This window comes from Streptomyces sp. NPDC008313 (genome assembly GCF_042956125.1).
Classification (GTDB): Bacteria; Actinomycetota; Actinomycetes; order Streptomycetales; family Streptomycetaceae; genus Streptomyces.
On the sequence record NZ_JBIBFR010000022.1, the window covers coordinates 1 to 57376 of the forward strand.

At 71.5% G+C, this 57376-nt stretch carries 51 protein-coding genes and 1 pseudogene (1 of these 52 cut by a window edge); 21 read left to right on the plus strand and 31 right to left on the minus strand.

Annotated elements, in window-relative coordinates; genetic code table 11:
- Positions 1 to 149: 149 nt before the first annotated feature.
- The 6 genes from ACFY93_RS26120 to ACFY93_RS26145 form a co-directional block, all read right to left on the minus strand.
- Positions 150 to 1079 carry a hypothetical protein gene (locus ACFY93_RS26120; RefSeq protein ID WP_391363371.1) on the minus strand — a complete coding sequence of 310 codons (930 nt, stop codon included), beginning with the start codon at positions 1077 to 1079 and terminating at the stop codon, positions 150 to 152.
- Positions 1076 to 1711, minus strand: a complete 636-nt coding sequence (locus ACFY93_RS26125; protein ID WP_391363373.1) for a flavoprotein — start codon at positions 1709 to 1711, stop codon at positions 1076 to 1078. Before ACFY93_RS26125 ends, ACFY93_RS26120 begins: the two co-directional genes overlap by 4 nt.
- A complete protein-coding gene (locus ACFY93_RS26130) occupies positions 1704 to 2684 on the minus strand; it encodes an LLM class flavin-dependent oxidoreductase (RefSeq protein ID WP_391363375.1) in 981 nt (326 codons plus the stop codon). Before ACFY93_RS26130 ends, ACFY93_RS26125 begins: the two co-directional genes overlap by 8 nt.
- Before the next feature lie 11 nt (positions 2685 to 2695).
- Positions 2696 to 3544, minus strand: coding sequence for an ABC transporter permease (locus ACFY93_RS26135; protein WP_391363377.1), 849 nt, complete (start codon positions 3542 to 3544; stop codon positions 2696 to 2698).
- Positions 3541 to 4440, minus strand: coding sequence for an ATP-binding cassette domain-containing protein (locus ACFY93_RS26140; protein ID WP_391363379.1), 900 nt, complete (start codon positions 4438 to 4440; stop codon positions 3541 to 3543). Before ACFY93_RS26140 ends, ACFY93_RS26135 begins: the two co-directional genes overlap by 4 nt.
- A 184-nt stretch (positions 4441 to 4624) precedes the next feature.
- Complete coding sequence (locus tag ACFY93_RS26145) at positions 4625 to 5923, minus strand: ROK family protein (RefSeq protein WP_391363381.1); 1299 nt, start codon at positions 5921 to 5923, stop codon at positions 4625 to 4627.
- A 55-nt stretch (positions 5924 to 5978) separates the two neighbouring features.
- Here ACFY93_RS26145 and ACFY93_RS26150 point away from each other — a divergent pair, with 55 nt between their 5' ends.
- Positions 5979 to 7073 (plus strand): Gfo/Idh/MocA family oxidoreductase, encoded by a 1095-nt coding sequence (locus ACFY93_RS26150; protein ID WP_391363383.1) that lies wholly within the window; start codon positions 5979 to 5981, stop codon positions 7071 to 7073.
- Positions 7074 to 7165: 92 nt separating this feature from the next.
- Entirely contained in the window at positions 7166 to 7612 is a 447-nt protein-coding gene (locus ACFY93_RS26155; RefSeq protein ID WP_391363582.1) for a heme-degrading domain-containing protein, read from the plus strand.
- Between the two features lie 83 nt (positions 7613 to 7695).
- On the opposite strand, the gene ACFY93_RS26160 is transcribed toward ACFY93_RS26155, so the two are convergent.
- The 5 genes from ACFY93_RS26160 to ACFY93_RS26180 form a co-directional block, all read right to left on the minus strand.
- The gene (locus ACFY93_RS26160) at positions 7696 to 8553 is read right to left on the minus strand and encodes a fumarylacetoacetate hydrolase family protein (RefSeq protein WP_391363385.1); all 858 of its coding nucleotides are present in this window, start codon (positions 8551 to 8553) and stop codon (positions 7696 to 7698) included.
- Between the two features lie 146 nt (positions 8554 to 8699).
- Positions 8700 to 9530, minus strand: a complete 831-nt coding sequence (locus ACFY93_RS26165) for a membrane protein insertase YidC (RefSeq protein WP_391363386.1) — start codon at positions 9528 to 9530, stop codon at positions 8700 to 8702.
- 159 nt (positions 9531 to 9689) lie between these two features.
- Entirely contained in the window at positions 9690 to 9986 is a 297-nt protein-coding gene (locus ACFY93_RS26170) for a DUF6412 domain-containing protein (protein WP_391363584.1), read from the minus strand.
- 70 nt (positions 9987 to 10056) lie between these two features.
- Complete coding sequence (locus ACFY93_RS26175; protein ID WP_391363586.1) at positions 10057 to 11637, minus strand: sodium:solute symporter; 1581 nt, start codon at positions 11635 to 11637, stop codon at positions 10057 to 10059.
- 29 nt (positions 11638 to 11666) lie between these two features.
- Positions 11667 to 11882, minus strand: coding sequence for a DUF3311 domain-containing protein (locus ACFY93_RS26180; RefSeq protein ID WP_391363388.1), 216 nt, complete (start codon positions 11880 to 11882; stop codon positions 11667 to 11669).
- Between the two features lie 272 nt (positions 11883 to 12154).
- Here ACFY93_RS26180 and ACFY93_RS26185 point away from each other — a divergent pair, with 272 nt between their 5' ends.
- Positions 12155 to 13174 (plus strand): SEC-C metal-binding domain-containing protein, encoded by a 1020-nt coding sequence (locus ACFY93_RS26185; RefSeq protein WP_391363390.1) that lies wholly within the window; start codon positions 12155 to 12157, stop codon positions 13172 to 13174.
- 291 nt (positions 13175 to 13465) lie between these two features.
- Here the strand turns inward: ACFY93_RS26185 and ACFY93_RS26190 are convergent.
- Positions 13466 to 14044 (minus strand): annotated as a pseudogene (locus tag ACFY93_RS26190) (TetR/AcrR family transcriptional regulator); the annotation flags it as partial.
- A gap of 224 nt (positions 14045 to 14268) precedes the next feature.
- Between ACFY93_RS26190 and ACFY93_RS26195 the strand changes: the two are divergent.
- A complete protein-coding gene (locus ACFY93_RS26195) occupies positions 14269 to 15441 on the plus strand; it encodes an FAD-dependent monooxygenase (protein ID WP_391363391.1) in 1173 nt (390 codons plus the stop codon).
- Positions 15442 to 15574: 133 nt separating this feature from the next.
- On the opposite strand, the gene ACFY93_RS26200 is transcribed toward ACFY93_RS26195, so the two are convergent.
- Positions 15575 to 16081: a hypothetical protein gene (locus ACFY93_RS26200; protein WP_391363393.1), complete on the minus strand. Its 507-nt coding sequence runs from the start codon at positions 16079 to 16081 to the stop codon at positions 15575 to 15577.
- A 273-nt stretch (positions 16082 to 16354) separates the two neighbouring features.
- Between ACFY93_RS26200 and ACFY93_RS26205 the strand changes: the two genes are divergently transcribed.
- From ACFY93_RS26205 to ACFY93_RS26220, 4 genes are all read left to right on the plus strand, one after another.
- Complete coding sequence (locus ACFY93_RS26205; RefSeq protein WP_391363395.1) at positions 16355 to 16798, plus strand: DUF3592 domain-containing protein; 444 nt, start codon at positions 16355 to 16357, stop codon at positions 16796 to 16798.
- Between the two features lie 167 nt (positions 16799 to 16965).
- Positions 16966 to 17418 carry a DNA mismatch endonuclease Vsr gene (locus ACFY93_RS26210; RefSeq protein ID WP_391363397.1) on the plus strand — a complete coding sequence of 151 codons (453 nt, stop codon included), beginning with the start codon at positions 16966 to 16968 and terminating at the stop codon, positions 17416 to 17418.
- Positions 17406 to 18401 (plus strand): DNA cytosine methyltransferase, encoded by a 996-nt coding sequence (locus ACFY93_RS26215; RefSeq protein WP_391363399.1) that lies wholly within the window; start codon positions 17406 to 17408, stop codon positions 18399 to 18401. The genes ACFY93_RS26210 and ACFY93_RS26215 overlap by 13 nt, the downstream gene beginning before the upstream one ends.
- Before the next feature lie 11 nt (positions 18402 to 18412).
- Entirely contained in the window at positions 18413 to 19717 is a 1305-nt protein-coding gene (locus tag ACFY93_RS26220; RefSeq protein WP_391363401.1) for a DNA cytosine methyltransferase, read from the plus strand.
- Between the two features lie 14 nt (positions 19718 to 19731).
- Here ACFY93_RS26220 and ACFY93_RS26225 read toward each other — a convergent pair whose 3' ends face one another.
- The 3 genes from ACFY93_RS26225 to ACFY93_RS26235 are packed head-to-tail and all read right to left on the minus strand — an operon-like array spanning position 19732 to position 23738.
- A complete protein-coding gene (locus ACFY93_RS26225; RefSeq protein ID WP_391363403.1) occupies positions 19732 to 20595 on the minus strand; it encodes a DUF6339 family protein in 864 nt (287 codons plus the stop codon).
- Positions 20592 to 21587, minus strand: a complete 996-nt coding sequence (locus ACFY93_RS26230) for a hypothetical protein (RefSeq protein WP_391363405.1) — start codon at positions 21585 to 21587, stop codon at positions 20592 to 20594. The genes ACFY93_RS26225 and ACFY93_RS26230 overlap by 4 nt, the downstream gene beginning before the upstream one ends.
- A 3-nt stretch (positions 21588 to 21590) precedes the next feature.
- Positions 21591 to 23738, minus strand: coding sequence for a helix-turn-helix domain-containing protein (locus ACFY93_RS26235; RefSeq protein WP_391363407.1), 2148 nt, complete (start codon positions 23736 to 23738; stop codon positions 21591 to 21593).
- Positions 23739 to 24213: 475 nt separating this feature from the next.
- Here ACFY93_RS26235 and ACFY93_RS26240 point away from each other — a divergent pair, with 475 nt between their 5' ends.
- From ACFY93_RS26240 to drmB, 5 genes are all read left to right on the plus strand, one after another.
- Positions 24214 to 24420, plus strand: a complete 207-nt coding sequence (locus ACFY93_RS26240) for a hypothetical protein (RefSeq protein WP_391363408.1) — start codon at positions 24214 to 24216, stop codon at positions 24418 to 24420.
- Between the two features lie 157 nt (positions 24421 to 24577).
- Complete coding sequence (locus ACFY93_RS26245; protein ID WP_391363410.1) at positions 24578 to 29344, plus strand: sacsin N-terminal ATP-binding-like domain-containing protein; 4767 nt, start codon at positions 24578 to 24580, stop codon at positions 29342 to 29344.
- Positions 29341 to 31245 (plus strand): UvrD-helicase domain-containing protein, encoded by a 1905-nt coding sequence (locus tag ACFY93_RS26250; RefSeq protein ID WP_391363412.1) that lies wholly within the window; start codon positions 29341 to 29343, stop codon positions 31243 to 31245. Before ACFY93_RS26245 ends, ACFY93_RS26250 begins: the two co-directional genes overlap by 4 nt.
- Positions 31242 to 34487, plus strand: coding sequence for a helicase-related protein (locus tag ACFY93_RS26255; RefSeq protein WP_391363413.1), 3246 nt, complete (start codon positions 31242 to 31244; stop codon positions 34485 to 34487). Before ACFY93_RS26250 ends, ACFY93_RS26255 begins: the two co-directional genes overlap by 4 nt.
- Entirely contained in the window at positions 34484 to 36367 is a 1884-nt protein-coding gene (gene drmB, locus ACFY93_RS26260; RefSeq protein ID WP_391363414.1) for a DrmB family protein, read from the plus strand. The genes ACFY93_RS26255 and drmB overlap by 4 nt, the downstream gene beginning before the upstream one ends.
- A gap of 4 nt (positions 36368 to 36371) precedes the next feature.
- Here drmB and ACFY93_RS26265 read toward each other — a convergent pair whose 3' ends face one another.
- A complete protein-coding gene (locus ACFY93_RS26265; protein ID WP_391363416.1) occupies positions 36372 to 37010 on the minus strand; it encodes an ATP-binding protein in 639 nt (212 codons plus the stop codon).
- A 226-nt stretch (positions 37011 to 37236) separates the two neighbouring features.
- Between ACFY93_RS26265 and ACFY93_RS26270 the strand changes: the two genes are divergently transcribed.
- The gene (locus ACFY93_RS26270) at positions 37237 to 38085 is read left to right on the plus strand and encodes a Scr1 family TA system antitoxin-like transcriptional regulator (protein WP_391363418.1); all 849 of its coding nucleotides are present in this window, start codon (positions 37237 to 37239) and stop codon (positions 38083 to 38085) included.
- Positions 38082 to 38300, plus strand: coding sequence for a DUF397 domain-containing protein (locus ACFY93_RS26275; RefSeq protein WP_391363420.1), 219 nt, complete (start codon positions 38082 to 38084; stop codon positions 38298 to 38300). The genes ACFY93_RS26270 and ACFY93_RS26275 overlap by 4 nt, the downstream gene beginning before the upstream one ends.
- 126 nt (positions 38301 to 38426) lie before the next feature.
- Here ACFY93_RS26275 and ACFY93_RS26280 read toward each other — a convergent pair whose 3' ends face one another.
- A complete protein-coding gene (locus ACFY93_RS26280; protein ID WP_391363422.1) occupies positions 38427 to 38909 on the minus strand; it encodes a hypothetical protein in 483 nt (160 codons plus the stop codon).
- Between the two features lie 556 nt (positions 38910 to 39465).
- Here ACFY93_RS26280 and ACFY93_RS26285 point away from each other — a divergent pair.
- Positions 39466 to 40647, plus strand: a complete 1182-nt coding sequence (locus tag ACFY93_RS26285; RefSeq protein ID WP_391363424.1) for a protein kinase — start codon at positions 39466 to 39468, stop codon at positions 40645 to 40647.
- Between the two features lie 114 nt (positions 40648 to 40761).
- Here ACFY93_RS26285 and ACFY93_RS26290 read toward each other — a convergent pair whose 3' ends face one another.
- On the minus strand, positions 40762 to 41313 hold the full coding sequence (locus ACFY93_RS26290) for a hypothetical protein (protein WP_391363425.1): 552 nt from the start codon (positions 41311 to 41313) through the stop codon (positions 40762 to 40764).
- 176 nt (positions 41314 to 41489) lie between these two features.
- Between ACFY93_RS26290 and ACFY93_RS26295 the strand changes: the two genes are divergently transcribed.
- Positions 41490 to 42101, plus strand: a complete 612-nt coding sequence (locus tag ACFY93_RS26295; protein WP_391363427.1) for a hypothetical protein — start codon at positions 41490 to 41492, stop codon at positions 42099 to 42101.
- A gap of 96 nt (positions 42102 to 42197) precedes the next feature.
- Here the strand turns inward: ACFY93_RS26295 and ACFY93_RS26300 are convergent, their stop codons facing one another.
- The 5 genes from ACFY93_RS26300 to ACFY93_RS26320 all read right to left on the minus strand — a co-directional run bounded on the left by ACFY93_RS26300 (position 42198) and on the right by ACFY93_RS26320 (position 46904).
- The gene (locus ACFY93_RS26300) at positions 42198 to 42704 is read right to left on the minus strand and encodes a DUF2267 domain-containing protein (RefSeq protein WP_391363429.1); all 507 of its coding nucleotides are present in this window, start codon (positions 42702 to 42704) and stop codon (positions 42198 to 42200) included.
- 206 nt (positions 42705 to 42910) lie between these two features.
- Positions 42911 to 43327, minus strand: coding sequence for an Hsp20 family protein (locus ACFY93_RS26305; protein ID WP_391363431.1), 417 nt, complete (start codon positions 43325 to 43327; stop codon positions 42911 to 42913).
- A gap of 213 nt (positions 43328 to 43540) precedes the next feature.
- The gene (locus tag ACFY93_RS26310; protein WP_391363433.1) at positions 43541 to 45793 is read right to left on the minus strand and encodes a permease; all 2253 of its coding nucleotides are present in this window, start codon (positions 45791 to 45793) and stop codon (positions 43541 to 43543) included.
- The gene (locus ACFY93_RS26315; protein WP_391363436.1) at positions 45793 to 46476 is read right to left on the minus strand and encodes an ATP-binding cassette domain-containing protein; all 684 of its coding nucleotides are present in this window, start codon (positions 46474 to 46476) and stop codon (positions 45793 to 45795) included. Before ACFY93_RS26315 ends, ACFY93_RS26310 begins: the two co-directional genes overlap by 1 nt.
- A gap of 83 nt (positions 46477 to 46559) precedes the next feature.
- Complete coding sequence (locus tag ACFY93_RS26320; RefSeq protein ID WP_391363438.1) at positions 46560 to 46904, minus strand: hypothetical protein; 345 nt, start codon at positions 46902 to 46904, stop codon at positions 46560 to 46562.
- A gap of 443 nt (positions 46905 to 47347) precedes the next feature.
- Here ACFY93_RS26320 and ACFY93_RS26325 point away from each other — a divergent pair, with 443 nt between their 5' ends.
- Positions 47348 to 47650, plus strand: coding sequence for a hypothetical protein (locus ACFY93_RS26325; protein ID WP_391363440.1), 303 nt, complete (start codon positions 47348 to 47350; stop codon positions 47648 to 47650).
- Between the two features lie 71 nt (positions 47651 to 47721).
- Here the strand turns inward: ACFY93_RS26325 and ACFY93_RS26330 are convergent, their stop codons facing one another.
- Positions 47722 to 48693 (minus strand): helix-turn-helix domain-containing protein, encoded by a 972-nt coding sequence (locus ACFY93_RS26330; RefSeq protein WP_391363441.1) that lies wholly within the window; start codon positions 48691 to 48693, stop codon positions 47722 to 47724.
- Between the two features lie 242 nt (positions 48694 to 48935).
- Between ACFY93_RS26330 and ACFY93_RS26335 the strand changes: the two genes are divergently transcribed.
- Together ACFY93_RS26335 and ACFY93_RS26340 are read left to right on the plus strand one after the other, a co-directional pair.
- Entirely contained in the window at positions 48936 to 49457 is a 522-nt protein-coding gene (locus tag ACFY93_RS26335) for a hypothetical protein (protein ID WP_391363443.1), read from the plus strand.
- Between the two features lie 10 nt (positions 49458 to 49467).
- On the plus strand, positions 49468 to 49989 hold the full coding sequence (locus tag ACFY93_RS26340) for a levansucrase (RefSeq protein WP_391363445.1): 522 nt from the start codon (positions 49468 to 49470) through the stop codon (positions 49987 to 49989).
- Here ACFY93_RS26340 and ACFY93_RS26345 read toward each other — a convergent pair.
- The 3 genes from ACFY93_RS26345 to ACFY93_RS26355 form a co-directional block, all read right to left on the minus strand.
- The gene (locus ACFY93_RS26345) at positions 49940 to 50473 is read right to left on the minus strand and encodes a hypothetical protein (RefSeq protein ID WP_391363446.1); all 534 of its coding nucleotides are present in this window, start codon (positions 50471 to 50473) and stop codon (positions 49940 to 49942) included. The two genes, ACFY93_RS26340 and ACFY93_RS26345, sit on opposite strands and share 50 nt — an antisense overlap.
- 94 nt (positions 50474 to 50567) lie before the next feature.
- A complete protein-coding gene (locus ACFY93_RS26350) occupies positions 50568 to 52061 on the minus strand; it encodes an MFS transporter (protein WP_391363448.1) in 1494 nt (497 codons plus the stop codon).
- Positions 52062 to 52217: 156 nt separating this feature from the next.
- The gene (locus ACFY93_RS26355; protein ID WP_391363588.1) at positions 52218 to 53522 is read right to left on the minus strand and encodes a DUF445 family protein; all 1305 of its coding nucleotides are present in this window, start codon (positions 53520 to 53522) and stop codon (positions 52218 to 52220) included.
- A gap of 245 nt (positions 53523 to 53767) precedes the next feature.
- On the opposite strand from ACFY93_RS26355, the gene ACFY93_RS26360 reads away from it, so the two are divergent.
- Complete coding sequence (locus ACFY93_RS26360; RefSeq protein ID WP_391363450.1) at positions 53768 to 55099, plus strand: GDSL-type esterase/lipase family protein; 1332 nt, start codon at positions 53768 to 53770, stop codon at positions 55097 to 55099.
- Between the two features lie 55 nt (positions 55100 to 55154).
- On the opposite strand, the gene ACFY93_RS26365 is transcribed toward ACFY93_RS26360, so the two are convergent.
- From ACFY93_RS26365 to ACFY93_RS26375, 3 genes are all read right to left on the minus strand, one after another.
- Positions 55155 to 56117: a DUF1707 domain-containing protein gene (locus ACFY93_RS26365; RefSeq protein ID WP_391363451.1), complete on the minus strand. Its 963-nt coding sequence runs from the start codon at positions 56115 to 56117 to the stop codon at positions 55155 to 55157.
- Positions 56118 to 56227: 110 nt separating this feature from the next.
- Positions 56228 to 57205 (minus strand): ATP-binding cassette domain-containing protein, encoded by a 978-nt coding sequence (locus ACFY93_RS26370; RefSeq protein ID WP_391363453.1) that lies wholly within the window; start codon positions 57203 to 57205, stop codon positions 56228 to 56230.
- A gap of 22 nt (positions 57206 to 57227) precedes the next feature.
- Positions 57228 to 57376: the 3' portion of an ABC-2 family transporter protein gene (locus tag ACFY93_RS26375; protein ID WP_391363455.1), read on the minus strand. It continues 817 nt past the right edge of the window; only the last 149 of its 966 coding nucleotides appear in the window; its start codon lies off the right edge, out of view; the stop codon is at positions 57228 to 57230.

The window sequence follows — 57376 nt, forward strand, 5'->3', positions numbered from 1 at the left end:
GAAGGATGTCGAGCTCGCCGCATAACCCCAGCAACCCTGAACCACCCCAAACCCGACAGGGGTGCCTTGACGAAGGACATAGAGGCACCCCCCGGTGGCAGTCGCCACCGGGGGGCACGTCGCCGTACGGCCGCCGGGCCGCGCCGTGCTCAGATCAGGGCCTGGGCGCCCTCGTCGTCGATCAGCTCGGCGATCTTCACGGTGTACTCGAGCAGTTCGGGATGCCACCCCATGTACGCGGCGAAGTCATGGGCGTGGGTGAACACCCGCAGTACCGCGCCGTGTCCGGCGGACACCGGGTCGGCCGGCGCACCGTAGCCGTCGGCGAGGGCGCCCAGAGCGGAGTGGAAGTCGTGCGGGTCCAGGTCCAGACCTGGCGTCCGGCGCGACAGGGTCATCCGCCATTCGACGAACTCCCCCAGCAGCCAGCCGAGATCGAAGTCGGCGGGACCGCGGGCCACGTCCTCGCCCGCCATCAGACAGCCGTCGGCCGGCGCGTCCCCGATGACGATCGAACCCAGGCTGGGCGCGCCGTGCAGGAAGACCCCGCCGCTCAGGCCGGTGGCCAGGGAGTGGCACCACTCCAGCACCAGATCCCAGCGGGCGGAGCCGAGTTGGCGGCGGACGAGGGTGTGGAACGCCGGTGCGGCTCGCGGCCCGGTGCCCTCGCGCATCCAGGACGCCAGCCGGGCGGGCCCCGGCGGCCCGGAGACCGCCAGGGAGGCCGGAACCGCGGTGTGCAGCAGGTGCAGCGCCGCGCCCGTCGCGGAGAGGGCTCCGGCCACCGGCCCGGGTGGAAGCCGGGGATCGCGGCCCACGCAGAGTTTCGCCACCGGGACCAGGCCCGGCACCCGGTAGCGCAGGGCGTCGCCGTCCGCCTTCGGGAGCGCGAGCCGCAGACCGGCCGGGCGCAGCGCGCTGAGTGCGGCGCGCACCGGCTCGTCGGGGGCGCTCAGCGGGACGGGGCGGTCGTCGCCCGGGCGGCGGATCCACTCGTACCCCGAGCCGTGCGGGTGGACGGTGGTCCGCAGGAAGCCGGTCGCGTACTCCTGGGCGGCGGGCGGGGCCGGCCGCGTCATCGTCCCGCCTCCTTCCCGGACGCCGGGCCGGCCGCCAGACGGGCCCTGAGCCGTTCCAGGGCGGGGATGACGGCGGGCAGCGGCGTGGCCACGGTGGCGCCCGGCCCGCCGGTCGTCACGCTGTAGCCCGGCTGCGGGGGCACCACGGTCACGTTGGGCCGCTCCGCCAGTGCCGCGACGTGCCGGCGGTAGCCGTACGACTCCGCACCGCCCGGAGGCAGCGCAGGGGCGACGGCGATGGGTGCCGCGGTGCACTGCAGGGCGAGCAGCAGGGGGGTGTCGGCCACGCCCAGGGCCAGTCGGCTGACGAAGCTGTAGGTCGCGGGGTGGACGACGACGGTGTCGGGCCACTGGGCGAGCTGGACGTGGGTGGCACCCTCTTCTGGCTCGTCCGGCCAGACGTCCTGGAGGACCGTTCCGCCCGCGAACGCGGTCACCGCGTCCCGGGTGACGAACCGTTGCGCGGACCGGGTCAGCACCGTGCGTACCTCGATGTCCGGGTAGGCGGTGCGCAGCCAGTTGAGCCACATCGGCATGAACATCACGCCGAGGGAGCCGGTGCCCGCGAAGAGCACCTTGCGGCCGCCGAATTCGGGTGCCGGTGCCTCGGGCGGGGGCGGGTTCTCAGCCATGGAGCCGGTCCAGGGCGGCGAAGATGTCCTGGAGGTCGGTCATGACGGCGCCCAGGCCCTCGATGTGCATGACTCCTGCCGGGTTGAGTACGACCTCGTCGACGCCGCTCTTGCGGTAGCGGAGGAGTTCGGCAGCGATCTCGTCGGGCGTTCCGGCGACGAACACCCCCGCCTCGACCAGGGCGTCCGCGCCGGCGTCCGGGTCGTCCGCGTACGCGGGGACACCGGCGCGCCGCAGCATGTCGGTGTAGTGGGCGGCGCTGAGGTGGGCGCCGGCGCCGCGGCGGGCGGCGAGGCGGATGTCGCGGCCGGGGCGGGCGACGGCGACGTGGATCACGGTCGCCACCCGCGGCGCGGCCCGATCCGCCTGCGCGGCGCCCTCGGCCAGAGCGGGCACGAGGCTGTCGGCGATGTAGTCCGCCGGAGTCATCCAGGTGACGGCGACGTCGGCGACCGCTCCGGCCATCGTGGCCATCCGCGGGCGCAGCACGCCCACGCCGAGTTCGACCGGCGGGGCGTCCAGGGCGATGAGCTGGGCGTCGATGAAGTGGTACGCGCCGTCGCGGCGCACGTGCCGGCCGTCCAGCAGCTCGCGCATGGACGTCATGTACTCGCGCATCGCGGTGAGCGGCTTGGCGTAGGGCTCGGGGAGCAGGGATTCCTGGAACTCCGGGGCGGCGGGGCCGATCCCGGCGACGTACGGGGCGCCGCTGAGCGCGGCCACCGAACGGGCCTGGACGGCGGCGTCGTACGGGTGGCGCAGCGGCGCGAGGACCACCCCGCTGCCCATCGGGATGCGGTACCCCATGCCGGCCAGGTTCGCGAAGAGCTGGTGGGTGTCCAGCCGCAGGGACTGGCCCAGCCACAGCCGGCCCGCGCCGCGGCGCTGCAACAGCCGGGCGAAGGGCAGGACCTGCCCCGTGCTGGAGGGCTGGATGGGATACATGATGCTGGTGTTGTGCGTGGAGGTCACGGGATCATTCCTCAGTACGAACGCTGGCCGACAATTTCACGGCGGGCCGCCAGGCGGCTGCCGGACTCCCGGCGTGAGGACGCCAGCAGGAGCCGCGGGGCGAGCAGCAGCCCCAGCAGGGTCCACGCTCCGAGCACGCCGAACGTCTGCCAGTGCTGCCAGCTCCGGCCGGTCTCGGCGACCAGCGCGCTGTCGGGCAGGAGCGCGGAACGGATGCCCTGGGCGATCCACTTCAGGGGGAAGACCTCGCCGGTGATCCGCAGCCACTCCGGCATGCTCGTGACCGGGAAGAAGATCCCGGAGATGAAGAGGAGCCCGAGCAGCGGGAGCATCACCCAGGCCAGGGCCTGGCGCGGATTGGGCAGGAGCGCGCCGACCGCGGCGCCCAGCAGGGAGAGCGCGACCAGACCCAGTGCGATCACCCACATCAGGGTGATCCACCGGTCCACGCTCCCGGGGAAGCCGGAGTCGGTGGTGAGCGCGCCTCCGACCAGCAGCAGCACGGTGCTCGCACCGGCGATCACCAGGACCATCACCGTCTTGCTCACGAGATAGGCGGCCATGCCGCCGGGCGTGCCGCGCAGTCGCAGCAGGGTGCCGTCCTCGCGTTCGGTGGCCAGTTGCTGCGGCAGCCACACCATCGCGATCATGGCGAGGAGCGCGGCGACGCTTCCGGCGACGACCAGGCGCGAGGACGGCACCGGGCTGCCGGGGATGGTGCCGGTCTGGAACGACGCGGTGAGCAGGAACATCGCGGGGTTGGTGAGATGGCCCAGGTACTCGCGCGGGGTGCGTGCCGTCTGCCGAAGCTCGGTCCTTCCCCGGTGCAGCCCGACGGCCAGGGACTGTCGGCTGATCACGCTTCCTCCTGGTGCAGCATGCCCAGATAGGTGTCCTCCAGCGTGGGCCGGCGCACCTCCAGGTCAGGGATGGGGCCGCCGAGCCGGGTGTGGAGCTCCCACACCAGGGCGGAGGGGTCCTTGGTGTGCTGCCGGCACCGCCGGCCGTCCTCGGACCAGCGCACCTCGGCGTCCGCCTGGATCTGCGCGGCCAGTTCGTCGATGGAGCCCACGGCGACGAGCCGGCCGGCGACGAGCACCGCGATGCGGTCGGCCAGCCGCTCGGCCTCGGCGAGGTCGTGGGTGGTGAGCAGTACCGTCATGCCCTCGACCTCGCTCAGCCGTTCCACGAGCGTGTGGAAGTCGCGTCGCGCCTCCGGGTCGAACCCGGTGGTCGGTTCGTCGAGGAAGAGCAGTTCGGGCCGGCCGATGATGCCCAGCGCGACGTCCAGACGCCGCCGCTGGCCTCCGGAGAGCGTCCGGCACTCCTGGCCGGCCTGCTCCGAAAGCCCGACGGTGGCCAGGAGCTCGCCCGCGTCGCGCGGATCGGGGTAGTAGCGCGCGAAGTGCTCGACCAACTCCCCGACGCGCCAGCGCGCGTGGTCGCGCCAGGACTGCATCACGATTCCCAGCCGGGCCCGCCAGGCGTCGTCGGCGTGCTCGGGGTCGGTGCCCAGCACGCTGACGTCACCACCGGAACGCCGCCGGAACCCCTCCAGGATCTCGATGGTGGTGCTCTTGCCGGCGCCGTTGGGCCCCAGCAGCGCCAGCACCTCGCCTCGTCGCACCTCCAAGTCCACTCCGTGGAGCACGTCGCGTGCGTCGTAGCGCATCCGCAGATCCCGGATGAGGATGGCGGGAGGGGAGGGTTCGGGAGTCGCCGCCGTCGCCGGCGGCGCTGTTGAAGGGAGGGCCATGTCGTCGGACCCTAACGACGGAACGATCTTCGCCGGGGGTCCCGGGGCAAGGTGGCCCAGCTCCGAGGTGTCCTTTCCCGTCCGCCGCGTACCGGCCTTGACCTGCCACGACGCGGTTTCCGGACGCCGGTTCTCCAAGTAATCGGACCGCGCGGTTTCTTGGCGGCCGGAGCGGCCTCGCGTGCTATCCGGCGCCGCGTCCGAACAGCGGGGCGAGCAGCAGCTGGGCCGCGCCCTCCGCGACGCCGCGTGCGCCGCCGGGGGCCACGCGGACCGGGACCGCGGCCTCGGAGCCCTCGCGGGCGGCGCGCTGCTCCAGTACGGCGGCGACTCCGCGTACGAAGGCGTCCGGGTGGGCCGCGACCGTGCGGCCGCCGAGGAGCACCAGGTCGATGTCGAGGAGCCCGGCGAGGTTGCCCGCGCCGGTGCCGAGCACCCGGGCGGCCTCCCGCACGTCGCCGCGCGCCACGGCGGCCAGGCAGAGCGCCTCGACGCAGCCCCGGTTGCCGCAGCCGCACGGCGGCCCGTCCAGCTGGATCACCTGGTGGCCGAACTCCCCCGCGCCCGTGCGGGCCCCCCGGTGCAGGGCCCCGCCGATCACCAGCCCGGCGCCCAGTCCCGTACCGAGGTGCAGGTACGCGAAGGAGCCGTGGGCGGCGTCGACCGCGCCGCCGACGGCCAGTCCGAGCGCCGCCGCGTTGGTGTCCTTGTCGACGGCCACGGGTGTCCCGAGCCGCCGCGCGAGGGCGTCCCGCAGCGGGAAGCCGTCCCACTCGGGGAAGCCGGTGACCCGGTGCAGGACGCCCTCGGTGTGGTCGAGCGGCCCGGGCAGCGCGACCCCGACCCCGAGCAGACCCGGCCCCGGCAGCGCCGCCCCAGCCGACCCCGTCGACCCCGTCGACCCCCGCACGTCGTCCACCCGCCGAGCCGCCCCCGCCGCCTCCGGAACGCCCCCCTCCCGCAGCGCCGCCCCGCGCACGTCCTCCACTCGCTCCGCCGCCGCCCGTACGACGGCGTCCGCCCCCGCGCCCAGGTCCAGCGGGGCCCGGCTCTCGGCCACCACCGTGCCCGTGAGGTCGCAGAGCACCGCCGTCAGCTCGTCGCGGTCCAGGTGCAGGCCGACCGCGTGTCCGGCCTCCGGGACCAGCCGCAGGACCGTGCGCGGTTTGCCGCCGGTGGAGGCGCGGCGGCCCGCGTCGGCGGCGAGGCCTTCCGTCCGCAGCCGTGCGGTGATCTTGCTGACGGCCTGCGGGGTGAGGCCGGTCCGCTCGGCGAGTTCGAGGCGGCTGATGCCGGACGGGCCCGCCGTGCGCAGCAGGTCGAGCACGAGCGCGGCGTTGTGGCTGCGCAGCGCGGGCAGGTTCGCGCCGGCGCCGGACGGCTGGACGCCCCGCTGCCGGGTGTCCCTCCCGTCGGCGGCCGGCTCGTACGCGGTACCGCTCGCGTCACTCCTGTTCACACCGGTGTTCACATGGGCCTTCACGCTCCCATTGTCCCCGTCGCTTGCACTTTGGCAACAGCGTTGCGAAAGTGGGTCCATGACCAGCACAGCTTCCGGCCCCGCCTCTCCCCTCCGCGTCGGCCTCGTCGGCTACGGCCTCGCGGGCTCCGTCTTCCACGCCCCGCTGATCGCCGCGACCGAGGGCCTCACCCTCGACACGGTCGTCACCTCCGACCCGGAGCGGCAGGCCCAGGCCCGCGCCGAGTTCGGTGACGGGCTGCGGACGGCCGCGAGCCCCGACGAGCTCTGGGCGCGCGCCGGAGAGCTCGACCTGATCGTCGTCGCGTCGCCGAACAGGACGCACGTCCCGCTCGCGACCGCCGCCCTGGAGGCGGGTCTGCCCGTGGTCGTGGACAAGCCGGTCGCCGGTACCGCGGCCGAGGCCCGTACGCTCGCCGCCCTCGCGGACGAGCGCGGCCTGCTGCTCTCCGTCTTCCAGAACCGCCGATGGGACAACGACTTCCTGACGCTGCGCAGGCTCCTCGACGAGGGCGAGCTGGGCGACGTGTACCGCTTCGAGTCCCGGTTCGAGCGCTGGCGCCCGCAGTTGAAGGGCGGCTGGCGCGAGTCCGGGGACCCGGCGGAGATCGGCGGCCTGCTGTACGACCTCGGCAGCCACGTCGTCGACCAGGCCCTGGTGCTCTTCGGCCCCGCCACGCACGTCTACGCCGAGTCGGACGTACGGCGGCCGGGCGCGGCGGCCGACGACGACACCTTCATCGCCCTCACCCACCGCGGTGGCGTCCGCTCCCACCTGTACGTGTCGGCGACGACGGCCCAGCTCGGCCCGCGCCTGCGGGTACTGGGCTCGCGGGCCGGATACGTCAAGTACGGCCTCGACCCCCAGGAGGACGCGCTGCGCGCGGGCGAGCGCCCCGTGGCCGGCAAGGAGTGGGGACGGGAGGCCGAGTCCCTGTGGGGCCGCGTCGGTTCCGGCGAGTCCCCGCTGACCGGGGGCGGCAACCCCGAGCCGAGCCTGCCGGGCGCGTACCCCGCGTACTACGAGGCCGTCGCCGCCGCGCTCCGCCAGGGCGGCCCGAACCCGGTCACCGCGCTCCAGGCGGCCGACGCCCTCGACGTCCTGGAGGCGGCCCGCCGCTCGGCCCGCGACGGCGTGGCGGTGACGCTGTGACCGCACCGCGCAAACCCCCGGCACCCGCCCAGGCCCCCGCGGCACCCACGGCACCCACGGCACCCACGGCACCCACGGCACCCACGCCGACGATCCGCGAGCTGGAGGACCAGGAGCGGCGGCTGACCCTCGCGCGCTTCACCCACGACGACGCCTGGGCCCTCGGCACGCTCCTCGTCGAGCTGGCTCGCGCGCGCCGGGCGCCCGTCGCGGTCGACATCCGCCGCGGCGGCCAGCAGCTCTTCCACGCCGCGCTGCCCGGCTCGACCCCCGACAACGACGCCTGGATCGACCGCAAGCGCCGGGTCGTCGAGCGCTACGGCTGCTCGTCGTACCTGGTGGGCAGCCGCTTCCGGGCCAAGGGCACGACGTTCGAGGAGTCCTCGCGCCTCGACCCGGACGTGTACGCGGCGCACGGCGGCGCGTTCCCGATCGCCGTCGAGGGCGCGGGCGTGATCGGCACGGTGGTGGTCTCGGGGCTGCCCCAGGTGGAGGACCACGCCCTGGTGGTCGAGGCCCTGGAGCGGTTCACGGCCTGAGCACGCCCATCGCACGAAGAGGGCGGGGCGCCCCGTGTGCACGGGCGCGCCCACCCCTTCCGGCCCCGTACGGAGCCGGCGCCCTACGCGTCCTTGAGCTCCTGGCGCTGCCGCCCGAGGCCGTCGATCTCCAGCTCCACGACGTCCCCGGCCCGCAGGAACGGCTTCGGCTCGGGCCGGCCCATCGCCACACCCGCCGGTGTACCGGTGTTGATGACGTCGCCGGGGTAGAGGGTCATGAACTGGCTGACGTAGCGGACGACTTCGGCGACCGGGAAGATCTGCTCGGCGGTCGTGCCGTCCTGCTTGAGCTCGCCGTTGACCCACAGCCTCAGCGAGAGGGCCTGCGGGTCGGGGACCTCGTCGGCCGTCACGAGCCAGGGGCCCAGCGGGTTGAACGTCTCGCAGTTCTTGCCCTTGTCCCAGGTGCCGCCGCGCTCGATCTGGAACTCCCGCTCCGAGACGTCGTGCGCGACCGCGTACCCGGCGACGTGCGCGAGCGCCTGCTCGTGCGACTCCAGGTAGCGGGCTGTGCGGCCGATGACGACCGCGAGCTCGACCTCCCAGTCGGTCTTCACGGAACCGCGCGGCACGAGGACCGTGTCGTGCGGGCCGACGACCGTGTCCGCCGCCTTGAAGAAGACGACCGGTTCGGTGGGCGGCTCGGCGCCGGTCTCCCGGGCGTGATCGTGGTAGTTCAGCCCGATGCACACGACCTTGCCGATCCGGGCCACCGGCGGCCCGGTCCGCAGCCCGGCCGCGTCCAGCACGGGCAGCTCACCGGCGTCGGCGGCGGCACGGACGCGGCCGAGCGCGCCGTCGTCCACGAGCAGCGCGCCGTCGATGTCCGGCACGACACCGGACAGGTCCCGGAGGGTTCCCCCGGCGTCGAGCAGCGCGGGCCGCTCCGCTCCCGCCGTACCGACTCGCAGCAACTTCATGACCGCTGTCTCCCTCGATCGTGGGGCGCCCGCCCATGGGTGCAGCCATCGGAGGACTTGGCCGATCCTCCAAGCTCACTGTCCAGTCCGCAATACCCCGTTCACGTACTGGCCCATAGCTCCGGTCCTCGCGGGCGAGGGTCTCGTCAGACGAGGGCCGCCGTCGCGGGGGCCGCTCCCGGCATGTCCCGGTACAGCACCGCGCGCTCGACCGCGCTCCACGTCGTGCTCGTCACCACGTACAGCGCGGCGGCCAGCGGGACGAACGCGACGGTGAACAGCGTGAAGAACGACATCCACGGCATGATCTTGTTGACCGCCCCGAGTCCGGGCATCTGCCCAGCGGCCGCCCCCTCCGACGCCCGCTCCGACGCCCCCTCCGACGCCCCCTTCGCGGCCGAAGCCGAGGTCGAGGCCGCGGAGGTGGCGGCGCCGGCCGCCATCATGCGCTTGGTGCGCCGGAAGTTGAACGTCGCGACCGCCGCGACGAGGGCGAAGAGGCCCAGGTAGACGAGACCCTGCGCCCCGAACGGTCCGCCGTCGCCCAGGGCCTCGGCCCAGCGGCCGCCGAGCGGCGCGGCGAACAGCCGGTGGCCGAGCAGCGCGTTGCTCTCGCCGCCGATCGTCGTGCTGGAGAACAGGTGGTAGAGCAGGAAGAACGCCGGCATCTGGAACAGGCTGGGCAGGCACCCGGAGAGCGGCGAGACCTTCTCCTCGGCGTGCAGTTCCATGATCGCCTTCTGCAGCTTCTCCGGGTTCTTGCGGTGCTTCTCGCGCAGTGCGGCGATCTGCGGCTGGAGCCTCGCCCGCTCCCGCTGCCCGCGCGCGGCGGCCCGGGAGAGCGGGTGCACAAGGAGCCGTACGAGCGCCGTGAAGAGGACGATCGCGGCGGCGGCCGAGGAGGCGTGGAACAGCGGCTGCAGCAGGTCGGCCAGCCGCTCGACCATGCTCGCGAAGGCGGAGAAGAACGTGGACATGGGTGAGCCCTCCGGGGGTCTCGTCGTGCCGGGATGAGGACGTGCTTCGTCGGCATGACGACCCGCGTGGGGTACGGAGTGACCCGAGGTCGGTGACTCAGGGTTCAGGGGTGCGCGAGCTCCCCCGCGTCCAGCGGGGTCTCGCGCCCGGTCGTCCTCCTACGCGGCGGCCGTCAGGAGGGCCTGTCCGGGCGCCCGGGGACGCATTCGCCCCCGGGCGTCGGGATCGCGCTGTGGAAGGAACGCCGTCCGGTGCTCCCGGTCCCGCATGGCCGTCCGTACGCGGGTGCGCGGCACGGCGGGCGCGCAGCGGGACGCGAGGACGGCGCAGGCCGCGAGGGCGGAACCGGCGGCGGCGGTCGCGGCGAAGGTGACGGCGACCGCCGCGGCGAGGCTGCCGGTGTCGAGCAGCGCGACCTCGATGAGGAGCAGCAGCAGTACGGCTGCGGGGCGCATGGTCCCCCAGGTCCGGTTCACCGGCGGCTCCTCCTCTCGTGGCTCGGGTACGCGTCGGCGGCTTCTGCCGTTATACAGGATCCCTCCGCGCGGGGTCCGTCTCGCCGGGATCCGTCCGGTCCCCCGCGGGTTCGGGCGTCTCGCCGACCGCCGGGACGGACGCCAGCACCTCCGCGTCCGGCCGCGGGTCCCGCCCGCCCCCGGCGCCCCCTCCCTCGCCTGCCGCCGTCCCCGGTGCCGCGTACGTCACCGCGAGCGCGACCGCCAGGTTGGCGGCGAGGGCCGGCAGGCCCGCGTTCACACCGGACACGGGGTCGTGGCCGGTGAAGACGAGGACGCAGACGACGGCACCGCCGACCACGAGCCCGCTGAGCGCGGCCGCCCACGTGAACCGGCGCCACACCAGCCCGATCAGCAGCATCGGCACGAGCTGGGCCATCCCCTCGTAGGAGATGAGGGAGAGCCGTACGAGGGTGTTGGGCGCCGTGTACGTCAGGACGAGGGCGAGGGTGCCGGCGATCACGACGACGGTCTGCGAGGCGGTCTTCTGGTGCCGCTGGGCGCGCCAGCGCGGTACGAGGGAGAGCACGCTCCGCCCCCACATGGTGCCGATGACCAGCATGAACACGGCCATCGGGACGATCGACGACAGGGCCGCCGCGGCCCCCACGACACCGACCAGCCAGTGCGGCAGCGCGTCCACGACCAGCCGGAACAGCGCCAGGTTCGAGTCCGCGCCGGTCAGCCCGGGGACCACGAAGAGCGCGGCCATGCCCAGCAGCATCGGCACGAAGAGCAGCACGTTGTAAGCGGGCAGCCAGATCGCGTTGCGGCGCAGGGTGTCCCCGTCGCGGGCGCCGAGGTAGCCGGCGACGGTGGTCGGGAAGATGACGACGGTGAGGGCGTTGAGGACGGTGGTGCTGACGAACCACGGGATGCCCAGTCCGCTTCCGCCGCCGCCCCCTCCCCCGCCGTGCCCGGGGAGGGTCAGCCAGTCGCGCTTCTCGTCGACGAGGCGGCCGAGGAAGTCCCCGTACCCGTCGAAGTAGTGCATCGGCACGTACACGGCGAGGAACGCCAGCGTCGCGATGACCAGCGCGTCCTTGAGCACCGACACCCAGGCGCTGCCGCGCAGCCCGCTGACCACCACGAACGCGGTGGTCACGGCGAAGGCCACGAAGTAGGCCCAGTTCAGGCTGATGGCGCCGTACGAGATCGTCGAGACGACGACGCCCATGCCGGTGATCTGGAGCTGGATGTAGGGGAGCAGGCAGACGGTCGCGAGGACGGCGATGAGCGCGCCGGCCCAGGGGCGGTCGTAGCGGTGGGCCACCATGTCGGTGATCCCGACCAGCCCGTGGCGTCGCGCGTACGCCCAGAACAGGGGGCCGACGACATACCCGACGGCGTAGCCGCAGGACATGTACGCGACGACATACAGCACCGGGGCGCCGTAGTTGTAGCCCCAGCCGGCCGCGCCGAGATAGCTGAAGCTGGTGTAGCTCTCGCCCGCCATCAGCACCCAGATGAAGACCGTGCCCAGGCTGCGTCCGCCCACCGACCACTCGGCGAGTCCGCCCTGCCCGCCGCCGCCCCGGCCGCGCGCGGAGCCCCGCACGGCAAGCAGCCCCAGGACGACGGTCGCGACCATGAAGGCGCCGAAGACGGCTGTCGCGGTGTTCACGCCCTGTGCCCCCTCGCGTCCTCGGCGGCGCGGCGGTCCCCTCGCCAGGTCAGCCACACGGCGAGCGGGGTCAGCACCGTCGCCCCGAGCAGCCAGACGAAGAGGAACGGCAGCCCGAGGACGACCGGATCGACGCGGTTCACCAGCGGGAGCGCCCCGAGAAAGAGGACGAAGGGAGTCAGGAGCCAGAGGTGGTGGAGGCGTGGTTTCACGTGAGAGGACCTTAGCGACACCGGCGGAACGTGAGCTTCCCCCACGTCCGGTCACCGGCGTCACGCCTCCGCACCCGGCCTTCCCCCTGCCGACGACCGCCCCCGGGCGTGCCGTCCGCCGCCGGGTCGGCGCGGACGGCGGAGGTGGACGGGGTGGAGGCGCGGGCGGAGGGACGGGGAGCGGGGACGCCCTCGTCACCGTGCGGGCCGGGCCCTCGCCCCCTCCCGCACCTCCCTCTCCTCCTCGGCGTCCGGGCAGTACGGTGTCACTCATGCGCCCCGACATGCCTGCCGAGAACGTCGACCACAACGCCGAAGCAGCACGCCTGGAGCGGACTGCCGGCCTGTATCCCGAGGACGCCGAGCATCTGCTGCTGCAGGCCGCGGCCCATCTCGAGGTGGCCGGTGACCGCCCCGGCGCCACGGCGCTGTACGACCGCCTCCTCGCCTCCCCCGGTCCGCTGGAGGCCCCGCTCCTGATCCGCGCCCTGAAGGCGTCGAACCTCTGGGAGTACGGCCACGAGGCCGAGGCGCGCGCGATCATCGACGGCGTACGCGCCGCCGCGCCCCGCGACCCGGCCCCCTGGGTGATCGTCGCGGAGGCCCTGGAGGCCCACGACGAACTGGACGCGGCGCAGGAGACGTTCACGGAGGGCGCGCGGCTGCTCCTCACGGACGTGCCGCAGCCGCCGTACCCGACGCACTCGCTCCTCTTCGGCCGCCACCGCGTCCGCCGGATGCTGGGCGCTCCCCACGACGACTGGGACGCCCTCGCGGACACCCTGCACAAGGCCCCGGTCTCGCTGGACGAGCTGCACGACCCGAACCGCGTGTGGGCGCTCGGTTCCGACAACCCGGCCGAGCTCCAGGCGGAGATCGCCCGCCTCCAGTCCGAGCTGACCACGGCCCGCGAGGCGCTCTCCCGCCCCTTCCCGGTGGCCGTCCTGCACTGGCCGGCCGACGAGCTCGCCGAACTCGTCGCCGCCTACCCCTCGCTCACCGACGAATACCCGTCCCACGAGGCGCACCTCGCGACGATAGAGGCGTCCCTGCGCGAACTCGCCGCCTCCGGCACCCCGAACCTGGGCATCGTCACCGGCACGGTCCCGTCGTACGAGGCCTTCGCCGCCTCGGAGCTCTCCTCCCCGACGGACACGAGCCTGCTGCCCCAGTACGCGACGACGCTGGCCGCACGTGGCCTGGCGGTGGCGTGGCCGCCGCAGCGGGACGAGGCCTGCTGGTGCGCGTCGGGCAGTCCGTACGGGAAGTGTCACGGGGAGTCGGCGGCCTGACGGCTCACCGCCCACAGCCCCGGGGGCTCCCCGGGGCCACCCGCCGGCACCCCGGCGCCGCCCCCGTCCCGCGCCCCCGTTCCGCGCCTCGTCCCGCGGCCCCGTTCCGCGCCCCCGTCCGCACGCCCGCCCGACCGCGCCGGGGGCGCGAGCCGGTCAGGCTTCCGGCGTGCCTGTGCCGGCGCCCGCGCCCTTGCCCTTGCCCTTGCCCTTGCCCTTGCCGGCGCTCCCGCCCGTGACCGCGCTCGCACCCGCGTCCGCGCCTGTGTCCGCCTCGGCGCCCTCGGCCCCGTGTTGTGCCGGCCAGCCGTGGGTCAGCAGGTCGAAGACGGTGTCCACGACCGCGCGCGCGTCGTGCCGGCCCCTGGTCAGGGTGGGGACTTCGAGGACGAACCGCGCGAGTGCCGCGCAGGCGAGATCGTCCGCCTCCCGGCCGAGCTCCTCCGCGAGCACGACGCCGAGGGTCTCCGCGTGCCGCATCCACATGAGCGCCGCGTACTCGCGGAGCGCGGGCGTCCCGTCCACCAGCTCGGTGAAGCGGACCAGCCGCGGGTCCGACGACAGCGGCACCCAGTACTTCAGCGCGTGGGCGCGGAGCGCCTCCACGACGTCCTGACCGGCGGGCCGTTCCCTGACGGAGGCGACCAGCGCCGCCTCGACGTCGCTCTCCCGGTCGAAGACGAGCGCCTCCTTGCCGGGGAAGTGCGCGAACAGGGTCGTCGTCGACACATCGGCCTTCTCGGCGACGTCACGGACGCTCACCCGGTCGAATCCGTGCTCCAGGAAGAGCTCCAGGGCGGCGTCGGCGATGGCCTGCCGCGTCGCGGCCTTCTTGCGCTCGCGGCGGCCGGGGGGCGGGGAGTCGGGCATGCCGTCACTGTATCTCACGACTGAACCGAGTGAGAAACTGAAATGGTTGCACTTTCGCACTCACTTCTGCTTTGGTTGGTGGTGTCGCAGGGATCGCCGTCCCGACCGACCGAGGCACGCCGCCGGCCGCCGCCGCACGCGGCGCGGCCGCCGGACCCCGGCACGGGATCCAACCCGACGCCCGCGATCCACGACCGAACGACCAAGACCGAGGGAAAAGACCCATGACCTCTCTGACGAACTCGCCGACGAAGTCCCCGAGGCCCGCCGACGCACGGATCAGCGTCATCGGTGCCGGCCCGGGAGGCCTCACCTGCGCACGCGTACTGCAACGGCACGGCATCGCGGTGACGGTCTACGACCGCGACCCGGACGCCGCCTCCCGCGACCAGGGAGGCTCACTCGACCTGCACGAGGACGACGGCCAGCTCGCGCTCCGTGAGGCGGGCCTGCTGGACGACTTCTTCGCTCTGGCCAGGTTCGAGGGGCAGGAGATGCGCCAGCTGGACACCGCGGGCCGCGTCCTCGCCCACCACCTGCCGTCCGAGGACGAGAAGGCCTGCCCCGAGATCGACCGCGGACAGCTCCGCGAACTCCTGCTGGGCTCACTCGCCCCGGGGACGGTCCAGTGGGGGCGCACCCTCGCCTCGGTGGGCGGACCGGCCGACGGACCGCGCACGCTGACGTTCACCGACGGGACGACCGTGGAGACGGACCTCGTGATCGGCGCGGACGGTGCCTTCTCCCGCGTGCGCGCCGCCCTGTCGCCCGCGACACCGCACTACACCGGGGTCGGTTTCCTGGAGGCGTGGTTCGACGACATGGAGCACGCGCATCCCGAGCTCTCCGCACTGGTGGGCAGGGGCAGCGCCCACGCCGCCGACGGCGACCGCGGCCTCTTCGCACAGCGCAACGGCAAGGGCCACATGCGCGTCTACCTCATACGGCGCGCGCCCGTGGACTGGATCCCGGCAGGCGGGCTCCGCCCCGAGGACACCGAGGGCATCCGCGCGCGGCTCCTTGGCGAGTACGCGGACTGGTCGCCGGAGCTGCTGCGGATGATCACCGACAACGACGGTCCCTACGTCGACCGCCCGATCTTCGCCCTGCCCGCGCCGCACACCTGGGAGCACGCGCCCGGCGTGACGCTCCTGGGCGACGCGGCGCACCTCATGCCTCCGCTGGGCGTCGGCGTCAACCTCGCCATGCTCGACGCCGCCGAACTCGCCCTCGCGCTCGCCCGCGCCACCACCGTCGACGACGCGGTGCGCGACTACGAGAAGACGATGCTGCCACGCTCGTCCGAGACGGCCCGGATGCTCGACGGAGCCGCCGGCTCCCTCCTGGAAGTCCCGGACCCGGAGAACCTCGCCCGCGCCGCCGACCCCCACGCCTGACCCCGGCCCCCGCGCGGCACCAAGCCCCGGCCTCCAGCCGCCCTCCCGGCGCCCGGCGGTACGCGACGCCGCCGACCACGCCCATCGGGACGAGCCCGACGCGCCACCGCGTCCGCGCCGACGGCGTGACGCGTCACCCCGGCCGCCCGCAGGCGTCCCCGGCGCCGCCCTCCGACCCCACCGCCCGACGCCGGCCAGCCGCGACACGAACACGCCGTGTCCCGCCCTCGGCGGCGAGCAGAGCCAGGACCCGGGGCGACGTCACCATCTCCACGGCTCTGCGCTGGAACCAGTCGGACGCGGTGGTGACCTCGGCGGCGCTCCAGGTCTCCTCCCGGACGAGGGCGGCCAACAAGGCCCACTCGCGCAGGCGCCCGGTGAGGAACTCCCGCTCTCCGACGGCCGATGTCATGGCGCGGACCCAGCCGTGAAGATGTCCGCCGGTCAGCAACGCCCTGGCCCGGTTGTCCAAGTGGCGCCCCACCGCCGACTGGGCCATCGTCTCGTCCGGATCGCGAAGGACCGAGGCGACCAGACCGGCTTCGTCCTCGGGGGCCACGCCTGCCAGCGCGTCCAGGTGGCGGGCAAAGCGCCGGTGACCGTCCGGTCCGGCCGCCCCGTCGGTCTCCCCGCCGGCCACCGTTCCCCCTGTGGTCGCTCCTGCGAGGTTGCCGTCAGCCCTGCCCCCTGAGGACACGCCTCCGCTCCGCGCCGTACGTGACGACCCTACCGGCCAGGAAACCGGTGACGGCTTGGCCATCATGGCCGTCGGAGGGGGCCGCCGTCGGAGGGGGGCCGGGCTCGGGCTCATCGGCCGGACCGGAACGAGACGTCCCGGACGCCCGCGAAGGAACCGTGTGAAGGGCGGCGCCGTCTGGCAGGGGGACGAAGCGACGAGGAGGGGACGGCCGACATGGACCAACCCTGGCTGACCGTCTCCCTCCTCCTCGCCACCTTCTGCACTGCCGTCGGCGCCCACGGCACCCGAGCCGCCCTGCGCGCCCGCCGCTCCCTGCACCGGCTGGGCGTGCCCGGCGTCCGGACCACGGGCGAGGTGGCCAACGGCCCCCGCCGGATCGGCCCCTCCTACCACCCACCCCAGATCCGCTACGAGGCCCCACCCGTCGGCCACCCGAACGCGCCCGCCGACCGGACCTACCGCGAGGTCCCCCTGAACCCCGACGCCCCGAACGCCCTGCACCGCGGCACCCCGGTCATCCTCCGCTACGACCCCCGCGACCCCCGCCGAGCCGTGGTCGTCCGCACAGCCAAGTCGTACTCGCCTACGGCCAACCTGGTGTGGTGCGCGTTCGCGCTGCTCTTCGGGGTGGGGGTGGGGGTGTGGTCGGTGTGGTGAGGCCTCGGCGAGTGCGCGGGTTCCCTCCTGGGCTGCGGGCAGGGCCTTCAAGCTCATACTCTGCTGAGATCGGGTGACATCCGAGTCGTTCCCGAGGGTCAGCTCGAGCCGGCAGGATCGGCCTTCACCGACCGAGACCCGACATACGTTTCTGAGGCGCGACAGTATTGGACAACGTAAGCCCCTCCTCCCCCGGCGTTTCGGCGCGCATGTCCCGCCAGGCCAGCAAGGACACGGGCGCCGAACTGGCTGTTCGGCGTCTGCTGCACGCGGCTGGCCTGCGCTATCGCGTGGAGCACCCGGTGCCGGGCATGGCGCGGCGTCGCATCGATGTGGCCTTCACCCGAGCCAAGGTCGCAGTCCTGATCGACGGCTGCTTCTGGCACGGGTGTCCGGAGCACGCCACGCAGCCGAAAGCCAATGCGGAGTGGTGGCGCAGGAAGTTGGAACGGAACATGGCCCGCGACCGGGAGACGACGGAGCATCTGACCGCTGCGGGGTGGACGGTGCTGCGTTTCTGGGAGCACGAGGACCCGAAGGCGGTGTCCGAGCAGGTGAAGGCAGTTGTGGACCGGCGCCTACGGGAACGGGCGGGGAAGGGGGAGGCGTGGGGGGACTGACCTTCGTGGACGTCTGCTCCGGGGCGGGTGGACTCGCACTCGGCCTGGAGCAAGCCGGATTCGAACCGCGCCTGCTCCTGGACGACGACGATGACGCCGTCACGACCTTGCGGGCCAACAGGCCGCACTGGAACGTGCTCCGTATTGACCTGCTCGACTTCGACCCGGCCGAGCACACCGAGAGTCACGACGTGGATCTCCTCTCGGCTGGATTGCCGCGGGTGAAGTCGAGTGCGACCGCCCGACGAACCGAATCAGGCGCGGAGGAGCGTTTGTTGGAGGCCACGATCCTCCTGGCCCACGCCATCAGGCCTCGAGCGGTGATCATCGAGAACGTTCCCGACCTCGCCCACTCGGACAGGTACCAGCGCTTCCGTGAATTCGCGCGTGCCGAACTGGCGCACCTGGGATACGAATTCAGTTGGTTCGTCGTGAACGCCGTCGACTTCGGGGTGCCGCAGAATCGCAAGCAGGGCGTCCTGGTGGCCGTCGAACGGCGATGGGCCGAGGCCGTTCGACCGCCGACGCCCACGGTGCTGCGACCTCAGACGGTCGGCGCCGTCCTGGGACCGTCCATGGCAGCACGGGGTTGGCCTGACGCCGCTCGGTGGGCCGCCCAGGCCGACCAGCCGGCTCCGACGCTGGTCGGGGGCTCGAAGAACCGAGGTGGCGCCGACCTGGGACCGACCGGAGCCAAGCGGAAGTGGGCGACCATGGGCGTCAACGCCCACACGGTGGGCAACGAGGTGCCCGGCCCCGATTTCGTGTGGGACCCTCGGCTCGGCAGGGACAACATGGTGAAAATCACAGTCGAGCAGGCAGCGCTCCTTCAGGGGTTCCCCGGGTCTTGGGAGGTCACGGGGCTGAAGACCGCCCGGTACCGCCAGATCGGACACGCGACACCGCCGCCCGTCGGCCAGGCGCTGGGTCGGGCCGTCGCCGAAGCTCTGAGCGGGGAGCCGGTGGCCCCCGCTGCCGGCTAGACTTCCGCCACATGACCAGCACGCCGCCCCACCAGTCCATCCTCGACAAGCCGTCTGTCCTGGACCTCTTCGCAGGGCCCGGCGGGCTGGACGTCGCTGGTCACAAGCTGGGTGTCCCGAGTCTCGGGATCGAGTGGGACAGGAGCGCGTGCCTGACGCGCTACGCGGCCGGCCTGGACACCCTCCACGCCGACGTGAGCGCGGTCCGCAGGGAGTCCTTCGAGTCGCTCCCGCCGGAGATCAACGTGCTCGCCGGCGGACCGCCGTGCCAGACGTACTCGGTGGCGGGACACGGGGCGGGGCGCAAGGCACTGGAGGAAGTCAAGGACTTCATCAAGCGGCTCATGGCGGGTTGTCCCGACAAGGAGATCGACGAGGAGCTGAAGAAACTCAGTGATCCGCGCACCGCGCTGGTCCTCGAACCTCTCCGGTACGCGATCCAGGCGACCAGGAGCCCCAACCGGGGGCATCGGCCGTACGACGTCATCGTCCTGGAGCAGGTACCCGCGGTCGTGGAGGTCTGGCGGCACTACGCCAAGGCGCTGCGGGACACAGGCCTTCCCGACGGAACGACGTACGAGGTCGACTTCGGAGTCCTCGCCACCGAGACCTACGGTGTGCCGCAGACCCGGTCCCGAGCGGTGCTGATCGCCCGTCGTAAAGGGCTGGGTGAGCCCACCCTGCCCGAGAAAACCCACCGCGCCTACGAGGCCAGGGAGTGGAATCGCAGGAGCAGCGGCATCTCGGCCCGGACCCAGGCGACCTTCGACGAGGTCTTCGCCCAGGAACTCCCGTCCCAGCCCTCGAAGGACGGCGAACCGGAGCACTGGCTGTCGATGCGTGATGTTCTCGCCGAAAGGGTGGGCACACATCCGGGCCGCAAGAGGCCCTTCCTGGTTCGGTCGAACTACGGCAGCTCCGGAAACCCTGGACGCCGCGGCGTGCGGACCGACCAGCAGCCCGCCGCCACCGTCACCGGCCGCATCTCCCGCTTCGTGGTCTTCGAGCACCTCGACGATCACACCGACGTCGTCTGCGAGGGACCGCGGTTCAGCATGAACGAGGCGGGGATGCTGCAGAGCTTCCCGCCGGACTACCCGTGGTCCGGTACGGCGCAGGCCCAGCAGGTGGGCAACGCCGTGCCGCCTCTCTTCGGAGCGCATCTCCTGAGCGCGGCGCTCGGCCTGCCCGCGCCGCGCCCGGAGGCGATGCGGGAGCCGTGGGTGCCGGCCACGGAGGAGCGGCGGGCCAAGCTTCGGAGCCACGGCTGCGGGACGGCGGACGACTGCACTGCCCGCTGCCCCCGCCCCGAGTAGCTCGACGCCGCGTATCAGGCCTCGCTCTTCCGGCCCCTGACCGGGGCGGTCTCGAACAGCTCGGTGAAGTAGTCGGTGAGCGCCGTCACGGATTCCTCCGGAGCGGGGTCCTCGTCGGGCCCCTCCGGGAGGACGTGGCGCGAGACCGGTGGGGCTGTCTGCGCCTCCTCGATCCAGTCCCGCAGACGGGCGGGATCCCTGGGCTCGTCCGGTGCGAGGATGTCGTAGATCAAGGTTGCTCCGGCCGCGTTGATCGCGACGCTCAGGCCGTTGACCTCCCGTCCGGTGGTGACCTTTCCGTTCTGCAGAAGGCGCACCAAGGTCTGGGCTGTAGGGCGGTGGTCGATCAAGTCGTTCCGGAGCACGGTGTGGATGAGGTCCTGATTGCCGCAGGCGACCTCGACCGACCCGTAGTCCGGCCCGTTTCGGAAGAGTTCAGCCGCCCACCACAGGCGGGAGAAACACTGCCGGTCGGCAGGACCCTGGAATCGCGCCGCAGCCACGCGTCGAGACGGCTCCGACAGATGACGCCACACGACGTAGTCAGGGGCGACAGCCAACGCCAAGTGGTTCCACAGTCTTCTGTCCGCCGCTTCCTGCCGAGTGAGACGCAGCGTGGCGTGGAGCCGTGGCGCGAGCCAGGCATCGGCCCGGGTGCGCTCCTCGTCGAAGGCGAACATGACGTCGTCCACCAAGCTGCGGATCTGCTCGACCCCCCACCTGGCGTCGTCCTCGGGCAGCGGCTCGACGACCTTGACGAGGTCGATGCCGCTGTGGACCTCCTCGCCTATGAGCAGGCCCTCGGTGAGGAAAGGATCGGCAGCCGAGTTGGAGAGCAACGCCAGGCGCTCCGGCACGTGGTGAGGTTGGGTGATCACGTCTCGCTCTCCCTGTTAGTCCGTTCCAGGCTGCGGATCATGAAGCCCACCGCCTTGGCGGCGTCGGCACGCCGGACCGCCGCGTAATGGATGCGTGTCTGCAGCTCGCCCCAGCCCGAGTCACCGGTGCGTCGGCGGTGGACCTGGCGCAGGGCCTCCTCGACGTGCACGCCGGGGACGACGTCCGGGAGCATCTCCCGCAACACCTCTCCCTGCCAGTCGGTCGGGAAGACCGGACCACCGCCGGGTTCCACCTCCAGGTCTCCGATGGCGCCGTGGAACACCGCCGTCCACACGTCCGTGGCCATCTGGGCGACGAGGAGGTCACGTACCTTGCTGTCCACGCCGGCCCCGTTGCTGTCCAACAGTCCGACGATGCCGTCGATGTCGGTGTTGACGAACACCGTGGGAACCCGTGCCGTGGTGTCCACGAGCCAGGGTGCGTCGGCGTAGGCGCGCAGCCATTCCCTGGAACTCTTGCTGAACGACGCCTTCTGGACCTCCAGTCGCAGCCCTCTGACCGGCTCGTCGGAGACGGTGTCGACGACCCAGTTCCGGTCGGTCTCGGCGATCGACCGTCCCCGTACTCCGTCGATCGTCCCGACGGCGTACGCGCTGACGGACGCGCGCCTCACGTGGTCGTCGCGCAGCACCTCCAGAGAGCCCGACCAGTCGCGGCTGTTCTCGGCGTCCCGTGTGAGGGTCGTCGAGGTGCGGACGTTGGTCTCCCCGTCGGTCAACACGGCGAGCACACGCAGATCGGTCCAGGCCGCATCCGGCGCGTCGGCGCCGGGCGGCAGTGTCGCCGAGAGACCGATCGTGGCGCTCACCCAGTCCGCGTGCCCCGCGACGCCGAGAGCGACGGCCTGTTCCTGAGTCGAGTAGGCGCTGGTGTCCAGCGGATCACGGGTGCCGTCGGCGAGCTTGAGGGAGACCGACGTCACCCTGAGCGTGATCGGGCGGCTGAGTCGCTTGTACGGGTAGATCTTCACGCGTCACGCCTCCTTGCCGGCACGCAGTTCGACAACGAGACGGGTGAGCGTGGTCCTCACAGGGTGACTGGAGACGTCGGTGGCTCCTCGGAACTTCGCACGGCGCGTGCCGGGCGGGAAGCGCAGGATCCCGTTCTCCACCTCACAGCCCTCCACGGCGACGAGCTCCGCCCAGTCGAGGCGCGGGCGTCCCCCGGAACGGACGTCCAACTGGGCGACGGGCACCATCGGGACGATCTCGTCACCGCGCGGGATCTTCACCTCGGCCTCGATCAGCCACTCCCCCTGGTCGCCGATCGTCGCGTCGAGCGCGTCCAGCACCGGCACCACAGGACCGGAGGGCACCTTGGCCTTGGGCCGGCTCTTGACGGTCAGCGCCTTGCGCAACGCCTCGCCACCTTCACCCCTGCCACGCTTCGGTCGGGTGACGAGTTCCCTGACCGCGCTGTTGACCTCGGTGGTCAAATTCTGGATCCGTCGATACGCGGAAGGGGACCAGCGCAGGGTCAGCTCCTCCGTCTGTCCCCAGCGGTCGTGCTCAGGCGGTTCCGCCGCACGCAGGAACTCCTCGGCGTCGTTCGCGAAGGGTGCCGACGCACCGGCGGCCTCGCCGACCAGGACGACAGCCTGGAAGGGGTTGGTTCCGAGCGGCAGGTTCGGGACCGTGGCCTTCCTGACCGTCATGCGATTCCCTCGCAGCGAGTGCACCTGGTTCACGGGGGTGTCCTGGTCGCCCGCCGCCTCGGTGACCAGCAGGACCGCTTGGTGAGTGCCGAGCGTCGCCCCTCTGGCGCCGCCGGTCAGTGGCAGCTTCAGCGGAACGTTTCTGGAGGCCACCTGGCCTGACTCCGTGAGCCGGTCCACCGTGGTGCCCTCGTAATGGGCCCGCAGGGCGCGGGTGCGGGAGGGCTGCTCGACGGACGGGTCCACCTTCGTCTCGGCCACGACCTCCTCGCCGTTGCGCAGAGCGCGGACCGAGGCCTCCAGCAGCGGGAGTCGGCCGCCTCCGCCGACCATGGCCGCCCAGAAGTCACGGCCCAGCGCCTCGACCAGGCGGCCGTGCATCCTCTCGATGCCTCGTGTGTCCTCGGGGCCTTCTTCGTCGCGCTGCCTGCCGTCCTGGTCCGACGACTCCCCCTCGAGGCTGGCCACGTCGTGCGCGCCCACGATGAGGAAGGACGTGCCGGGCTCGTCGTTCTCCCGGCCCAGATGGAGGCGGTCCACGGTCTCCTCGTCCGCCCACCAGGAACGCGCGACCTCGGCGCCCGGTGTGTCGGGGTCGGGGCGCCCGAACCATGCGGGGCCCGCGTAGGCGCGCCCGTCGACCTCCCGCCAGGGCAGTTCGAGACGGCCGATCACTCGTCGCTCGGTACGCCCCTCATGAGGTACGGACAGGGTGGAGTTGATGAGCACGAGCCCCAGAGCGCTGGTGGCCCACAACGTGGCCTTGCCCAGCCCGTACGAACCACCGGCGGCCGGGCCGGACTTCAGGCTCTCGAGCTGCCGCCGGACGACGGCTGCGAACTTGCCGTCCGCGTAGTCGTCGCCGATGAGCCCGGAAGCGTTGTAGTCGTCGACCCTCAGCAGGACCAGACGGCCCCTCTCGTACATGTCGCGCACACCGGCATCGACGACCCGGCCCACCTTCTGGTTGGCGGCGACCTCCGAGACGGCGGAGTAGTGGGGGAAGAGGTCGTTCCAGAGGATCGCCTCGCGGAAGTCGTCCAGGTGTTCACCGGTCAACTCGTGCAGGGTGTAACGGACGCGCACCGGGCGGCCGTTCTCCGCCAGGCGCTCGTCGAGGCTGTTCTGACACGTTTCGCGCGCGAGGACCTGGACGTCGGCGTCGAAGGCGAAGGCGGCGGCGTTGCCCATGTCACGGCCGCCGTCGGGATAGCCGGGACGGTGGTACCACGTGACCGGAAGGCCGGCTTGGGTGTCGGTGGTGCGGGTGTGCACCGTGCCGACGTCCGTACCGAGAGCGTTGGCGATGTCCGTCATGACGGTCGGGCGGGGGGTCGACCGCCCGGCGATCCACGCGGAGACGGCGGCTCGGGTCAATCCGAGCTCCTTGGCCAGTTCGGCCTGCGTCTTCCCCGCGAGCTTGAGCTGCCGGGCCAACCACGGCCCGAACTCCTCACCTGTCTCCACGCGCCACCTGCTCTTCCTCGGGTCGTGAGGGGAGGCTAATTTGACGATCGCGATCATGTCAACCAATGGTTAACTGGACAGGCCTTCCCGGTAGGTAGGTTCACCTGCCTGAATCGCCCGATCTGACGGCTTCGGCCGGACGTCCTGCCACCCGGTGCCGTAACTACGGCCAGCTGAACGTCAGTTGGGGTTGTCACCACCGCAAAGCTCCGCTACCTTCGCCATGTTGGAAAATCCAACTCGCTCGCGAACCTGAAATCCAGGGGGTCGGGCGACCGGGGGAGAAGTGCGTCCGTACGCGATGAACACCCGCACGGAGAAACGTTTTTGGGAAAATGCTGGCGACCCGGGTGATCTACCCGCTAGCGTGATCGGCGGGGATTGATTCCGCAGCGAGAATCTCGCTTCATGGGGGTGTGTCCCGATGGCACCGCCGTGCGGCTACAAAAAATGCATCGACTAGGGGTGGGGCTCCTTGAACGAGGACGATTGTCTGCCATTAATGCTTTCCCAGCGGGAATGCAGCGCGATTGACATGGATATTCGGACGGCTGCGAGCAAGGCCGATGTGGTGGTTGTCCTGTATCGGCACCAGCTGTCCGAAGACGATTTCGTCGCTGCCTTCCCCCGCCTGGCGAAGGCAGCTCAGGAGCTGCCTGACGAGAGTCCTCCCGTCGTCTGACTCCGTGCACATCAACCCGCGCAAGACCTGCACGCACGGCATCGGCCAGTCGCCGATCCACCCATGCGCGACGAATCACGGGCCGGCTCGCTCGCAGTCGGCGAGCCGGCCCGTGACCCAGCCTTTCCATTCACCTTTGACATCAGGAGCAGCAGTCGTGCCGTCCTCGTCCTCAGCGGTGATCGAAACCGTTCTCGAACAATCCTCTCGAGTCCTGCAGACGTATGCCGTGGACCCCGGCCTCGTCGCCGAGCACGCCAATGGCGAACGCCGTATCACGCAGGGCGGGTACGGCGACCGTCAGCTTTTCGAGCTCGTGCAGAATGCGGCCGACGAAATCGCGAACGAACCCGGCGGACGCGTCCATGTAGCCCTCACGGAAACCCATCTGTACTGCGCCAACGAGGGAAGCCCGGTCACCCCCGAAGGGGCGGAGACCATCCTTCGCATGAGTATGTCGAAGAAGCGTGGCGGACAGATCGGCAGGTTCGGGGTCGGTGTGAAGTCGGTCCTCGTGGTGACCGACGCTCCGGAATTCTTCAGCCGCACCGGGAGTTTCGGATTCGACCGCGTCTGGTCCTACGAGCAGATCAAGGCCGTGCCCGGTGTGACGGAGCGCTACGGCCCGGAGTTCGACGCCCCCGTCCTGCGGATGGCCCGTCCTCTCGACATGCCGGCCGAACGCGCCTCCGATCCCGTCCTGGACAAGCTGTTGTCCTGGGCGACCACGGTCGTCCGCCTCCCGCTGCTCCCGAAGGCCGACGACCGGCTGGGCAAGGACATGCACGGCAATCGCAGCAAGGACCACGGTGAGCCCCGCGAGGAGTTCCCGGTCGGGTTCCAACTCTTCTCCCCGCACGTCGCCGAGGTCGTACTGGAGGACCACCGCCCCAGGCCCCTGGCGCGCCGGACACTCAGTGCCCAGCAGTCCGGTGACCTGCACACCGTGGCCGAGGAACGCACGGGGAAGGCCCTCTCCACGGAGCGCTGGCGCGTGTTCACCACCACGCACGAGCCCGGCCCCGCGGCCCGCGCGGACGCCGGAGAGCTGCACGACCGGGTCGCCCTCGACCTGTCCTGGGCCGTCCCCGCCCTGGAACGAGACGCTGAGAGCGGCCTGTACATCAGCCCTCGGTCTCGCGGTCGCGGCACGTTCTGGTCCTTCTTCCCCACCAAGTACGAGATGTCCCTGAGCGGCATTCTCAACGGGGCGTGGAAGACCAACGAGGATCGACAGAACCTGCTCGACTCCTCCCCGTTCAACCAGGAGATGATCCGGGTGTCGGCGAAGCTGGTCGTCGACTCCCTCCCCGGGCTGGCCCCGGCCGAGGACCCGGCCGCCCACCTCCCCCTGCTTCCCGGCCGTGTCAAGGAGTCGATCAGCTGGGCCGACGAGTTCCTGACCCGGGAGATCTGGGCCCGCACCGCCACGAGCCCCTCGCTGCCCGACCAGGACGGTGTCCTGCGCGCTCCGCGGCAATTGCGCGTCCACCCACGGCTGGACAAGGACCTGAAGCAGCTGACGCGGTGGCTGCGGATGTGGCACGAGTGCCCCGGACGGCCTTCGAACTGGCTGCACCCGAGCGTCGAGGCCGACTCCCTGCGCTCCGGCAAGGTCGAGCACATCCTCACCGCCGCCGGACACGAGCGAGCCGGGGTCCGCGACTGGCTGGAGGCTCTCGTCGCGAACGGCACCGCCGAGGCGTCAGGGGTGGCCGTCCGCATCCTGGCCGACATGATCGAGAAGCGCTCCCCCTACATCGAGGAGGCTCGCAAGGCCCGCGTCGTGCTGACCGAGGAGCACGGGTTGGTCGCCCCGGTCCCCGGCAAGGTCTTCCGTCGGGCCGAGCACCAGGACGGGCTGCGCGAGTCCACGGTGTACGTGATCGACGAGCTCGCCCAGGACCCGTCGCTGGCACACGCGCTCAACGTCCTCGGAATCCGCGAGGCCGACGTCGAGGGGCGGTTCGTCAGCGTCCTCGACCAGGGCGTCGACCATTACGGCGAGTCGGACTGGGAGCGATTCTGGGAACTGTTCCGCCAGGCCGGCGTGCGTCGAGTGGCCCACAAGGTCCTGGAGCGCGTGCCCGATCCGCACACGACGCTCCGGGTACGAACCGTCGACAAGCGCTTCCGGTCGGTCGCGGACTGCATGCTGCCAGGTGCCGTGGTCGACAGTGAGCGCGACCCGAGCGTCGCCGTCGACATGGCGTTCCACTCCGACGACACGTCCTTCTTCTCCCTGATCGGTCTGCGGGAGCGGCCTGCCGGCGGTGTGCAACCGCAGCCCCACGAGGCCTGGTTCGAGGAGTACCGGGCTGCCGTCCACGCTTCCTATCTGCGTACTCTGGACAGCCGTGCCCCCCGTCCCGCGCTGAACAGGATGAAGGTGGAGGGCGCCGCGATCGGTGGTCCTCTCCATCTCTTCCGCTCCCTGTCCGAGGAGTCCCGCGCCGCCTTCCTGAAGGCGCTGCCCGACGACGCCGTGGTGGACAACTGGACCCGTCAGTTCGGCGCCCAGACCGGCACCCGCCAAGCGGTGATGTCCCCGATCCGGTGGATGCTGCGCAAACACGGAAGGGTCGCCACCTCCCAGGGGATCAAGCCGCTGACAGAGGCCGTCGGCCCTCAGCTCGCCGCCTACCGTGATGTGCTGCCGGTCGCCGACATCTCCCCCGAGAAGGCCCGCAAGCTGCGGCTGCCGATCACGGTCGAGGAGGTTCCCGCCGACCGCTGGGACGCGCTCCTCGACGAGGTGGCCCGCAGCGAGGACGACGCCTTCGTCGGCGCCACCTACGTGATGTTGACCAGGTTCGGGGCGGACTTCCCCGAGGACTCCCTCACCCGCTGCCGGATCGGGGACAGCTGGGGGACTCGCCCCGACGACGAGATCACCCTCGCCGTCGGCGCCGCACAGTACCGGGCCCTGCGCGCCGAGCAGCTGCCCGCCCTGCTCGTGCCGACCGTCGAGGACGCCGAGCTGATGGTCGAGAAGTGGGGCATGCTCCGCTACGCCGACGTGATCAGTCGTGAGACCCGCGAGGTGCCCGAGGGCGACCCTGTCCTCCTCGTCGAGCTGTTCCCCGCCCTGCGGCAGCGCCTGAACAGCGGCAACCGGAACAGCAAGGTGCAGCGGTGCACGGAGCTGGAGGAGGTCACGCGTACCCCCAACGGCACGCACGCCTCTCCCCTGGACTCCGTGCGCCAGGACAACACGGTCAAGGTCCGTGTGCCGCGGGAGCCCGAGCCCATGCTGCGGCTGATCGACCGCGAACTCGGCCTGGGCCTGGGTGCGGACGGCTGCCGCGCGGTGCTGGAGCACCAGGACCGCATGGCCAAGGACAGCGCTCTGAAGGCGGCGCAGAAGGCCGTGCGCGACACCGAGGACGTTGTGGCCAAGCTCGAGCTGCTGATCGGCGCGGACGCGCTCAGGGCAGGCCTGCCCGAAGGGCTGATGGACGCCGAGCTGCAGGCGACCGGCGGCGTGGAGCCGTCCGGCCGTCGCATCGCGCAGATGGCGTTCAACGCGCACGGCGACGGGGTGCTCCAGCAGCATGCCCGGGACATCCAGGCGCGCTTCCCCAACGCCCCGGTGGGGTACGGGGGTTCCTCGGCCGCCGTCGCGTTCGTATCCGACCTGCGCCTGCCTGTGACATTCGCCGGTTCCAGGACCCCCTCACCGCCTCCCTTCGAGACCATCGAGGGTCCCCGGGACTTCCCCAGGCTCCACGCCTACCAGGAGGACCTGGTCCGGAACATCTCCACCCTGCTCGACCGGCTCGCCCCGCAGCGCGGCATGCTGTCCCTGCCCACCGGTGCCGGCAAGACACGGGTCACCGCCGAGGCCGTGATCCGGTGGGTGAAGCGGGTCGGCGATCTCAAGGGCCCCCTGCTGTGGATCGCGCAGACCGAGGAACTGTGCGAACAGGCCGTCCAAAGCTGGAAGTTCGTATGGAACAAGGTCGGCGCCGAACGACCGCTGACCATCAGCCGCCTGTGGAGCAGCAACGAGGTCGGCAACGTCGTCGATCACCCCCACCTGGTGGTCGCCACGGACGCCAAACTGGAGCGGTGCCTGGGCACTGACCAGTACGCGTGGTTGCGCGAGCCCGCGCTGGTGATCGTGGACGAGGCACACACCGCCATCTCCAAGCGGTACACGGAGATCCTCAGCCAGTTGGGTCTGACCCAGTACGAGACGCGTCGGCATCTGCTCGGCCTGACCGCCACCCCGTTCCGCAACACCAACGAGGACGAGACCCGCCGGCTGATCACCCGTTTCGGCAACCGGCGTCTCGACGAGGGGGTGTTCCCGTCAGGAGACCCGTACCGCGACCTGCAGGAATGGGGCATGCTCGCCCAGGTCGAGCACCGCACGCTCACGGGTGGTCGGATCGAACTGAGCCAGGACGAGAAGACCCACGCCGATCGCATGGCGATGCTGTCCCGTGCCGCCGAGCAACGGCTGGCAGACGACCACGAGCGGAGTCTGCGCATCGTCGAGTCGGTGGCCGCGCTGCCGCCGGACTGGCCGACGTTGCTCTTCGCCACCTCGGTCGACCACGCCAAGTATCTGGCAGCCATGCTCAACGACCGAGGTGTGCGGTCCGCCGCCGTGGATTCGACCACCAGCGCCCAGGACCGTCGGACGCGGATCGAGAATTTCCGGAACGGCCGCATCCGTGTGCTCACCAACTACGGTGTGCTCACCCAGGGGTTCGACGCGCCCGCGACCCGGGCCGTGGTCGTGGCACGACCCGTCTACAGCACCAACGTGTACCAGCAGATGATCGGTCGCGGCCTGCGTGGCACCAGGAACGGCGGCAAGGACACCTGCCTGATCCTGAACGTCGACGACAACATCGCCAACTTCGAGACCGCGCTGGCCTTCACCCAGTTCGAGCACCTCTGGAGCCGTACGTGACCGACGTCTATCTCGACAGTCCGAAGCTCACCACCGAGCAGCAGGCCGTCGTCGAGCAGCCCTGGGACGCAAGGGTCCTGGTCACCGCGGGGGCCGGCGCGGGGAAGACGCACACGCTGGTGCGTCGGCTGGACGCCCTGTGCGGGCACGAGGACCCGGACGAGTCGCTGGAGGCCGCCGACATCCTGGTGCTCACCTTCTCCCGGGCGGCCGCTCGCGAGTTGCGCGAGCGCATCACCCGGCACGGGGACCGGGCGCGCCGGGTGCGCGCCCAGACCTTCGACGCATGGGCGTACGGAGTGCTCGTCCAGGCGTACCCCGACCGGGACTGGGCCACGACGTCCTTCGACGAGCGGATCAAGGCCGCGTCGGAAGCCGTCGAGGAGGGCGCGCTCGAGTCCGGTGACTCGGTCCCGCCGTCCCATGTGGTGATCGACGAGGTGCAGGACCTGCTGGGCGATCGTCGGGAGCTGGTGGAGTCCCTGCTCGACCGCTACCAGGACAGTTGCGGTTTCACCGTGGTCGGTGACGCGGCCCAGTCCGTGTACGGCTTCCAGATCGAGGACCCGGCCGAACGCAACGACGAGACCGGCCGGTTCTTCGAGTGGTTGCGCAGCTCGTACCCCGACGACCTGGTGGAGTTGCGCCTCACCGAGAACTTCCGTGCCGTCACCCCGGAGGCACGCATCGCGCTGTCACACGGTCCTCGGCTCCAGCGGGTCCGCGGCACGGACGAGGCCGCCGCGCTCTACGAGGAGCTGCGTGACCTCCTTGTGGACCCGGTGAACACACTGGCCGATCTCACCGACGAGTACACGCTTCAGGGTCTGCGGGACCTCGACGACACCTGCGCCATCCTGACCCGCGACAACCGGCAGGCCCTTGTGGTCTCCCGACTGCTCCACGAGGCAGGCATCGGACACCGGCTGCGCCGCCCGCTCGAGGAGCGGCCGGTGCCCTACTGGGTGGCCGAGTTGTTGCGTCGTACCGAGGCGACCGGCCTGCCCGAGGACCGGTTCCGCTCGCTGCTGGAACAGATCCCGTTGCCCCACAAGCCGAACGCGGGAGCCTTGTGGGCGGTGCTGCGACGCGCGACCCGCTCGCCCGGACGCACCGCGCTCGATCTGGACAGGCTGCGCCGCCTGGTCGCCGACGGGCGTTTCCCCGACGAAGCGGCCGACCCGGAGACGGCGCGGATCGTCGTCTCCACCGTGCACCGGGCCAAGGGTCTGGAGTTCGACCAGGTGATCGTCCTGACCCCGCCGACCGTCGCCGAGCTCCGCAAGCAGTACGGCACCGAGGCGGATCTTCCCGCTGAGGCCCGCGCCTTGTATGTGGCGATGACCCGCGCGCGACAGGACCTGTACCACGTCCGTTCCCCCGAGCTGCCGATCATCAAGAGGGCGGGGAACCGCAGGACCGGTCGGCGGTTCGTCGGCGGGTGGCGGTCGTACGACAGGTTCGGCGTGGTGGCCGAGGCCGGCGACGTGTGCCGGGACAACCCACCCGGTCACGCGACCGACGCCGCGGCGACCCAGGCCTACCTCCTGCACGAAGTCGGCCCCGGCCAGGAAGTGCTGTTGCGCAAGCGACACGATCTTCCGATGGGCGAGAACCAGAGCCCGCCGTACGCCCTCGTGCACCGAGGACGGGAGGTGGGCGAGGCGTCGGAGCGGTTCCGGCAGGAGCTGTTCCGGGTGCAGAAGGTGAGCCGGACGTGGGATCCGTGGTGGCCCGACGAGATCCGCGGCCTGCGGATCGACACCTTGGAGACGGTGACGGGCAGCGTCGCGGCCGGCGCCAACGCCGGCCTGGGCGACCGAGGTGTGTGGACCGTGCCGCGGATCACCGGCATCGGCATTTTTCGACGGGCTGACGACGCAGAGGAGCAGGGCGCATGACGCACGCGGCAGGTCGGCACTCCGAGCACTATCGGGTGCGGGACGAGGAACTCCTCGTGGGACTGCGCAGGGAACTCTTCGGCCCCGCCGAGGACGCGGCACCGGAGGACCGGAGCGAGGTCCTCGCTCAGGACGTGCCGATCGACCGCTACCTGACCGGCGTGCTGTACCCGCGCGCCTCACGTGAGCGGAGGGTCGAGAACGCCGCCGAGCAGGACGGTCTGGACGCCGCGCCCGTTCTCGCCCGGGAGGACGCCGAGGAGTCCGGTGCCGCGCAGGAATCCGGTGTCTCGGGCGACAAGCGCCCGTCCACCATGGGCCTGACCTTCGCGGTTCGCCCGGACATAAGCGACACGATCGTGGTCTCGACGCGCGCGGCGGTCTACGAGCCCACCGACGCGGACGGCAATCCGGTCCCGGCCCGCCGCGCCGAGGCCCGGACCGTCGCGGAGCAGCGGGAGCGATGGCAGCGCAAGGAGCTTCAGCTCCCCGAGAAGAGCATCGACGTGACCGCTCCCACCCCGGGCGAGCTGGTCCAGCTCGTGCCCGAGAAGGTCGCTCTGCACGTCATCGTCCGCCGCCTCGATCCGATCAGCCGCACGGTCACCGTCACGGTCACGTTGATCAACACGCAGAAGGTCGGTGAGCGCGACCTCCAGGACGCCTTCGCCCTGTTCCAGTGCGGCCTGGTGGTCTGGGCCGGCGACGGCTCCAGCGCCTTCGTCGAGCGCCCCGCCCCGGGCGCCGCCCGTGATCCGGAGATCGCCACGAGTCGGCTGCTGCACCGCCATGCCCCGACCTTCGCCGTCGGCCACGGCTGTGCCGCGGCCTGGGACTGGGTTCCGTCGCCGATCGGCGTGGCCGACAGCGTCCAGGCCGCCGTCCCCGAGGTGCGCAGCGAGTTCGTACCCAGCGTGGAGGTGCTGCTGACGGACTCCAATCCGGAGATCGACAGTTCGTCATTGTCGATGCTCGGGCTCACCGAGAAGCCCGACACCGAGGTCCTGGCCGCCCTGGAGGCACTGGCGACGGGGTACGCGGACTGGATCGCCCGTAAGGCGGCCGAAGCCGAGTCTCTGGCGGGCGGCCCCCACGGACAGCCCGCGCGGGTCCAGGTGGACGCCTGCCGCGAGGCGCTCGGCCGGATCCGCGAGGGCATCGAGTTGCTGCGGACCAAGCCCGACCTGATGCGTGCGTTCCGGCTCGCCAACCGCGCCATGGCCGACCAACGTGCCCGCAGTGCCTGGGTGAAGGGTGGACGCATCGGGGATCCCGATCCGTCCGCCGGTCGCTGGCGCCCCTTCCAGATCGCCTTCCTTCTGCTCTGCATGGCCGGAATCGACGACCCGGAGCACGACGATCGACAGATCTCCGACCTGCTCTGGTTCCCGACCGGTGGTGGCAAGACGGAGGCCTACCTCGGGTTGATCGCCCTGACCTCCTTCCTGCGCCGCATCCGCAAGGGGGCACACGGCGGCGGCGTCACCGTCCTCATGCGCTACACGCTGCGGCTCCTCACTCTCCAGCAGTTCGAACGTGCGGCGATCCTGCTCTGCGCCATGGAACACATGAGGCGCGACACGCCCGAACTGGGCGACGAGCCGTTCTCCGTCGGCATGTGGGTGGGACGCTCGGCCACCCCCAACACACTGGCTGAGGCCGACGCCAGGCTCGGCGAGCTGCGCGCCGACCTCGACAAGAGTCTCGCCACCGAGAACCCCGTCCAGTTGCACGCCTGCCCTTGGTGCGGGACCCGGCTCGACGCCCGGGACTACGAGGTCGACGAGGACGCCAAGCGGATGCACGTCCGCTGCCCCGGCGCGGACTGCGACTTCTCCGGCGGTCTGCCCGTCCACCTGATCGACGAGGCGGTCTACGACGCACGCCCGACGCTGGTGATCGCCACCGTCGACAAGTTCGCCTCGATGCCGTGGCGTCCCGCGACCTCCGCACTGTTCAACCTGGACGACCCGGGCGACGGCACTCCTCCCCCGGAACTGATCGTCCAGGACGAGCTCCACCTGATCTCCGGCCCGCTGGGCACCCTCACCGGCCTCTACGAGACGGCCGTGGACGCGCTGGCCGATCGCCCGAAGGTGATCGCCTCCACCGCCACCATCCGGCGCGCCGCCGAGCAGGGCCGCCACCTCTTCGCCCGCGATGTACGGCAGTTCCCGCCCGCCGGCCTGGACTCTCGCGACTCGTGGTTCGCCGTGGAGACCCCGCGTGAGGAGAAGGCGAGCCGTCGCTACGTCGGCCTCCTGGCTCCCGGCACCAGTCAGTCCACGCTGTTGATCCGTACGTACGCCACGTTGCTGCACCGGGCCATGCACGCGGACACCGACGACAAGGTGCGCGACGCGTACTGGAGCATCGTCGGCTACTTCAACAGCCTGCGGCTGCTCTCGGCGGCCGAACTGCAGGTCCACGACGACGTCGTGGCCTATCTGGAGCTGCTCGCCGATCGTGAGGGCGTGGCCGTGCGCTCGGTGGCCAACTATTCGGAGCTGACCAGCCGGATCGACGCCAGCGAGATTCCCACACGCCTCAAGGGCATCGAGAAGAGGCTCCCGGACGAGGACACCGTGGACGTCCTGCTCGCCACGAACATGATCGCGGTGGGCGTGGACGTGGACCGGCTCGGGTTGATGGCCGTGATGGGCCAACCGCAGACGACCGCCGAGTACATCCAGGCCACGAGCCGCGTCGGCCGCGCACATCCCGGCCTGGTCACCGTCATGCTCAACTCGGTCCGAGCCCGCGACCGTTCCCACTACGAGAACTTCCAGCACTATCACTCGGCCCTCTACCGGGAGGTCGAGTCCACCTCCGTGACCCCGTTCTCCGCCCGCGCGCGTGAACGGGGACTGCACGCGGTGATCGTCGCCCTCGCCCGCATCCTGATCCCGGCCGCCCGCCCCAACGAGGGCGCCGGTCAGGTGGAGTCCTACGAGCACATCCTGCGGAGCCGCATCAGGCCCCTCCTCCTGGACCGCGTCCGCGCGGTCACTCCCTCGGAGACCGAAGCAGTGGAGCAGGGCTTCGACGAATTCGTCGATTGGTGGTGCCAGGAGGCCGACAATCACAGTGCGTTGCTCTTCGAGCCGAAGCGGGGCAGCCGTGCCCCTTCGATCCTGAAGTCGTACGACGACGAATCCGAGGACCGAGGGGCGTGGCCCACCCTGTGGAGCCTGCGCGACGTCGACGCCGAGTCCGCCCTTTTCATGGAGGGAAACCGATGACCCCGCCCCCCGCCCGCCGCCGTCGAACCGCGGCGAACGGCACGGCTCCGGCCCACAATCTGCCCCGCCGCGGCACGGTCCGCCGGGCCCAGGCGATCAGCACGTACGGCGTCGGGTCGCTCATCGCCGTCGACCACGAGTCCTTCGTGGTATCGGGTTTGGACGAGGCCGACCGCAGCTGGCGGAGCGACGAGTCGCCCGTCGTCCACGAGCGACGGCTGGCCCGCCTGCTCGACGTCGACTTCTTCAGGCTGCCACCGGCCTCCGACGACACGAGCAAGGACGGCCTTCGCGTTCGTCGCTTCCCCCTGATGCACTCGTGTCCGGAGTGCAACGACCTGCAGCCCCACCGCGACTTCTCTCCCCCGGCCGGTCGAAGCGTCTGTGGCACGTGCGAGGTGGACCTCGTCCCCTCCCGTTTCGTCGTCGCCTGCGAGGCGGGGCACCTCGACGAGTTCCCCTACTGGCAGTGGGTGCACCGCTCGCCCGACCGTGACTCCACACGGTTCGGAAAGTGCGGCGGCAAGTTGAGGATGCGCACGACCGGACGCACCTCCTCGCTCCGCTCCATCGTCGTCTCCTGCACCTGCGGTCAGGTGCCGGAGGTCTCGATGGAAGGTTGCTTCCGCAGGAACGCGCTCAAAGACCTCCGTCTCACCTGCCGGGGCGCTCGCCCCTGGCTCGGCACCTCCGCCATGGACCCGGCGGGGTGCGGGCTCCCCATGCGCACGCTGCAGCGCGGCTCCTCGTCGGTCTGGCAGCCGGTGCTGAAGTCGGCGCTCTCGATCCCCCCGTGGAGCAGCGGCCGTACGGATCCGCTCGCGGAGCACTGGGCGAAGCTGAGGAAGTACGACGACGCTGCGCGTATCGAGGGTTATCTCGATGCCGTTTTCGGCGACAAGGAGTGGCCCCTCCCCCTGGAAGAGATCATGGCCCTGCTCGACGCCGAACGCGAGGAGGACCCGGAGGACGACAAAGCGCCCAGCTTCGACCACCGCTACCGCGCCCTTCGCAACAAGGAGTACGAGCGCCTGCGCTCGGGCAACGACGAGAGCGAGCAGTCCCGCGACGAGCAGTTCGTCTGCGAGTCGCCGCTCGGTGATCCGCGCGTGCTCCAGCCACTCGGGATCACCGGACCGATGCTCGTGAAGAAGCTTCGCGAGGTACGCGCCCTGAAGGCGTTCACCCGCCTCGTCGACGCGGAGTCGACGACCGATGCGAAGGAGATGCCGCTCTCCGCACAGCCCCTGCGCTGGCTGCCCGCCATGGAGGTCCAGGGCGAAGGAGTCTTCCTGCGCCTGGAGGAGAGCCGTCTGGACGCCTGGGAGAAGGAGCCGGCCGTGGCGGCGCGGGTCGAGCGCATGCGTACCGCCCACCAGCGGATGCTCGAACAGCGGGCCGACGACCCGAGCCAGGCCGTGGCCTCCCCGGCGACGCCTCGCATGGTGCTGCTGCACACCTTGGCTCATGTCCTCATCAACGAGTTGAGCCTGGACGCGGGCTACCCGTCCGCATCGTTGCGTGAGCGTCTGTACGCCGCCGACGACATGGCCGGCGTCCTCGTCTACACGGCGACGAGCGACTCGGCGGGCAGTCTCGGCGGTCTCGTCGCGCAGGGCGAACCGGAGCTTCTCGACCGCACGGTGCGTTCGGCGGTGGGCCGGGCCACATGGTGCTCCTCCGACCCGCTCTGCATGGAGACCGAGGCGTCCGGCACCGTCGGGACGAACCTCGCCGCCTGCCACGCCTGCGTGATGCTCCCGGAAACGAGCTGTGAACACAACAACATCCTTCTGGACCGCGCACTCCTGGTGGGGACACCCGAAGATCCGTCACTGGGCTTCTTCGGGCATGCCTTGCCCCTTGACGCCTCCCCCTGACGGATCACGAGCGGACGTCGAACACCTCGCCCTCGAAACGCATCTGGGCTCTGTCCAGTACGTCGTCCGCGTCACGGCCGTGTGCCCGGAACCAGTGGAGGAGGTCGGCGATCACGAAGATCGCCGCCTCCTCCCCCTCGGCGATGTCGAGCCTGCCCAGACGTGATCCGCTGTCCGGCCCCGGAGCACCGTAGAGGCCGATCACCGCCTCGGCCCGGGACATCCTGGTACCGCCGTCACTTCCTCTCGTCACCGAGAGGCCCGTCGCGAGTTCACACCAGGTCACCTTGCGATCGGCGAGCAGTCGGACGCCCCACCGGTCCGTGACGGCGTCGACGAGCGTCATTCCCCGGCCTCCTTCCGCCTCGACGTCCGCCGGGACAAGGATGGGCAGGGCACGGGTGTCGGGGTCGTGCACCTCGATACGAAGGACGTCTCCACTCGTCAGGACAGCGAGCCTGGCGGGTGTTCCGACGCCGACATGGGTGATGACGTTCGCCACGAGTTCACTCACGCAGAGCTGTGCCTCGTCCACGAGGTTCCGCAGCCCCGATGCTTCGAGATGGTTCCGCACCCTGCGTCGCAAGGCCCCCACCTCCTCCTTCGAGGCCGTGAACTCCACGACCCACGGCATGGGCGCCATGCACGTACTTGGGATCACTGCCCGACCCTCCGTCGCTCGCCGTTCCGTGCGGATGCCGAAGGCCCCCAAAAGGCCACCACCGGTCCCACATCGGTCATCCTGCTTCGCCAGAATGGCCGGCGCACATCTCCCCGTGCAATGTGCACGGGGAGATTCCCACTATCGGGTGATGACGGACGAGGGCCTGGCGCAGAGACTGAGCAGTGTTCGATACGAAGGGGTCCCGATGGCCGGATCACCGACGGCGCGACGCCGTCGCCTCTCCATCGAGCTGAAGAAGCTCCGGGAGAAGAACGCGTTGACCTGCGCTCAGGTGGGGGACGCTCTGGACTGGAGCGGCTCCAAGGTCAATCGGATGGAGACCGGCAGTGGTCGGGTGCAGCCGTCCGACGTCGACGCGCTGTGCCGCTTCTACGACACCAGCGACGACCTGCGGGAGTTCCTCAAGTCACTGGCTCGTCAGGCGAAGACGCGTGGCTGGTGGCAGGTCCACGGATCGGGGGTGCCCGAGTGGTTCTCCATCTACATCGGCCTCGAACAAGACGCGTCCGTACTCCGCCAGTACCAGTGCGAGGTGCTGCCCGGTCTCATGCAGACAGAGGCGTACTGCCGTGAACTCCATACATGTGGCTCGTACATGCCGCCCGAGGACATCGACCGGGCGGTTCGCGTGCGGCTGGAACGTCAGTCGATGCTCAGCGGCCCGCAGGCTCCGGACTGCTGGTTCGTCGTGAGCGAGGGCGCGGTGCGGCGAGTCATCGGTGACCGTGAACTGATGCGCACGCAACTCGAGTCCGTGCTGGGCGCTGTCGAACTCCCCAGCCTGACGCTGCAGATCCTCCCCTTCGATGCCGGCACCTGCCCGACCACGGGGCCGTTCACGATGCTGGGCTTCCCTGATCCGGAGGACCCGGACATCGTGTATCGGGACGGCATCACGGATGCCATGTACCTGGAAGGGGAACCGCATGTCCGTCAGTACACGCGAGCGTTCGACGAGCTGAGAGCCGCCGCGCTGAGTCCACGACGCACCACCCAGCTGATCAAGAACGTTCTGAAGGAGTACGCACGGTGAAGATCGTCCCCGGAAGTGCCGAGGCACCACTCAGGTGGTTCAGGTCGTCCTACAGCAACGGGGCGGGGGGCGAGTGCGTCGAGTGCGCCTACGCCGGTGACCACGTGTTTCTGCGCGATACGAAGATCGGCGACGAGCTCGTCACGGCCGTGCGAACCGAGGCATGGCGCACCTTCACAGGCGCGGTGCGCCGAGGCCGACCGTTCGGTCTCTGAGCAGAAGACGCCGAGGCTTCGGGAGTGTCTCGCCACCCTGCGGATGCGCCCGCAGCCGTTCACCCCGGCGAGACCTCACGCGCGGCGCCCCGTATTCCGCTGGTCGGGCCCTGCGGCCGAAGAGCCTCACGCCCCGTCGTCGGACGAGCCCTCGTCGCCGCCGTCGATCACGGTGAGGTCGGTTCGCGTGCCGGCGTACGGGTCAGGGGTGGCAGCAGGGATGTTCTGCACAGCCTGTCCCTGCGCCGCGCCGTTGCCGTTGAACACGAAGTCGGGTCGGATACGCCAGTTCCGGCCGTCGGGGTAGATGAAGCCCTGGGCGGCGAGCTGCTTGAGGGAGCGCGACACGGAGGCCTGTGACATGCCCACCCGCTCCGCGAACTTCACCTGGCTCTCGACGAGGACCAGGCCGTGGTCCTTGCGATTCTGGAGGGCGCACATCTTGTGGAAAAGCTTGTACGCGCTGGCACTGAGGTCGGCGTCGGCGAGGGCGTCGTGAGCCGCGTATCCCATCGTGGTGAAGCCTCCTCCTCTGAACCAGAGACCGTGCGCGGCCGGAACCGACGAATGGACCGTGAAGTCGTTCATCTCGCCCGTCCGCTTGTTCACGGCCTCGATCAGAGTCACTCGTCGTGCCGCACGCACAGGGTACCCCCAGGGGTGAATGGAGAGCGGGCAGCGCTGACTGACCTGTTCCAGCACTGACGCAGGATGATCCAGTGCTGGATAGCGTAGAGGATCCATTCACCTCTGGATGAGACTATTCAGATGTGAAACGCTCTCTCCGTGTCTCCGCACGTCAGCGGCCTGTCCACCGTCGCGCGTCTTTATAGGGGAAGTGGCCCGCCGTACCTTCCGCCCCCGGGCGGTCGGTGGCCGCCATCCGCAGCCGCCGGGCCGTCGTGGGTCGCTCGCCGTCGACGAGAAGGCGTGGCTGATACCGGTTCGGGCTGGGCGAGGCACACGTGGCGGGTGGCCGTCCGGCTGACCCGCCGCCGTGGCGGGCTTTCGACGGCTCAGGTTTCGAGGTCCGGCGGTGCTCGGGCGGGAGCTTCGGCAGGCCTGTCCTCGTGACGAACGACGGCTCATCGTCGCGCCGCGGTCCCGACCGGCACCTGTCGCGCCTCCCCGGAGAGGGCTGCCCTAAGGTGAAGCGCTGGACTTCGTGGGGGGGGCGCAGGTGGAGCAGGTCGGCTCGTATGCGATCGAGCGGGTGCTCGGTGAGGGTGGGATGGGCACGGTCTATCTCGCGCGTTCGCGGGGCGGGCGTCCCGTGGCGGTGAAGGTCGCCAAGCCCGAGCTGGCGCGGGATCCCGAGTTCCGGGAGCGGTTCCGGGCGGAGATCGCCGCCGCCCGTGCGGTGGGCGGCTTCCACACGGCGCCGGTCGTCGACGCCGATCCCGACGCCGCCGCGCCCTGGCTGGCCACCGCCTACGTGGCCGGGCCCAACCTCGCCCATCTCCTCGCCGCCCAGGGGCCGATGCGGGAAGACGCGCTGCGGCAGCTGGCTCTGGCGCTCGTCGAGGCGCTGCAGGCGATCCACGGCTGCGGCCTGGTCCACCGCGATCTGAAGCCGGGCAACATCATCATGGCCGACGACGGACCCCGGGTCGTGGACTTCGGCATCGCCCGTGCCGTCGAGGGCGCCCGTCTGACGATGACCGGCGTCGCCGTGGGCACACCGGGATTCCTCGCGCCGGAGCAGGCCGAAGGACTGCCGGTGACCCCGGCCGCGGACATCTTCGCTCTGGGGGCCGTCCTCGTCGCCGCGGCCGGCGGCAGCCCGTTCGGGGACGGCACCCCGGCGGCGCTGATGTACCGCTCCGTCCACCACGAGCCCGATCTGAGCACCCTGCCGCCCTCGCTGCGTCCCGTCGTGGCCGCCTGCATGGCCAAGGACCCGCGGCAACGGCCGGTCGCGGCGCAGCTGCTGGACCTGCTCGCCCCCTCCGGGCAGACGGCGCCGGTGGGTTACCAGCCCACTCTGGTCAGCCCGTCTCCGCCCGTGCCGCCCATGCCCGCCCGTCCGCCCGCGCCTCCGAGCCTGCCGCCCACGATGGACGCCGTCGCGGAGAGCCCGGAGTTCCTGGCCATGGACCGCAAGAACGCCGTCGTGGCGGACGCGAGCGGCGTCTCCTTCAGCATCAACGGTCACATGACCGACTTCCCCTGGTACGTGATCCGGGCCGTCACGCACACGGAGTCCGGCCGCAAGTACGGGCTCACGGTGACCGTCTACCTCACCAACGGCGCGGCGTACTTCTGCCGGGTCACCACCCGCAGCGAGGACGAACTGGACGACTGGATCACCGCCCTGACCCTGACCCGCGAGCACTTCCTGTCCTGACTGCACATCCCCTCTCGTCCGGATCGTGTCGAGGAGCCGGAGCTCGTCCGCCGTGAGGCGGAGTGCGCCCGCCGCCACGTTGTCGGCCAGGCGCCGCGGGTTGACCACCAGAGGTCACCCCGCCTCCGCCCCCCGGAGCCGAGGGGCACGACGGCGGCGGTAGTAGGAGACCGTGACGGCCGCGGTCAGCGGGCCCCAGAGGAACAGCGGCTGGTACAGGATGCCGACCACGAGGTTTCCGGTGGGTGTCATGTTCTCGTGCGGATACGTCCACCACCAGGGGACGTTGGCCCAGATCAGCGTCAGAGCCGCCGCCCCGAGGGCAGCGGGGACGACGGCGGCCATGGGACGGACCCTCCGCCCTCCGATCAGCGGTATCCAGCCCGGGACGACCTCGCCCCACGGCCGCACCAGACCGATCGTCAGCAAGGCGACCACCTCGCAGAGCACGCTGAGCGTCAGCATCCACACCTTGGCCCCGAACGTCTCGAACGGCCCGAAGCCCGCCTCCGTGTAACCGGCGGGGTATCCGCACACCAGGAGGATGCGCCACAGCCCGCTCGGCAGGACCACCAGCGCGGCCAGGTGTGCGGCGCGGACCGACCAACGGGACGGTGTCGCTGCCGGTGTGGCCCAGGCCGGGGTCGTGGTTCGTGGCGATCTCATGTGTCTCAGTCTCAGCCCCCCTCCCGACTGGCTGCATCAGCCTGCGCGGCGGACTCGTATGAGCCGGTGGTACGAGACCTGCGCGGTGTGGTCAGCCCAGGGGTGGATCTCTGCCATCCGCTCGCTCCGCCCACGCTCCGTCGGGCCCGCCTCCGGATGCGGCTAGGGTCCTGTCCATGTCGAACGAACATCCGACTCCCCCATCACACCCGCAACCGCACCCCGGACAAGGACAGCCCGCCGGGTACGGACAGCCCGCCGGCTACGGGCCGCCTGCCGCGCCGGGTGCCTACGGTCCCGCGGCCTCCGGTCCCGCGGCGCCCGGCCTCCCCTACGATCCCAACGCCCCGTACGGCGGCGCGTACCCGTATCCCTACGGTCCCGTGCCGCCCCCGGTCATGCCCACGAGCGTGCGCAGTGCACAGGTCGTGATCTTCGTGATGATGGGGCTGTGCGTGCTCATCTCCGTGCTCGTCGGGGTCAACAACGACGCCGAGGCGGCCGGGGCGTCGCTCGGGCAGAACTTCATGGGGTGTGTGCTGTTCGTCCTCGCGTTCCGGTACGGGACGGCCGGGAGCGGAGTGCGCACCGCCTCGATCGTCCTGGCCTCCCTTCAGATCGCGCTGGCACTCGGCGGAGCCGCCCGTGGGGTCTCGGGCGGGTTCTTCGCCCTCGCCGGGGCGGTCACCGTGGTCGTGCTGCTCAGCCAGGGCACGGCAAGCGCGTGGTTCAGCCGGCCGCGGGGAGACAACGCGGGTCTTCCGTACGGGAGCCCGCCTCTCCAGTAGGAGGCCGGACGGGGACGCGGACACGAGGGCGGGGAGGGGCATGAGGACGGGTCGTCCCCGTGCCCCTGCCCCTCCGGTCACGCCGGTGGACCGGCGTCAGGCCGCCTGGACCAGCTGCGGCCGGCCGAACAGCAGGGCGTACCCCTGCGGCAGTTGGGCCAGGATGCGGTCGACCAGGTCGTCCCCCACGGCCTCCGGCAGCACGCTCAGCACCGAGCTGAGGTCCCAGCGGGCCGTCGCCGGGGTGGCCCCCTCGGTCCGGGCCGCGACGTAGTCCACGAAGTCCGCCGCCACCAGCGGGCTGGTGACCGGGATCTGCGAGGCGACGAGACGAGCCGCCCGTTCCGGGAGACGGCGGGCCAGGTCGACGCGCTCGTCGCCGGTCACGTGGCCGCCCAGGGCGCTGAGCGCGACGCGGGTGACGCTCTCGGCGTCCTTCACCGTCTCGTAGCCACCGGACTGCCGTACCGCGTCGAGCAGTTGCTCCCAGGTCCAGTTCCCGGCCCGCGGGTCCCGGGCACGCGGCGTGTGCGGCCGGTCTCCGGTCGGCGACGGCTCCGGGCGCGCGTCGGCAAGCGTGGTCGTCGTGTTCGGCGTGGACATCCTGCGGTTTCTCCTCCGTGTTCGGTTGTCGTTGCCCCTGTGCCCGGAACGCGCAGAAGCATGGGTGCGGGATGAAGAAGAGGTAGGGGCGCCGACGGTCGCGCCCCCACGGCCACGGACCCGGACCCGGGCTCGGGCCCGCGACCTCGCGGGTCGCGGGCCGGTTCGTGCCGGTGGACGGCCAGGCAGGGCCGGGTCGGCCGCCGTCAGCCGACGAGTTCCTTGCGGTCGCCGCCGGTGATCTGGATGCGCCGGGGCTTTGCCTGCTCGGCGACGGGGATGCGGAGGGTCAGCACGCCCGCGTCGTACGAGGCGTCGATCCGCTCCGTGTCGAGGGTGTCGCCGAGGAACAGCTGGCGGGTGAACGTGCCGGTGGGACGCTCGGCCACGATCACGTCCGCGCCCTCGGGGGCGGGGGAACGGCGCTCGGCGCGCACGTTCAGGACGTTGCGCTCGACGTCCAGCTCGATCGTCTCGGGGTCGATGCCGGGGATGTCGAAGTGGACGACGAAGTCGTCACCGGCACGGTAGGCGTCCATCTGCATCGAGGCGGGACGCGCGGACCCGAAGACCTGCTGCGTGAGGCGGTCGAGGTCGCGGAAAGGATCGGTACGCATGAGCATCACGGGTCTCTCCCTTCGTCGAGGTTGGGTGCGATGCCCTACGACTTCTTATATAGCTCCGTCGAGGAAAATTGACAAGCCTGGACTCAAGTGTGTCGGAAGCGGTGATACGGAGGCGGGGCCCGCGCGCGCTCCCCGCCTCCCGTAACCCTGTCTCCCCCGCCTCCCACGGCCCCGTCCGGCCACCGGCGGTCCGCTCACTGCGGGGTTCCGTCAGTCCGCCGCCGGTCTCCACTGGTCCGCCTCACGTGCCGCCGCGCGGGCGCCGAGGAAGCCGACGGTGAGCGAGACCGCGGCGCAGGTCGCGATGCCTGCCGTCAGGACGGTCCAGGACACCGAGCCCTCCTGCACCAGGGCGATGAAGAACACGGAGTGCCACGCGGTCACGGCTCCCGCGGCGACCGTGGCGACGAGCAGGGGGAAGGTCAGGTGCCACGTGCTGACGGACCGGAACACGCGCCGGTGGCCGGTCAGCACGGAGAGCGGCGCGAGCGCGTGGCGGATCCGGACGAACTCGGCCGCCGCGCTCACCGCGCCGGCCACGAGCAGGAAGAGGATCCCGGAGACGCCGAACAGCTGGATCCAGTTCGGCAGGCGGGCGCGCGAGGAGCCCAGCCACGTACCGCCGAGCGCCGTGACCTGCACCGACGGGTTGGGCAGCGTGTACGCGGCCTTCTTCACCGCGCTGAGCTGCCCCGGGGTGGGCGTCACGACGACGAGGGACTGAGTGCCGTCCGGCTTCACCGTGACCCGCGGGTTCTCCGCGAACCTCACGTCGCCGTACCAACGGTGCAACTCCTCCACCTGGACGCTGCCGCCCGCCGGCGGCTCGGCGTCGCCGGGACAGGCCACGTGCAGCCGGTGCAGATCCTGGCACGGTCCCGTGATCGTCACCCACGGGTCCTTCGGCGGTCCCGGGTCGTGGATCGTGCGGGTCAGCAGGAGCGACCCGGGCGGAAGCGATGCGCGGAACCGGTCCGTCTGACGCGCGGTCATGCCGCTGGTGGTCAGCTCGATCACGGTGTCCTTGATCCGGTGGTGCGTGGCGACCGCCGCCTGGGACCGCGTACCGAGCCGGCTGGTCCACACCTGCATCTGGGCGACGATCCCGATGCCGATCACCATGGCGAGCGCCAGGCGCACGATGACACCCGGATGCGCGTGCGTCCACCGCCCGCCGATCATGCGCCCCGCGTGGCCCCTTCGTCTGCCGTTCTCGGCGAGCCACGCGCCGAGATGGCGGGTGACCAGGGCGACGACGGAGGACAGGAACGCCCACATCACGATGGTGCCGCAGGTGAACACCGTCAACTGGGCCTTGCGCGGCGCGTACTGGCTCGTCAGGACCAGCGCGACACCGATCCCGCACACCAGCAGACGCCAGGCGGGAACGCGCGAGGTGAAGGAGGCCGGGCGGGTGGACCTGCCGTCCCGGTGGACGCGGTGCGTACCCACGACGATGCCCAGGACGGCCAGCAGGGACACGACCGCGGCCTCTCCCGCGGTGGGCCACGCGGCCGCCACGTCACGGTGATCGACGATGTATCCGGTGGGCACCAGGCGGATGTCCCACAGCGAGGCGACGGCGTACGGGACGAACGCGGCGAGGGTGCCCAGGGTCGCGGGGAACGCCGACTCGCCGACGTTGACGATCATCCGGTGCCGCCATGTCCCGCCGAGTGCCTGCAGCAGACTGCTGCGCCGGTCGCGCGAGCGGGATCCCACCCGCGCGGCGACCACGGTCAGGGCGAGGGCGGGCAGACCGGTCAGGGCCCACAGGGCCATGAGCGGGGACGTCACCGGTCGCTGGTCGACCATCTCCCCCGTCGCTCCGCCGCCGCCACCGAAGGCGGCCACCGGCATCCACCGGTGATCGTCCTTCGGCGGCATGTGCGCGACCCGGACGTACGCGATCCGTTCGGAGGGCGTGACGAGACCGTCATGGGTGACGGTCCCGGCGAACGATCCGTACCGGGTCAGGATGCCCTCGGCGCGCCCGGTGCGCAGGAGTTCCGGCGAGAGCAGGACCTCGCCCGGCCTCGGCCAGCGGGTCACACCGGCGGGGAGGGGTGCCTTCTCGGTCAGGGGGTGGACGAACACGACCGACACGGGCCGTTGGCCCACGGTGTCGGCGCCCTCGCGGTACAGCAGCGCGGCGTGTCCGCCACTGGTGATCACCGGACCGCGGGCGTCCGCTCTGGTCTCGCGGCCGTCGTACGTGGCGAACGTCGCCACGGTCGCCAGGGTGACGAAGGCGACGGCGAGGGCGGCGCCGAACAGGCCCCACCGGCGCAGGCGGTCACCCGGTGTGGAGCGGCCCGCGGCGAAGCCGATCCGGATCAGTGTGCCTGTGGTGCGGGTGGCTGTGGTGCGGGTGGCTGTGGTGCGGGTGGCCGGCGTGCCCGTGTCCGTGGTGGGCGTGTCTGTGGTGGGCGTATCTGTGGCGGGCGTGCGCCGGATCCGCATCAGACGGCTCCCGCTTCGGCCAGGATTCCGCCCCGCAGCTCGTGACGGCGGTCGGCGCGGGCGGCCACCGAGCGGTCGTGTGTGACCAGGAGCAGCGCGCAGCCCCGGTCGCGGGCCGCGGTGAACAGCAGCCGGGCGACCCCCTCCTTGGCGTCGGGGTCGAGTGCCCCGGTGGGCTCGTCGGCGAGGAGGACGGCGGGCCGCGTGATCAGGGCGCGGGCGACCGCGGTCCGTTGGCGCTCTCCGCCGGAGAGCATCCCGGTGGGGGTGGAGCCGACGGGGACGCCGAGTTCGCCGAGAAGTTCCTCGGCGTGCCGGTAGGCGTCCTGGTGGCGGCCTCCGTCGAGCAGGACCGGCAGGGCGACGTTCTCCACCGGGCTGAGTTCGGGGAGGAGCTCGCCGAACTGGAACACCATGCCCAGGCTCTCCCGGCGTGCCTGCGCGAGCTGTGCGGAGCCGAGCCCGGTGATCTCCCGCCCCCCGGCGGTGATCGTGCCCGCCTGCGGCTTGATCAGGCCGAGGACGCACATGAGCAGGGTCGACTTGCCGGAGCCGCTGGGGCCGGTCACCGCGACCGACTCGCCCGAGGCGACGGACAGATCCACGCCGTCGAGGAGGGTCCGGCCTCCGACCTGGTAGCACAGGCCGCTCACCTGGAGCCCGGACACATCGCTTTGTTTCACAGAATCTGGCCTCTTGTGTCAAAAAGGGAACGCCGCACCAGCCCGGTCGGGGCTGGTGCGGCACACGCGTCGGCGGACCGTCGTTACGGGATGACCCAGCCGGAGCAGTCGTCCGGGTTGCCGTAGTTCTCGTCGCACGCCTTGAACTTGTAGACGCGGGAGCCGTCACCGGAGTACGAGGTGGTGCCGGGACCGCTGTGGTTCCACAGCGTCCGCTTCGTGTCCGGGCTGGCGGTCCGGTAGTACTCGGTCTTCACCGGGTCGCCGTCCTTGCTGTTGTCCTTGACCGCTATGCGCCCGCTGTCGCCCGCGGCGGGAGACCAGGCGTGGGCGCCACCGCCGTAGGCGTCGGCGGCGACGGCCGTGACCGTGGGCACCGCGAGTGCCCCCGTGAGCAGCGCGGCGGCGACGAACCTGACTCTGTTCATGCTGTTCCCCGTTTCCCTCGTTGGTTGTCCGGCCGGTGGACAGGGCGGGTCGCCGTGCACGGCGCCGATGCCGGCAGCCCCCGCACCACCCTCGGCCGCCGCCACGATCACACAGGCGGAGCACAGGAAACCAGTCAGTAACAAGTGATGGCCGAAAGGTGGCTTCCCGTTCGCGGCCGGCCGGATCGACGGCCTCGGCCCGCCCTTCCCGCGCCGGGGACGGAACCGGAATCCGGGGCGGACGGCGGCCGCCCCTGAGCTGATTGCCCCGCGGTGGCGAAATGGATCACCATGCGGCGCCGGGACCCACCCGCACCGTGTCGGCCACGCGGATCCAGCCGCAGACCGGGAGTCGGCGTGAACCGATCGGTGACGGGGCCCTCGGTCGGGTGGGTCCGGGGGCGGGTTAGCCTCGGGCTGTCCGACGTACACAGGAGGCAGGGATGGCGAAGGTACCGGCCGCGGCGGTGGCCGCGAGTGGGCTCATCGGCGGGTACGGCGTGGCCCGGTGGACCAGGAAGCGGCCGCTCGGCGGGGCCGTGCTGGCGGTCGCCGGGGCCGCGGCGGCGCGGCAGTGGCGGGAACGGGCCGGCGGGAAGGCCGCCGCGGCGCTGAGCGTCGCGTACGTCGCCGCCTTCGCGGGGTCGCATCCGCTGGCCAAGAAGGTCGGCGCCTGGCCCGCCGTCTTCGGCGTCGCCGGTGCCGTCGCCCTGGCGTCCTGGGCGGTCGCCGACCGGCACGCCTGACACGGCCGGGGCCTGCGGGGCGGAGCGCCTGGCCCGGCCGGGGCCGTCCGGGCCCCGGCAGGCCTCCCGGCCTATCCCGTCCGTGCCCCCTCCGCCCCCTCCGCTCCCCTGAACGCCCGCCGGTAGGCGTACGGGCTCGTGCCCACGACGCGCTTGAAGCGGTCTCTGAAGGCTGTCGGGGAGCCGAAGCCGACCTGGGTGGCGATGCGTTCGACGGGGTGGGCCGTGGTCTCGAGGAGGTACTGGGCGCGGCGGACCCGCGCCCGGTGCAGCCACTGGAGCGGTGTGGTGCCCGTCTGTTCGCGGAAGCGGCGGTTCAGCGTACGGGTGCTCATCCCGGAGTGGGCCGCGATGTCCTCCAGGGTCAGTTCGCGGCCGGCGTTCTCCTCCAGCCAGCTCAGTACCGGCTCCATCGTGGCGCCCGCCGGGGCCGGGGGCTGGGCGTGGACGATGAACTGCGCCTGGCCGCCCTCCCGTTCGAGGGGCATCACCGACAGGCGGGCCGCGTCCGCCGCGACCGCCGAGCCGTGGTCCGTGCGGATCATGTGCAGGCACAGGTCGAGCGCCGCCGCCGCGCCCGCCGAGGTCAGGAACTGCCCCTCGTCCACGTAGAGGACGTCCGGGTCGACCTCGACCGCCGGGTGGAGCTCGGCCAGGAGCGGAGCGGCGGCCCAGTGGGTCGTGGCGCGCCGCCCGTCCAGCAGGCCGGTGGCCGCGAGGACGAACGCGCCCGCGCAGACCGACGCGATGCGGGTGCCGTTCGCCGCCGCCGCGCGCAGGGCCTCCCGAACTTCCGGAGGCAGCGGGAGAGTCGGGTCCGTCGTCCCCGGAAGGATGATCGTGTCGGCCTCCGCCAGCGCCTCCAGCCCGTGCCACGCCCGCAGCGTGAACACCCCCGCGTCCACCTCCTCCTTCGGGGCGCAGATCCGCACCCGGTACGCGGGCCGGCCGTCGGGCAGGCGTGTGCGCGAGAAGACCTCGACGGGGGCGGACAGGTCGAAGGGGATCACCTGGTCGAGAGCCAGGACGGCCACGGAGTGCATGGCGAGAGCGTAGAGGGGCGGCGGGTTCTCGCCAAGGACACGCCCCTCCGCCCTCAGCGGCGGTTCAAGCGGCAGACAGGCGGTACACAGACGGCGACGCCTTCACCGGCCCACCCCAGGACCAGCGCCTCCGTGGCGAGAAGCCGTCGTGGACCCTGGGGCGAGAACCCGTGGCGGGAATCCGTTGATCACTGGCAGAAGTGCCACTTCTTTGCGATCTCCGGGGCGCTTACCGTCGCCCCGTGACCAAGTTCCTTCTCGCCGTCCACGTCATCGCCGCGATCGTCGCCATCGGGCCCGTCACCGTCGCCGCGAGCATGTTCCCGCCCGGCGCGCGCCGGGCCCTCGCCGAGCCGGACGACCCCGGGGCGCTGTCGACCGTACGGCTGCTGCACCGGATCTGCCGGGTGTACGCCGCCGTCGGCGTCGTCGTGCCCGTGTTCGGGTTCGCCACCGCGAGCGACATGGAGGTGCTCGGGGACACCTGGCTCATCGTGTCCATCGCGCTGACGGCGCTCGCCGCGGCGGTGCTCGTCGCGCTCGTCCTGCCCCGGCAGGCGGCGGTCCTGGAGGGGGCCGAGGCGGCCGGGGGTGCCCCCCGCTCGGGCGGCGGCGCGGACGGGGAGACCCTGGTGGCCGAGCCGGGGACGGTCACCCGCCGGGCGACCGTTCAGCTGGCGATGGCGACCGGTGCGTTCAACCTTCTCTGGGCCACCGTCACCATTCTTATGATCGTGCGACCGGGGTCCACCACGGGGGCCTAGGATGCGCTCCATGCACGAACAGCAGGGACACACGGCGTCGCAGGCCTACCTCGCCTCGGTGGAGAGCCGGTTGCAGGCCGACGGATGCGGCACGCAGTGGGAGGACTGGTCCGGCGTGCCCGTACTCGTCGGGCGCCGGGCCGACTTCAAGATGCGCTGGATGGCGACACGGCTGCACCTGTTCGCCGTGGCGACGGCGGTCCCGGAGATCACCGTCCCGGCCATCGAGACCTTCACCGACCAGGTGATCCAGTACGCCAAGAGGACCAAGGGCGGGCTCCCCGTCGGCCTGCAGACGGGGGTCGCCGCGTTCCCCCTCATGGTCAGCGACCGGGTGGACCCGGCCGCCATGGCGTGGGCGGAGGCGCAGCAGCGGCTCAAGTTCGCCTGCATGGCCCGGCCCGTGGTGGTGGACACGACCCACGGCTACGTCGGGATGTACCGCGGCAAGCCCGCGCTCGGACGCGTCTACGCCTCGTACTTCATCGAGAAGGGCGCGCTGTACTTCGACGGGAACTTCCAGGGGCGCTGAGCGCCCGGCGGAGCGGGGACGGGGTTGTGAAGGCCCCGTCGTCCTCGTCCGCCCTCTCTCCCTCCCAGGTCCTGAACTGCCGTGCCACGCCGGCCGCGACGAGTACGGCCACCCCGATCGCCAGCGTCCAGACCGCCCAGGCCAGCGGCCAGAGCGTGGCGTCCGGTTCCGGGTGGGTGCGGAACGAGACGTGCATCAACGTGGCCGGGGGCACCGCGACCAGCAGCAGCGGCCAGGCCAGGGCGTCGCGGAGGCCGAAGTAGGCCCCCAGAGTCAGCAGCGCCACGGCGAGGAGGACGACCCCGGTGACGGTCACCGGGGTCGTTTCGATGTCCGTCCCCGGGTCGGCGACGCGGCTGCGCAGGTCCCAGGGCAGGCAGAGGAGGTACGCCGCCGTGCTGAGGGCGGCGCCGAGCAGGCGCGTCAGCCAGCGTTCCGGCCAGGGGCGCGTTCGCAGGGGGCTCAATAACAGTTTCTCGATCATGCGTACGAGCCTGACGCGCCGCGCGCGGGTCCGCCAGAGTACGCGTACTCAGATCCCGGTACTCAGATCGCGTAGGCAGATCCGCCTACGCGGCTCAGCCCGCCGGGGTCGAGGAGTCCGCGGACGTCGCCGAGAGGGGGGTGGCGATGTCCTCCAGGGAGCGCCGCTCGGCGTTCACCGCGAGGAACGCCGCGACGATGCCCGCCGCGCACATCAGCCCCGCGCCGATCTGGAAGGCGAGCACGGTGTCGCCGACCACGCCGGACTCGGTGAGCTTGGAGAAGACGAGGGGGCCGCTGATGCCGCCCGCCGCCGTACCGATGGCGTAGAAGAAGGCGATGGCCATGGCCCTGGTCTCCATCGGGAAGATCTCGGAGACCGTCAGATAGGCGCTGCTCGCGCCCGCCGAGGCGAAGAAGAGGACGACGCACCAGCAGGCCGTGAGTGTCGTGGCGGTCAGCGAGCCGGCGTCGAAGAGCGCGGCCGTGCCGAACAGCAGGATGCCGGAGAGCAGATAGGTCGACGAGATCATGATCCGGCGGCCCACCGTGTCGAACAGCCTGCCGAGCAGCAGGGGGCCGAGGAAGTTGCCGGCCGCGATGACGGCGAAGTAGTAGCCGGTGCCGCCGGTGGACACGTCGAAGAACGTGGTGAGGATGGCGCCGAAGCCGAAGGTGATGGCGTTGTAGAGGAACGCCTGTCCGATGAAGAGGGAGAGGCCGAGCGTGGTCCGCTTCGGATAGCGGCCGAAGACCGTCCTGGCGATGACGCCGAAGCCGATGCTCTTGCGCTGGTGGATGGTGATCTCGCTGGCCGGCGGGGGCAGCTTGTGCCCCGTCTCCTTCTCGACCTCGCGTTCCACGGAGTCGACGAGTTCGTCGGCCTCGTCCCCGTGCCCGTGGATGAACTGCCAGCGCGGGCTCTCCGGCACGTGCCGCCGCACCAGCAGGATCACCAGTCCGAGGACGACGCCGAGGGCGAAGGTGAGCCGCCAGCCGATGTTCTTCGGGAAGATGTCGGTGTTCAGCATCAGGATCGACAGCAGGGCTCCGCCGATCGCGCCCAGCCAGTAGCTGCCGTTGATGATGAGGTCGACGCGGCCCCGGTACTTGGACGGGATCAGCTCGTCGATGGCCGAGTTGATGGCCGCGTACTCGCCGCCGATGCCGAAGCCGGTGAGGAAGCGGAAGGTGAAGAACCACCAGGAGTGGAAGGACAGCGCGGTCAGCGCGGTCGCCGCCAGGTAGACGGCCAGGGTCACCATGAAGAGCTTCCGGCGGCCGAAGCGGTCGGTCAGCCAGCCGAAGAACAGGGCGCCCACGCACGCGCCGGCCACGTAGAGCGCCGCGGCGATACCCGTGACCTGGGACGAGCTGATCGGCAGACCGCTGCCCTCCTCGGACAGCCGGCCCGCGATGTTGCCCACGGTGGTGACCTCGAGGCCGTCCAGGATCCAGACGGTGCCGAGGCCGATCACGATCATCCAGTGCCAGCGGGACCAGGGCAGCCGGTCGAGGCGGGCCGGTACGGCCGTGGTGACGGTTCCCGTCGAGGCGGGCACAGAGGCCGGTGACGAGTCTGCGGTCATGGCTCCCTCTTCATTGAGTGACCCACCTCCGAGTGGTGGCTGACGCACCACCAAGTTCCCTGAACGGCGGACCGCACGCACACCGGGACCCGGCCGCGCGCCCCCGGGCCACCCGTCCGGGGGTGCCGTGGCCGCGCGCCCCCGGGGCGGACCCGCTCAGGCCCCCGACGCGCGCGAGACCGCGTAGATCAAAAGCCCCGCGAGGGATCCCACCACTGTGCCATTGATCCGGATGAACTGCAGGTCACGGCCGATGTGCGCCTCGATCTTGCGTGAGGTGTGCTCGGCGTCCCAGCCGGCCACGGTGTCCGTGATGAGCGAGGTGATCTCGTGGCGGTACGTGGTGACGACGTAGACCGCCGCGCCCTCGACCCAGCGGTCCACCTTGGCCTGCAGCTTGGGCTCGGTGGCCATCCGGGCGCCCAGCGACAGCAGCGAGGCACGCACCCTGAGGCGCAGTTCGCTGCGTTCGTCCTCGGCGGCGGACACGATCATGGACCGTACGGCCGTCCAGGCGGACGCGATCAGGTCCTGGACCTCGCCGCGGCCCAGCACCTCGCTCTTGAGGCGCTCCACGCGCGCGCGGGTGTCGGTGTCGGACTGGAGGTCGGAGGCGAAGTCGGTGAGGAAGCGGTCGAGAGCGCCGCGGGCCGGGTGCGCGGGGGCGTCCCGCATCTCGGTGACGAAGCGGAGCAGCTCCCGGTAGACACGCTCCCCGACCTTCCTGTCGACGAACCGCGGGGTCCAGCCGGGGGCGCCGCCCTGCACCGCGTCCATCACGGAGTCGCTGTGCAGCACCAGCCAGTCGTGGGCGCGGGCGCAGACCAGGTCGACCATCCGGTGGTGTCCGCCGTCGGCGACGATCCGCTCCAGCATCTTGCCCATGCCGGGCGCGACCTCCTGGGCCTCGGCCCGCCGGGTGATGGCCTCACCGACCACCGCCTGCACGTCGGAGTCGCGCAGCACGGTCAGCGCTCCGCGCAGCGCGGTGGCGAGTTCGGCGGTCACCCGGTCGGCGTGCTCCGGTTCGGCGAGCCAGGCTCCCAGCCGGCTGCCGATGCCGACGGCGCGCAGCCGGCCGCGGACGACCTCCCGGGAGAGGAAGTTCTCCCCGACGAACTCACCCAGGGAAATCCCCAGTTGGTCCTTCTTGGTGGGGATGATCGCGGTGTGCGGGATGGGCAGGCCGAGGGGGCGGCGGAAGAGGGCGGTGACCGCGAACCAGTCGGCGAGCGCGCCGACCATGCCGGCCTCGGCCGCCGCGGCGACGTACCCGGCCCAGGCGCCGGCGCCCTCGTGCCCGGCCCACGTGGCGAGGACGTACACCAGTGCGACGAACAGCAGCATGCCGCTCGCCGTCGCCTTCATCCGGCGCACACCGCGGCGGCGCTCCTCGTCGGCGGGGGTGAAGAGGCCCACACCCCGCTCCGTGGGCGTTTCGTTCGGTTTCGCGTCGTTCATCCGCTCCGCCCGTCCAGTGATCTCGTACACATTGTCCCTTCCTGACCGACTCCTGGAACGAAACGAGAGTTCCCGGCGTCTGCTTGGAGGGGGAAGTCGCACCGTCACCCGCAGGGGAGTCGTACGCGGGATCCTGCGGAGGGGTCGTACGGGGGTCCCTGTCCACTTCCTTCTGCCCCATGACGCATCATGGGGTCATCACATCGGAGCCTCGGGCTCCCCTCGCCCGAGGAGACACGCACCGCATGACCAAGCGTCACGGTTATGCCCTGCTCGCCGCGATCTGCACCTTGATCGTGGCCATCTCAGCAGCCATATACGTCGGCGCCGCAGCCGACGGCGACACCGGCGAGCAGAACGCGCTCGCGTCAGGACACGCACCGCACAACTCCGCCGCCCCCGCCTCCACCGGCACCTGGGTGGGCGCCTGGTCGGCCTCCCCGGCCGGAGCCGAACCGGGCACGGAGACCACCGGCATGGCAGGCCGCTCCGTGCGCAACGTCGTGCACACCAGCGCCGGCGGCACGAGCGCCCGCGTCACCCTGTCCAACCTCTACGGACAGCAGCCGCTGAACATCACGCACGCCTCGATCGCCGTCGCCGCCGCCACCGACGACGCCGCCGCCGCGGCCGACACCATGCGCCGCCTCACCTTCGGCGGCAGCACCTCCGTGGTCGTCCCGGCCGGACGGCAGGTCGTCAGCGACGTCGTACGGGTGCTGATCCCGCACGGTGCCGACGTGCTGGTGACGACGTACTCCCCGACCCCGTCCGGCCCGGTCACCTACCACCCGCAGGCACGCCAGATCTCCTACACGGCCCTGGGCGACCACACGGAGGACGTCAGCGCCCCGGCGTTCACCGGGCAGACCCTGCACTGGCGCTACCTGACCGCGCTCGACGTGCTGAGCAACGACTCGCAGGGCACGGTCGTCGTCCTCGGCGACTCGCTCACCGACGGCGTGACCTCCACCGTGGGCGCCGACAGCCGCTGGACGGACGTCCTCGCGGCCCGGCTGCACGCCGCGTCGGCCTCCGCCGACGTGCCTCACTACAGCGTCGTCAACGAGGGGATCAGCGGCAACCAGGTCCTCGCCGACGGCCTCGGCCGCCCCGCCGACAACCCGAGCGGCCTCAACCGCTTCGGCCGCGACGTCCTCGGCCGCACCGGGGCCAAGGCGGTCGTCGTCGACCTCGGCATCAACGACATCCTGCGCAACCCGCGCCTCGCCGACCCCGAGAAGATCGCCGACGGGCTGCGCACCCTGGTCCGGCAGGCGCACGCCCGCGGACTGCGGGTGGTCGGCGCGACCCTGATGCCCTTCCAGGGGCACCGCGGTTACACCGACAGCCGTGAGGCCGTGCGCCAGGCCGTCAACGCGCGGATCCGCGCCGGCGAGGTGTACGACGCCGTCGTCGACTTCGACGAGGCGCTGCGCGACCCGTACAACCCGCGCCGGCTCCGCTCCGACTACGACTCGGGAGACCACCTCCACCCGAGCGACAAGGGCTACCGGCACATGGCGGAGGTCTTCGACCTGACGGCCCTGAAGGGCTCGGCGCCGGCACAGCTGTGACGGCCGTGGCCCGCCGGGCGGCCCGGTCCCCTCAGCAGCCGTCTCAGCAGCCGTCTCAGTAGTCGTCCTGCCGGTAGCGGCCCTCGCGGCGGGACGCGCGGCGCTCGCGCAGCTCCTCACGCCGCTCCCGGTGCCGTTCGCGGCGCTCCTCGTGGCGCTCCCGGCGGTCCTCGTGGTGCCGGCGGACCAGATCGCGGGCCTGCTCCAGCGCCTCGCGGTGGATCTCGTGCGGGTCGAGCATGCCGTACGGCCCCTCGTGACCGCCCGCGTGCGGCTCCTTGCGCCCCTCCCGGGCCGCCTGCTTGCGCTCCAGCTTCTCCTGGCGGCGCTCCTCCCTCAGGCGCAGCCGCTCGGCCCGGCTCAGCTTGCGCTCGACACCGACGCCGCCCCAGAGCGCGAAGCCGGTGACGATCACGCGCGGGGCACCGGGGTCGCCGGGGCGGCCCTCCTCACGGTGGTCGAAGCCGCCCATGACGCCGATGCCGCGGACGACGACCTCGACACCGGGCGGCACGACGACGTTCACCCCTCCCATGACGGCCACGCAGTTGACGACCACCTCACCGGCCGCGAAGTTCGCGTCGCGCAGATCGATCTCGCCGCCGCCCCAGACAGCGAACGAGTTGAAGCGCCTCGGCACCGTCCAGCGTCCCTTGCGCTGGAAGCCGCCCAGCACGGCGACGGCCCAGCTGGACGACCCCTCGCCGCCGACGATCCGGTCCGCCCAACCGCCGCCGTCCTCGGACCGCTTGACCATGGAGACGGGCGCCATGACCGCCGGGCCCGGCAGATCCCGGGTGATCGGCTCCAGCTCCCCGTACGTACGCGCCTTGTACGTCGCCTCCAGCCGCTCCTCGAACTCCTCCATGTCGAGCCGGCCCTCGGCGAGGGCGTCCCGCAGCCGGTCGGTGACCCGTTCGCGGTCGGCGTCGGAGGCACGCAGTTCCGGGCTCGCGGCTCCGGCGGGAGGGGGCGGGGATCCGGGAGTCGTCCCCCGGAGAGACTCAGCGTCCGTCATGGACATCAGCCTACGAGTTCCCCGGGCGGGCGGCTACGAGAGCACGCGGCCCGCGCCACCCGAGTCCCGCGCCGGGCCGCTCCCGTCCGCCGCGGCCGTCCGACGCGCCGTCAGGAGGCGCCGCGCTCCGCGTACATGCGGCCGATCACCGCCTCGATGTCCGGCTCGCGCACCGACAGGTCCACCAGCGGATACCGGGCCGCGATCCGCGCGACCAGCGGGGCCGCCGACTGCGCCGCCGGGAACGCCAGCCACTGGCGCGGCCCCTCCACCCGCACCACCCGCGCCGCCTCGTCCTCGATGGGCGCAAGTTCACGCTCCAGGTCGACGATCAGGGTGCGCTCGCTCCCGCCCGCCTCGTGCAGCCCGGCGAGCGGACCGTCGTACACCAGCCGCCCGTGGTCGATCACCATCACGCGCTTGCACAACTGCTCGATGTCGGTCAGGTCGTGGGTGGTGAGCAGGACCGTCGTGCCGCGCTCGGCGTTCAGGTCCCGCAGGAACTCCCGCACCCTGGCCTTGGAGACGACGTCGAGCCCGATCGTCGGCTCGTCGAGGTAGAGCACCTCCGGGTCGTGCAGCAGCGCCGCCGCGATGTCCCCGCGCATCCGCTGGCCGAGCGACAACTGCCGCACGGGGACGTCCAGCAGCGCGCCGAGCTCCAGCAGTTCCACGCACCGGTCGAGGTTCTCCGCGAACCGGGCGTCGGGGATGCGGTACATGTGGTGCATCAGCCGGTAGGAGTCGATGAGGGGAAGGTCCCACCACAGCGTCGTGCGCTGCCCGAAGACGACCCCGATGCGCCGCGCGAGCCGGGTCCGCTCACGGGAGGGGTCGATGCCCGCGACCCGCAGCCGCCCGGCGCTGGGGGTGAGGATGCCGGTGAGCATCTTGATGGTGGTCGACTTGCCCGCCCCGTTCGGGCCGATGTAGCCGACCATCTCGCCGCGCGGCACGGTGAAGCTGATCGAGTCGACGGCCCGGACCTGGCGCCGCTCACTGCGCAGGAACCCGGTCTCCTTGCGGACGTCGAACACCTTCTCCACGCCGTCCAGTTCGATGAACTCCATACCGTCCGTGCCGTCCATGTGCCTGTCGCTCCCTCACTGCCTAGCTGCCGGTACTGCGGTACGAACGAAGACCCACCCGCCAGGCGGCCCCGGCCAGCGCACAGCAGAGCGCCGCGACCAGCGGCGGGGTGAACGCGACCCACACCGGCAGGTCGAGCGGGTAGGGGCGGCCCAGCACGTACAGCGCGG

Coding starts and splice junctions, on each gene's coding strand:
- ACFY93_RS26120 (WP_391363371.1), bottom strand. CDS start 1,079: ATGACGCGGCCGGCCCCGCCCGCCGCCCAGGAGTACGCGACCGGCTTC.
- ACFY93_RS26125 (WP_391363373.1), bottom strand. CDS start 1,711: ATGGCTGAGAACCCGCCCCCGCCCGAGGCACCGGCACCCGAATTCGGC.
- ACFY93_RS26140 (WP_391363379.1), bottom strand. CDS start 4,440: ATGGCCCTCCCTTCAACAGCGCCGCCGGCGACGGCGGCGACTCCCGAA.
- ACFY93_RS26150 (WP_391363383.1), top strand. CDS start 5,979: ATGACCAGCACAGCTTCCGGCCCCGCCTCTCCCCTCCGCGTCGGCCTC.
- ACFY93_RS26160 (WP_391363385.1), bottom strand. CDS start 8,553: ATGAAGTTGCTGCGAGTCGGTACGGCGGGAGCGGAGCGGCCCGCGCTG.
- ACFY93_RS26165 (WP_391363386.1), bottom strand. CDS start 9,530: ATGTCCACGTTCTTCTCCGCCTTCGCGAGCATGGTCGAGCGGCTGGCC.
- ACFY93_RS26170 (WP_391363584.1), bottom strand. CDS start 9,986: ATGCGCCCCGCAGCCGTACTGCTGCTGCTCCTCATCGAGGTCGCGCTG.
- ACFY93_RS26175 (WP_391363586.1), bottom strand. CDS start 11,637: ATGGTCGCGACCGTCGTCCTGGGGCTGCTTGCCGTGCGGGGCTCCGCG.
- ACFY93_RS26185 (WP_391363390.1), top strand. CDS start 12,155: ATGCGCCCCGACATGCCTGCCGAGAACGTCGACCACAACGCCGAAGCA.
- ACFY93_RS26195 (WP_391363391.1), top strand. CDS start 14,269: ATGACCTCTCTGACGAACTCGCCGACGAAGTCCCCGAGGCCCGCCGAC.
- ACFY93_RS26205 (WP_391363395.1), top strand. CDS start 16,355: ATGGACCAACCCTGGCTGACCGTCTCCCTCCTCCTCGCCACCTTCTGC.
- ACFY93_RS26220 (WP_391363401.1), top strand. CDS start 18,413: ATGACCAGCACGCCGCCCCACCAGTCCATCCTCGACAAGCCGTCTGTC.
- ACFY93_RS26255 (WP_391363413.1), top strand. CDS start 31,242: ATGACGCACGCGGCAGGTCGGCACTCCGAGCACTATCGGGTGCGGGAC.
- drmB (WP_391363414.1), top strand. CDS start 34,484: ATGACCCCGCCCCCCGCCCGCCGCCGTCGAACCGCGGCGAACGGCACG.
- ACFY93_RS26265 (WP_391363416.1), bottom strand. CDS start 37,010: ATGGCGCCCATGCCGTGGGTCGTGGAGTTCACGGCCTCGAAGGAGGAG.
- ACFY93_RS26270 (WP_391363418.1), top strand. CDS start 37,237: ATGGCCGGATCACCGACGGCGCGACGCCGTCGCCTCTCCATCGAGCTG.
- ACFY93_RS26290 (WP_391363425.1), bottom strand. CDS start 41,313: ATGAGATCGCCACGAACCACGACCCCGGCCTGGGCCACACCGGCAGCG.
- ACFY93_RS26295 (WP_391363427.1), top strand. CDS start 41,490: ATGTCGAACGAACATCCGACTCCCCCATCACACCCGCAACCGCACCCC.
- ACFY93_RS26300 (WP_391363429.1), bottom strand. CDS start 42,704: ATGTCCACGCCGAACACGACGACCACGCTTGCCGACGCGCGCCCGGAG.
- ACFY93_RS26305 (WP_391363431.1), bottom strand. CDS start 43,327: ATGCTCATGCGTACCGATCCTTTCCGCGACCTCGACCGCCTCACGCAG.
- ACFY93_RS26310 (WP_391363433.1), bottom strand. CDS start 45,793: ATGCGGATCCGGCGCACGCCCGCCACAGATACGCCCACCACAGACACG.
- ACFY93_RS26320 (WP_391363438.1), bottom strand. CDS start 46,904: ATGAACAGAGTCAGGTTCGTCGCCGCCGCGCTGCTCACGGGGGCACTC.
- ACFY93_RS26325 (WP_391363440.1), top strand. CDS start 47,348: ATGGCGAAGGTACCGGCCGCGGCGGTGGCCGCGAGTGGGCTCATCGGC.
- ACFY93_RS26330 (WP_391363441.1), bottom strand. CDS start 48,693: ATGCACTCCGTGGCCGTCCTGGCTCTCGACCAGGTGATCCCCTTCGAC.
- ACFY93_RS26340 (WP_391363445.1), top strand. CDS start 49,468: ATGCACGAACAGCAGGGACACACGGCGTCGCAGGCCTACCTCGCCTCG.
- ACFY93_RS26345 (WP_391363446.1), bottom strand. CDS start 50,473: ATGATCGAGAAACTGTTATTGAGCCCCCTGCGAACGCGCCCCTGGCCG.
- ACFY93_RS26350 (WP_391363448.1), bottom strand. CDS start 52,061: ATGACCGCAGACTCGTCACCGGCCTCTGTGCCCGCCTCGACGGGAACC.
- ACFY93_RS26355 (WP_391363588.1), bottom strand. CDS start 53,522: ATGAACGACGCGAAACCGAACGAAACGCCCACGGAGCGGGGTGTGGGC.
- ACFY93_RS26360 (WP_391363450.1), top strand. CDS start 53,768: ATGACCAAGCGTCACGGTTATGCCCTGCTCGCCGCGATCTGCACCTTG.
- ACFY93_RS26365 (WP_391363451.1), bottom strand. CDS start 56,117: ATGACGGACGCTGAGTCTCTCCGGGGGACGACTCCCGGATCCCCGCCC.
- ACFY93_RS26370 (WP_391363453.1), bottom strand. CDS start 57,205: ATGGACGGCACGGACGGTATGGAGTTCATCGAACTGGACGGCGTGGAG.